At 66.4% G+C, this 57,671-nt stretch carries 45 protein-coding genes (2 of these 45 only partly in view); 13 read left to right on the top strand and 32 right to left on the bottom strand.

Annotated features, from left to right (window positions below; translation table 11 throughout):
* The 7 genes in view from AC5P6E_RS05570 to AC5P6E_RS05600 are tightly spaced (at most 59 nt apart) and all read right to left on the bottom strand, a layout consistent with a single transcriptional unit that may run on beyond the window.
* Positions 1-81, bottom strand: partial view of an aldose epimerase family protein gene (locus tag AC5P6E_RS05570; protein ID WP_495230765.1) — the 5' end (the start) only. It extends 765 nt beyond the left edge of the window; 81 of the gene's 846 nt are visible here — the first part of the coding sequence; it begins with the start codon at positions 79-81; its stop codon lies beyond the left edge, outside the window.
* Positions 71-1,108, bottom strand: coding sequence for a glycoside hydrolase family 43 protein (locus AC5P6E_RS05575; protein WP_010485713.1), 1,038 nt, complete (start codon positions 1,106-1,108; stop codon positions 71-73). The genes AC5P6E_RS05570 and AC5P6E_RS05575 overlap by 11 nt, the downstream gene beginning before the upstream one ends.
* 16 nt (positions 1,109-1,124) lie before the next feature.
* Positions 1,125-2,609, bottom strand: coding sequence for an MFS transporter (locus AC5P6E_RS05580; RefSeq protein ID WP_010485712.1), 1,485 nt, complete (start codon positions 2,607-2,609; stop codon positions 1,125-1,127).
* A 59-nt stretch (positions 2,610-2,668) separates the two neighbouring features.
* On the bottom strand, positions 2,669-5,362 hold the full coding sequence (locus AC5P6E_RS05585) for a glycoside hydrolase family 3 C-terminal domain-containing protein (RefSeq protein ID WP_495230766.1): 2,694 nt from the start codon (positions 5,360-5,362) through the stop codon (positions 2,669-2,671).
* Positions 5,359-7,053: a family 43 glycosylhydrolase gene (locus tag AC5P6E_RS05590; RefSeq protein WP_019337707.1), complete on the bottom strand. Its 1,695-nt coding sequence runs from the start codon at positions 7,051-7,053 to the stop codon at positions 5,359-5,361. The genes AC5P6E_RS05585 and AC5P6E_RS05590 overlap by 4 nt, the downstream gene beginning before the upstream one ends.
* Before the next feature lie 53 nt (positions 7,054-7,106).
* On the bottom strand, positions 7,107-9,095 hold the full coding sequence (locus tag AC5P6E_RS05595; RefSeq protein ID WP_425518224.1) for a sialate O-acetylesterase: 1,989 nt from the start codon (positions 9,093-9,095) through the stop codon (positions 7,107-7,109).
* Positions 9,092-11,266: an alpha-glucuronidase family glycosyl hydrolase gene (locus AC5P6E_RS05600; protein WP_329834710.1), complete on the bottom strand. Its 2,175-nt coding sequence runs from the start codon at positions 11,264-11,266 to the stop codon at positions 9,092-9,094. Before AC5P6E_RS05600 ends, AC5P6E_RS05595 begins: the two co-directional genes overlap by 4 nt.
* Before the next feature lie 92 nt (positions 11,267-11,358).
* Here AC5P6E_RS05600 and AC5P6E_RS05605 point away from each other — a divergent pair, with 92 nt between their 5' ends.
* A complete protein-coding gene (locus AC5P6E_RS05605) occupies positions 11,359-12,417 on the top strand; it encodes a LacI family DNA-binding transcriptional regulator (protein ID WP_019337710.1) in 1,059 nt (352 codons plus the stop codon).
* 8 nt (positions 12,418-12,425) lie between these two features.
* On the opposite strand, the gene AC5P6E_RS05610 is transcribed toward AC5P6E_RS05605, so the two are convergent.
* From AC5P6E_RS05610 to AC5P6E_RS05645, 8 genes are all read right to left on the bottom strand, one after another.
* A complete protein-coding gene (locus AC5P6E_RS05610; RefSeq protein WP_019337711.1) occupies positions 12,426-14,984 on the bottom strand; it encodes a glycoside hydrolase family 3 N-terminal domain-containing protein in 2,559 nt (852 codons plus the stop codon).
* On the bottom strand, positions 14,981-16,390 hold the full coding sequence (locus AC5P6E_RS05615) for a sugar porter family MFS transporter (protein ID WP_010485699.1): 1,410 nt from the start codon (positions 16,388-16,390) through the stop codon (positions 14,981-14,983). The genes AC5P6E_RS05610 and AC5P6E_RS05615 overlap by 4 nt, the downstream gene beginning before the upstream one ends.
* 44 nt (positions 16,391-16,434) lie before the next feature.
* Positions 16,435-17,769, bottom strand: coding sequence for a xylose isomerase (xylA, locus tag AC5P6E_RS05620; RefSeq protein ID WP_019337712.1), 1,335 nt, complete (start codon positions 17,767-17,769; stop codon positions 16,435-16,437).
* 43 nt (positions 17,770-17,812) lie between these two features.
* Positions 17,813-19,306 (bottom strand): xylulokinase, encoded by a 1,494-nt coding sequence (gene xylB / locus AC5P6E_RS05625; RefSeq protein ID WP_495230767.1) that lies wholly within the window; start codon positions 19,304-19,306, stop codon positions 17,813-17,815.
* Positions 19,307-19,468: 162 nt separating this feature from the next.
* Positions 19,469-21,001 carry a tryptophan halogenase family protein gene (locus tag AC5P6E_RS05630; protein ID WP_043395872.1) on the bottom strand — a complete coding sequence of 511 codons (1,533 nt, stop codon included), beginning with the start codon at positions 20,999-21,001 and terminating at the stop codon, positions 19,469-19,471.
* An 11-nt stretch (positions 21,002-21,012) separates the two neighbouring features.
* Entirely contained in the window at positions 21,013-22,035 is a 1,023-nt protein-coding gene (locus tag AC5P6E_RS05635; RefSeq protein WP_019337715.1) for a cupin-like domain-containing protein, read from the bottom strand.
* Between the two features lie 3 nt (positions 22,036-22,038).
* Entirely contained in the window at positions 22,039-22,797 is a 759-nt protein-coding gene (locus AC5P6E_RS05640) for a SapC family protein (RefSeq protein WP_019337716.1), read from the bottom strand.
* A gap of 130 nt (positions 22,798-22,927) precedes the next feature.
* Entirely contained in the window at positions 22,928-26,056 is a 3,129-nt protein-coding gene (locus AC5P6E_RS05645) for a TonB-dependent receptor (RefSeq protein WP_495230768.1), read from the bottom strand.
* A gap of 423 nt (positions 26,057-26,479) precedes the next feature.
* Between AC5P6E_RS05645 and AC5P6E_RS05650 the strand changes: the two genes are divergently transcribed.
* A complete protein-coding gene (locus AC5P6E_RS05650) occupies positions 26,480-27,040 on the top strand; it encodes a fasciclin domain-containing protein (protein WP_019337717.1) in 561 nt (186 codons plus the stop codon).
* A 96-nt stretch (positions 27,041-27,136) separates the two neighbouring features.
* Here the strand turns inward: AC5P6E_RS05650 and AC5P6E_RS05655 are convergent, their stop codons facing one another.
* Positions 27,137-27,349 (bottom strand): hypothetical protein, encoded by a 213-nt coding sequence (locus AC5P6E_RS05655; protein ID WP_010485683.1) that lies wholly within the window; start codon positions 27,347-27,349, stop codon positions 27,137-27,139.
* A 106-nt stretch (positions 27,350-27,455) separates the two neighbouring features.
* Positions 27,456-28,637 carry a serine hydrolase domain-containing protein gene (locus tag AC5P6E_RS05660; RefSeq protein ID WP_019337718.1) on the bottom strand — a complete coding sequence of 394 codons (1,182 nt, stop codon included), beginning with the start codon at positions 28,635-28,637 and terminating at the stop codon, positions 27,456-27,458.
* A 294-nt stretch (positions 28,638-28,931) separates the two neighbouring features.
* Here AC5P6E_RS05660 and AC5P6E_RS05665 point away from each other — a divergent pair, with 294 nt between their 5' ends.
* Entirely contained in the window at positions 28,932-30,179 is a 1,248-nt protein-coding gene (locus AC5P6E_RS05665; protein ID WP_019337719.1) for an arsenic transporter, read from the top strand.
* Between the two features lie 24 nt (positions 30,180-30,203).
* On the opposite strand, the gene AC5P6E_RS05670 is transcribed toward AC5P6E_RS05665, so the two are convergent.
* The 5 genes from AC5P6E_RS05670 to AC5P6E_RS05690 form a co-directional block, all read right to left on the bottom strand.
* Positions 30,204-31,637, bottom strand: coding sequence for an OprO/OprP family phosphate-selective porin (locus AC5P6E_RS05670; protein WP_019337720.1), 1,434 nt, complete (start codon positions 31,635-31,637; stop codon positions 30,204-30,206).
* A 134-nt stretch (positions 31,638-31,771) separates the two neighbouring features.
* Entirely contained in the window at positions 31,772-32,548 is a 777-nt protein-coding gene (locus AC5P6E_RS05675; RefSeq protein WP_005409726.1) for an ABC transporter permease, read from the bottom strand.
* Complete coding sequence (locus tag AC5P6E_RS05680) at positions 32,532-33,365, bottom strand: ATP-binding cassette domain-containing protein (protein ID WP_019337721.1); 834 nt, start codon at positions 33,363-33,365, stop codon at positions 32,532-32,534. The genes AC5P6E_RS05675 and AC5P6E_RS05680 overlap by 17 nt, the downstream gene beginning before the upstream one ends.
* A 14-nt stretch (positions 33,366-33,379) precedes the next feature.
* A complete protein-coding gene (locus tag AC5P6E_RS05685; protein ID WP_019337722.1) occupies positions 33,380-34,438 on the bottom strand; it encodes an ABC transporter substrate-binding protein in 1,059 nt (352 codons plus the stop codon).
* 76 nt (positions 34,439-34,514) lie between these two features.
* On the bottom strand, positions 34,515-35,636 hold the full coding sequence (locus tag AC5P6E_RS05690; protein WP_019337723.1) for a 4-oxalomesaconate tautomerase: 1,122 nt from the start codon (positions 35,634-35,636) through the stop codon (positions 34,515-34,517).
* Positions 35,637-35,745: 109 nt separating this feature from the next.
* Between AC5P6E_RS05690 and AC5P6E_RS05695 the strand changes: the two genes are divergently transcribed.
* Positions 35,746-36,648, top strand: coding sequence for a LysR family transcriptional regulator (locus AC5P6E_RS05695; protein WP_010485668.1), 903 nt, complete (start codon positions 35,746-35,748; stop codon positions 36,646-36,648).
* 61 nt (positions 36,649-36,709) lie between these two features.
* Here the strand turns inward: AC5P6E_RS05695 and AC5P6E_RS05700 are convergent, their stop codons facing one another.
* The 3 genes from AC5P6E_RS05700 to AC5P6E_RS05710 form a co-directional block, all read right to left on the bottom strand.
* Positions 36,710-37,090 (bottom strand): hypothetical protein, encoded by a 381-nt coding sequence (locus tag AC5P6E_RS05700; protein ID WP_019337724.1) that lies wholly within the window; start codon positions 37,088-37,090, stop codon positions 36,710-36,712.
* 276 nt (positions 37,091-37,366) lie between these two features.
* The gene (locus AC5P6E_RS05705; protein ID WP_019337725.1) at positions 37,367-38,251 is read right to left on the bottom strand and encodes a methylenetetrahydrofolate reductase; all 885 of its coding nucleotides are present in this window, start codon (positions 38,249-38,251) and stop codon (positions 37,367-37,369) included.
* On the bottom strand, positions 38,251-39,165 hold the full coding sequence (locus AC5P6E_RS05710) for a LysR family transcriptional regulator (RefSeq protein ID WP_019337726.1): 915 nt from the start codon (positions 39,163-39,165) through the stop codon (positions 38,251-38,253). The genes AC5P6E_RS05705 and AC5P6E_RS05710 overlap by 1 nt, the downstream gene beginning before the upstream one ends.
* A gap of 75 nt (positions 39,166-39,240) precedes the next feature.
* Here AC5P6E_RS05710 and msuE point away from each other — a divergent pair, with 75 nt between their 5' ends.
* Genes msuE through AC5P6E_RS05725 form a run of 3 tightly spaced genes read left to right on the top strand, consistent with a single transcriptional unit; the run spans position 39,241 to position 41,936 of the window.
* Entirely contained in the window at positions 39,241-39,828 is a 588-nt protein-coding gene (gene msuE, locus AC5P6E_RS05715) for an FMN reductase (protein WP_019337727.1), read from the top strand.
* Between the two features lie 56 nt (positions 39,829-39,884).
* Positions 39,885-40,862, top strand: a complete 978-nt coding sequence (locus AC5P6E_RS05720) for a DUF1852 domain-containing protein (RefSeq protein ID WP_329834702.1) — start codon at positions 39,885-39,887, stop codon at positions 40,860-40,862.
* A 39-nt stretch (positions 40,863-40,901) separates the two neighbouring features.
* Complete coding sequence (locus AC5P6E_RS05725; protein WP_019337729.1) at positions 40,902-41,936, top strand: methionine synthase; 1,035 nt, start codon at positions 40,902-40,904, stop codon at positions 41,934-41,936.
* On the opposite strand, the gene AC5P6E_RS05730 is transcribed toward AC5P6E_RS05725, so the two are convergent.
* From AC5P6E_RS05730 to AC5P6E_RS05745, 4 genes are all read right to left on the bottom strand, one after another.
* Positions 41,893-42,462, bottom strand: coding sequence for a hypothetical protein (locus AC5P6E_RS05730; protein ID WP_019337730.1), 570 nt, complete (start codon positions 42,460-42,462; stop codon positions 41,893-41,895). The genes AC5P6E_RS05725 and AC5P6E_RS05730 overlap by 44 nt on opposite strands.
* 78 nt (positions 42,463-42,540) lie before the next feature.
* Positions 42,541-43,356, bottom strand: coding sequence for a S1 family peptidase (locus AC5P6E_RS05735; RefSeq protein WP_019337731.1), 816 nt, complete (start codon positions 43,354-43,356; stop codon positions 42,541-42,543).
* Positions 43,357-43,490: 134 nt separating this feature from the next.
* A complete protein-coding gene (locus AC5P6E_RS05740) occupies positions 43,491-43,847 on the bottom strand; it encodes an excalibur calcium-binding domain-containing protein (protein ID WP_100041156.1) in 357 nt (118 codons plus the stop codon).
* A gap of 85 nt (positions 43,848-43,932) precedes the next feature.
* Positions 43,933-44,937, bottom strand: coding sequence for an extracellular catalytic domain type 1 short-chain-length polyhydroxyalkanoate depolymerase (locus AC5P6E_RS05745; protein ID WP_495230769.1), 1,005 nt, complete (start codon positions 44,935-44,937; stop codon positions 43,933-43,935).
* Positions 44,938-45,158: 221 nt separating this feature from the next.
* On the opposite strand from AC5P6E_RS05745, the gene AC5P6E_RS05750 reads away from it, so the two are divergent.
* From AC5P6E_RS05750 to AC5P6E_RS05765, 4 genes are read left to right on the top strand one after another with little or no spacing between them, the layout of a single operon-like run.
* Entirely contained in the window at positions 45,159-47,333 is a 2,175-nt protein-coding gene (locus AC5P6E_RS05750) for a TonB-dependent receptor domain-containing protein (protein ID WP_019337733.1), read from the top strand.
* Positions 47,334-47,365: 32 nt separating this feature from the next.
* Positions 47,366-48,244: an alpha/beta fold hydrolase gene (locus AC5P6E_RS05755; protein WP_019337734.1), complete on the top strand. Its 879-nt coding sequence runs from the start codon at positions 47,366-47,368 to the stop codon at positions 48,242-48,244.
* Positions 48,241-48,717, top strand: coding sequence for a MaoC/PaaZ C-terminal domain-containing protein (locus AC5P6E_RS05760; RefSeq protein ID WP_019337735.1), 477 nt, complete (start codon positions 48,241-48,243; stop codon positions 48,715-48,717). Before AC5P6E_RS05755 ends, AC5P6E_RS05760 begins: the two co-directional genes overlap by 4 nt.
* Positions 48,718-48,753: 36 nt before the next feature.
* Positions 48,754-52,083: a hybrid sensor histidine kinase/response regulator gene (locus AC5P6E_RS05765; protein ID WP_019337736.1), complete on the top strand. Its 3,330-nt coding sequence runs from the start codon at positions 48,754-48,756 to the stop codon at positions 52,081-52,083.
* A gap of 4 nt (positions 52,084-52,087) precedes the next feature.
* On the opposite strand, the gene AC5P6E_RS05770 is transcribed toward AC5P6E_RS05765, so the two are convergent.
* Positions 52,088-52,762 (bottom strand): response regulator transcription factor, encoded by a 675-nt coding sequence (locus AC5P6E_RS05770; RefSeq protein WP_010485636.1) that lies wholly within the window; start codon positions 52,760-52,762, stop codon positions 52,088-52,090.
* Between the two features lie 129 nt (positions 52,763-52,891).
* On the opposite strand from AC5P6E_RS05770, the gene AC5P6E_RS05775 reads away from it, so the two are divergent.
* A complete protein-coding gene (locus AC5P6E_RS05775) occupies positions 52,892-54,538 on the top strand; it encodes a long-chain-fatty-acid--CoA ligase (RefSeq protein WP_019337737.1) in 1,647 nt (548 codons plus the stop codon).
* Positions 54,539-54,557: 19 nt separating this feature from the next.
* Here AC5P6E_RS05775 and AC5P6E_RS05780 read toward each other — a convergent pair whose 3' ends face one another.
* Entirely contained in the window at positions 54,558-55,157 is a 600-nt protein-coding gene (locus AC5P6E_RS05780; protein WP_019337738.1) for an NADPH-dependent FMN reductase, read from the bottom strand.
* A gap of 137 nt (positions 55,158-55,294) precedes the next feature.
* On the bottom strand, positions 55,295-56,944 hold the full coding sequence (locus AC5P6E_RS05785; protein WP_029550782.1) for an ATP-binding cassette domain-containing protein: 1,650 nt from the start codon (positions 56,942-56,944) through the stop codon (positions 55,295-55,297).
* A gap of 173 nt (positions 56,945-57,117) precedes the next feature.
* Here AC5P6E_RS05785 and AC5P6E_RS05790 point away from each other — a divergent pair, with 173 nt between their 5' ends.
* Positions 57,118-57,671, top strand: partial view of a TonB-dependent receptor plug domain-containing protein gene (locus AC5P6E_RS05790; protein WP_329834692.1) — the beginning only. Its footprint extends 1,831 nt past the window's final position; 554 of the gene's 2,385 nt are visible here — the first part of the coding sequence; it begins with the start codon at positions 57,118-57,120; its stop codon lies off the right edge, out of view.

The following is a 57,671-nucleotide window of genomic DNA, read 5'->3' on the forward strand; positions in this document are numbered from 1 at the left end:
GCCGCATCTCAGCCAGTGCAGTTCACCGGCCGGCAGCGGGGCCAGCGCATCATCCACCGGCAGCATGCGCTCAGGCCCCATACGGATTGATCGTGCGGATGCTTCCGTCCGGCTCCATGTGCAGCGGCGTGCACTTGGCCGAGCGCAGGTGGGTGATGCCGCCGGACATCAGCGCATCGTGATAGAACAGGTACCACTGCCCTTCGAACTGGCAGATGGAGTGGTGGGTGGTCCAGCCCACGACGGGCGTGAGGATCACGCCAGCATAGGTGAACGGCCCGTACGGGCTGTCTCCCACGGCGTAGCACAGCTGGTGGGTGTTGCCAGTGGAGTACGACAGATAGTAGCGACCCTGGTACCTGTGCAGCCACGGGCCTTCGAAGAAGCGGCGCGCATGGTCGTCCGCACGCAGCGGCTGGCCATGCTCATCCAGGATCTGCACTTCGCGGGTGGGTTCGGCCAGCTCGGTCATGCCGACATCCAGGCGGCCCACGCGCGGCCCCAGGGCCGGCGCGCTGCCCTCGGGTTCCTCGTGGGCCTCGCTGTACTGGTTGTCACGATACTTCTGCAGCTGCCCGCCCCAGATGCCGCCGAAGTACAGGTAGTGGCTGCCATCCTCGTCTTCGAACACGGCCGGGTCGATCGAGTACGCGTCCTTGATCGGCTCCGGCTGGGGCACGAACGGGCCCTCCGGCCGCTTACCGATCGCCACGCCGATGCGGAACCGGCCCTCGGCGTCCTTGGCCGGGAAGTACAGGTAGTAGTGGCCATCGCGGCAGGCGGCATCGGGGGCCCACATCTGTTTCCGCGCCCAGGGCACGTCGCGCACGTGCAGCGCCATGCCGCAATCCATGGCCGCGCTATCGGGCGTATCCATCTTCAGCACATGGTAATCCTGCATGCCGAAATGGCCACCTTCGTCGTCGAATGGCTGGCCACCGTCGATGTCGTGCGAGGGATAGATGTACAGGCGCCCCTCGAACACGTGCGCCGAAGGGTCGGCGGTGTAGATGTGGGTCACCAGCGGTTGCGAAATGGCGTGCGCGGTGAGCTGCGCAAGACGGGCTTTGCTGGCCTGGCCGTCTTCGCCGGCATGGAGGTCGATCATGGTTGTCATCTTGGCGTTACGCGGAGGCGTCGGCGGAACGTCGACGCAGGTGGAGGTCCTGCTCGATGCGGGTTTCGGTGCGCTTGTCGATCCTGTAGAAGAACAGCAGCGCCACGGCGAGCAGGAAAGGAAGGGAGCAGTAGACGCTTACGGTCAAGCGGATGCCCTGCACCACGCCCTCAGGCTGTTGCGCCAGTCCTGCCTGGTAGCCGTAGTGGGCAAGGATCGCGGCGACCAGCGCGCCTCCGACGCTGAGGCCGATCTTCAGCCCGCACAACATCGCCGAGAAGATGATCGCCGTTGCCCTTCGATGGTTCTTCCACTCCGAGTAGTCCGCGACGTCGGCGATCATCGCCCACAGCAACGGGATGGTGATGCCATAGCAGAAGCCATGCAGCATGAAGGCTGCGAACGCCACCGCCACCGCCGTCGGGGGGAACAGGTAGAAGGCCAGCAGGAACAGGGTCGAGACAAACAGGGCGCCACCGAAGACATCGCGCTTGCCGAAGCGATCCGCCAGCCGCCGTGATGCGCCGATACCCAGGATCATGCAGAGGATGCCGCACGCGTTGAACAGGCTGAACGCCGAGGTGGCCGCATCCTTCGGCCAGGTGAACGCCGCGAAACCGGCGCGGGCCAGGGCGCCGTTCAATGCACTGATCAGGCCGTTGAAGCCTGAGTTTTCCAGGAAGCCGGCCAGCGCCGCTTCGCTCATGTAGTACTGGAAGTAATAGATGTAGGTGCCGCCTTTCAACGCCAGGTTGATGAACACCAGCACGGTCAGCGCCAGCATCACCTGCCACGGGCGGTTGTGCAGCAGGTCCGAAAGGTCCTGCACTATGCCGCCGGTCTGCTCTCGCGTCGGCACGATGCGCTCGCGGGTGGTGGCGAAGGTGATCAGGAAGAACACCGTGCCGATCAGTGCGAAGGCGGTCATGACCTGTTCAAAGCCGCGCACCCGGTCGCCATTGCCCAGGATCAGCACCAGCGGCATCAGCAGCACCTGGATGATGAACTGCGCGATCATCACGGCTACGAAGCGGTAGGCCGACAGGCTGTTGCGCTGGGCCATGCTGCCGGTCAGCACGCCGCTCAACGCGGAGTACGGCAGGTTGTTCGCGGCGTAAACGCAGACCAGCAGCGCGTAGGTGGCCAGTGCATAGATCACCTTTCCGCGCTCGCCCAGGTCGGGGGTGCTGAACGCCAGCAGTGACAGTACGCCAAAGGGAATGGCCGTCCACAGGATCCACGGGCGGAAGCGGCCCCAGCGGGTGGACGTTCGGTCCGCCGCGATGCCGATCAACGGCGTGAACACGAACGCACCCAGCAGGCCGACCACGAAGATGATCGTGGCCGCGGTGGCAGCTGGCAGGCGGTAGACGTCGGTGTAGAAGAATGCCAGGTACGTGATCAGGGTCTGGAAGATCAGGTTGGCAGCGAGATCGCCCAGGCTGTAGCCGAGCTTCTCGCGTACCGATAGCGCGTGTTCAGTGCTTGCCATGCAGCGGACATCCTTGAAAAGGAATCTGGTCGAAGGGGAATCGATGCCGGCGGGGGCGATCAGTCATGCGCGGGCACCACGGTGAACCTGCCCTGCGCACGTATATCGGCACTGGACGCCCCCACCCTGACCTCGTAGGCACCGGGCTGCACCGCGTACGCCGCACGCGCCTCGTCATAGTGGCGCAGGGCCTGCGCCGCCTTCAGGGTGAACGTCACCGTGCGGCGTTCGCCCGGGGCCAGCTGGACGCGCTGGAAGCCACGCAGTTCCTGCACGGCATCGCCGCTGCCGGCGTGCTCGCGCCGCACGTACAGCTGTACCACTTCGTCACCGCTGCGCGTGCCCGTGTTGGCGACATCCACTGCCACGCCCAGGCGGCCATCGGCGCGGAGGCTGTCTGCATCGAGGCGGAGCGTTCCATAGTCGAACCGCGTATACGACAGACCGTGACCGAACGGATACAGCGGCGTGCCGCGGAAGTAGCGATAGGTGCGGCCCTCCATGGCGTAGTCGTCGAATGCCGGCATCGCTTCGCCGGCCTTGTAGAACGTGACCGGCAAACGGCCGGAGGGATTGACGTCGCCGAACAGCGCCTGGCCGACAGCGGTGCCGCCGCGTTGCCCCGGGTACCAGCTCATCAGGATCGCCGGCAGATGCGCCTGCGCCCAGTCCACGGCGATGGCCGAGCCACCGGTGAGCACCATCACCACCGGCTTGCCGGTGCCGTGCAGGGCCTCCAGCAGGGTGCGCTGCGGCGCGGGCAGCCGCAGGTCGGTACGGTCGCCACCGGCAAAGCCCGGGTAGTTGACCGTCATCTCTTCGCCTTCGACATCGCCGGTGAGGCCACCGACGAACACCACCGCATCGGCATCGCGTGCTGCATCCAGCGCTTCGTCGAAGGGCGCCTTGGCGCCGGGCATGCGCCACCCAAGGCGCACGCCCGCATCGCGCTGGTCGTCGTAGTACTCCAGTGTCAGCGCATAGGCACGCCCGGCCTGCAGGTCCAGTTCGACGCCCTCGGCATGCAGGCGATCAGTATTCACCCAATGATCGATCACACGCTTGCCGTCCAGATACAGGCGGTAGCCATCATCGCCGGCCACCTCCAGCCGGTAACGGCCGGACATGGGTGGCAGCAGTTGGCCACTCCAGCGGATGCTGAAGCGGTCGTTGGGAATCCCCTGCCCCGGTGCGGCTTCGCCGCGTGCCAGCAGGTTGTCGGTCGGCGAGCCGCGGTCCCAGCGGAAGCCGATCTGCGCGTCGGTACGCACCAGGGCCGGAGTGCCGGACAGGTCGGGCGTGCGGAAGTACTCACCGCGCAGGCCGCGCTCGGGCGAGTCCGCCGAGGGCCGCAGGTAGGTCGGCTCGATCAGCGGTGTGGCGCCGGGATCGTCACGGCCCTCCACGAGGTCGACGCCGCGGGCATAACGCACTTCAACGCCCTTGCCCGCCTCGCGTATGCCCTGCAGGATCGTCACCGGCGCGGCCGGTGTGCCGAAGTAGTTGCCGAGCAGCGCCATGGTGTCGTCGGCGGTGGGTCCAACCACGGCAATGCGCTTGGTGTTGCGCGACAGTGGCAGGATGCCGTCGTTCTTCAGCAGCACCAGCGATGCCTGCGCAGCCTTGAGCGCGAGCGCATCATGGGCCGGCGCCTGGTTCACCGAGGCGGGAATACGCGCCCAGCGCACCCGCTCCGGTGGGTCGAACATGCCCAGGCGCATCCGTGCGGTGAACAGGCGGGTCACTGCATCGTCGATCTCCGCCTCGCTGATCAGCCCCTGGCGCACGGCCGAGGGCAATGTGGCGTACTCCTGGCCGCATTCCAGCTCGGTGCCGTTCCTCACCGCCAGCGCCGCAGCGGCTTCGCGCGTGGTGACGATACGGTGGTGCTTCCAGATATCGACGATGGCCCAGCAGTCCGAGACCACGTAGCCCTTGAAGCCCCAGTCGCGTCGAAGCACATCGCGCAGCAGGAAACGGCTGGCACTGGCGGACTCCCCGTACACGCGGTTGTAGGCGCCCATGACCGCATCGACGTCGCCCTCCTTCACCAGCGCCTCGAACGCCGGAAGGTAGGTGTCATACAGGTCGCGCCGGCTGGGCCGTGCATCGAAGTGATGGCGGTCGGCCTCCGGTCCGCTGTGCACGGCCAGATGCTTGGCGGTGGCGTCCAGCTTGCGGTAGACGGGGTCGTCGCCCTGCAGGCCACGTACGAAGGCCACGCCCATGCGCGCGGTGAGGTACGGGTCCTCGCCATAGGTTTCCTGTCCGCGGCCCCAGCGCGGGTCGCGGAAGATGTTGACGTTCGGCGACCAGAAGGTCAGACCCTGGTAACGCCCGTGCGAGCCTTCGCGGAGGAACTGGTGGTGCTTTGCGCGGGCCTCGTCGCTGATGGTCGCGGCCACCTGCCCCATCAACGGTACATCGAAGGTCGCGGCCAGGCCGATCGCCTGCGGAAACACCGTGGCCTGCCCTGCCCGTGCGACGCCGTGCAGTCCCTCGTTCCACCAGTCGTAGGCGGGTACCCCCAGGCGTTCGATCGCCGGCGCGGCGTTCTGCATCTGCGCGGCCTTCTCTTCCAGCGTCATCTGCGCGACGAGTGCGGCGGCCCGTTGCTCGAAGCTGGCCGAAACGTCCAGCCAGGGCCGTGGCGCGGCCGCGGACGCGGCGGCCGCCACGCAGGTCAGTACGAACAGGGCGGCCCCACCGCGCAAGGTACGGCGGCGGGCCTTGGACGAAATCGACAGCCTCATTTGCTTCTCCCGGTGCGCTCGTCGCGCGCGAAAGGACCCAGCAGTGCGCCCACGAAGCCGCCTGCCCGGTCCGTACTCAGAACGGTGCCGTCCACCCCGCCTGCGAGCAGTTGCCAGCCCTGCCCATCGCCGGTGTCGAACGAGAACGCATAGTCGCCCTCGTTGCCGGCAATCTTCAGGCGCAGTGCTGCAGGCACCGGTACTTCACGGCTGGCCAGCGTCCGCGTGCTGCGGCCACCGTCGCGCGCTTCGAGGAAGAGCGAGAGGCGCCCCCCGCCAAGGTCACGAACGCCAAGGAAGTACCAGTACGCCTCGCTCTGGAACGCCGCCAGGCCGGCGGCGACTCCGGAAGCTGGCGGGGTCATCGCGGTGCTCGCCTCGAAGCGCAGATGCTGCTGGCGCCGGCCGAGAAACGCCGGATTGCGCAGCGTGTCCAGATCCTCGGCGAGCGGGTGCACGGCCAGCATGCCGGGGCGCATGGCCAGGTCGGCCCAGGCATGCCTGGGCACCCGCACGCGCAGCCACTGTGGATCAAGCGTCGGGCCATCAAAATTGTCGCGCGCTACGAAATTGCCGGTCGAAGGGGCCTGCGATGCCTCGCCCTGCATCCACGCGGGGGCCTTGACCGCATAGGGAATGGCCTGGTCAACCGGCAGGATCTGCGGCCAGCCATCCTGCCAGCGTACCGGCAACAGGTAGGTCTCGCGCCCGGTGTTGTAGTGCCGCTTCTGGTAGTTGCGGCTGGCCAGGAACACCGCCCACCACGAGCCATCCGGGCCTTCGACCAGGTCGGCATGGCCGGCATTGGTGATCGGTAGTGGACGGTCGTCCGGCAGTTCTCGCTGGGTCAGGATCGGATTGCCCGTATAGGGAACGTAGGGGCCCCACACCGTGCGGCTGCGCAGCACCACCTGCGAATGCTGCGGCCCGGTACCTCCTTCAGCGTCGGACAGGTAGTACCAGCCCTCCCGCTTGTAGATGTGCGGTCCCTCGATCCAGATGGGATTCTTCGCCGGCTCCACGCCTCCATCAACCAGCACCCGGCGCGGCCCGACCGGCCTGAATGCCGCCAGATCGATCTGCTGCATCCAGATGGCGCGGTGCCCGTCGTAGCGCGGCGGGCCGGGCGGTGCATCGTTGTTGACCAGGTATACCTTGCCGTCATCGTCGAAGAACAGTGACGGGTCGATGCCATCGATGCCGGGCAGCCAGTGCGGATCGGACCACGGACCGGCCGGATCACGCGCGGTGGCGATGAAGTTGCCACCACTGTCGGTGGCGGTGGTGGTTACGTAGAAGGTGCCGTCGTGGTACTCGATGGTCGGCGCGAAGATGCCGCGCGAGACGCTCAGGCCGTCGAAATCCAGTTGCGTGGGGCGGTCAATCACATTGCCGATCTGCTTCCAGTGCACCAGGTCGGCACTTTCGAACACCGGAATGCCCGGGAAGTAGGTGAAGCTGGAATTGACCAGGTAGAACCGGCCGTTCGCGCGCACGATGCTGGGATCGGCATGGAAGCCGGCCAGGACAGGATTGCGGTAGTGGCCGGCCGGTAGGGGCACTTCAAACGCCTGGTCATTGCCGCGGTACTCGAACCAGTCGAAGTACACCGGGGGAGCATCCGGCGGCGCGCTGGCCCGGGTGGTTGCGGCCGACAGCAGGAACAACGCCCCCAGCAGGTGGCGCGCCATCGACCTCAGGCCGGCCCTGTCGCCGGCCAGAGGGGACTGCTTGGACAACGTCATCATCGTCGGGCCTCGGCTTCGGCAATGGGAAGTTCGAACGGGCCGGCCGGCGCCCCGCTGCGGTCGCGCAGCGTGCACACCGGGCCATCGGCCCAGCAGTAGCGCACATGCGTTGCGCGCGTGGACAGCGGGCCGCGCAGCAGGATCCGGCGCGCATCCAGTCCGGCATCGGCGTACTCGCAGTGGCGCGTATGGCTCCTGGCCTCGCACAGTTCAAAGCCGATCGGACGCAGTGCGCCGGTCGCGGTGAGCGCGCCTTCGACATCCTCGAACGCAATGGCGACGCCCGTGGGCGTCCGCACGGCGGTGACCGCTCGCGGGCCCGACGGTGCCATGCCCTGCTCGCCGTACACCACATGGCGCGCCACGCGCGCCAGGCGGCGCCCGAGCTCCTGCTTGTTCGGCGGATGGATGTCGTAGGCGTCGCCGATGTCGATGGCAATGGCAAGACCGCTCTGCGCATCCTCGGCCGCGACGCGCCGCTGCGCCTCACGCACCTGCGCCCAGCCGCTGTCGGCGGGCGCAGCCGGCGGCTGGCCGTAGCCGGCCAGTTGTACCAGCAGCAGTGGCGTGCGCGCACCGAACTGCCGTCGCCAGTCCTCGCGCAGCGCACGCAACCGCACTGCATAGGCCGCACCATCGCCGGTGTTCGATTCACCTTGATACCAGAGCATGCCGCGCAGCCCGAAGCCCCCGAGTGGTGCGATCATTCCGTTGTACAGCGTCGACAGCCCGGTGGCGGCCTGCCACGGGGCAAACGGCGGCGCCTGTTGGCCCGGCGCAACCCGATACATCCACGGTCCCTGCAGTGGCACCCGCTCGCCGGTATCGAACTGCAGGCGGTGTGCCGTTGAAGGACCGGCCAGGCCGCCTTCGCCGTAGGTGTCCAGCACGTTGACCGCAATGCTGTTGGATCCTGCCTTCAGCAGGCCATGTGGCAACGGGTAGCGCCTCTCGCCGGCGCCGTACTGGCTGCCGACGGCGACCCCGTTCACCCAGGTCACGTCCACCTCGTCAGCCGATGCCAGCTCCAGGGTCGCGCCGCGTGCAGCCTGTTCAGCGCTCAGCATCACCTGCGTGCGATACCAGACCATGCCGTTGTAGTCGGCAAGTGCGGGCTCGTTCCACCGCTCCCATGCGCCCAGTGTGGCCGGTGCGCGCGACCATCCGCGGTCATCGGCATCCGTCCGCCATGGTGCGTCACCTGACAGTGCGCCCTCGCGTGTGGCCCACCAGTGCTGCCAGTAGCGACCCCAGCGTGCATGTGCCTGCTGCGGGTCGTGGGCAGACTGAGCAAGGATGTCCAGGGGCTCGTCCATGCCGCCCTGCCCGCGCAGCGCGCCCGGGCTGGTCCACGCCTCGATCCGGGACCCGCCCCACGCCGCCTGGATCAAGCCCATCGGCACGGCAGCCGTGCGCTGCAGCTCGCGCGCGAAATAGAAACAGGCTGCGGAGAAGTCGCGCACCCTGTCGGGGGTTGCCGTTGTCCATGCAGGGTCGCCCTTGAAGCTCTCCTGTGCCTGCGCGGCCCCCTCCTGCGGCACGGTGAACAGCCGGATCCGTGGCATCGTGGCCGAGGCGATCTCGCTGGCAGCGTTGAGCGAGCGCCACACCGGCAGCTCCATGTTCGACTGGCCCGAGCACAACCACACGTCGCCCATCAGCACATCGCGCGCCGTCTGCCGGCGCGTTCCGTCGTTTACCTCCAGCGTGTAGGGACCGCCAGCGGCGACCGGGGACAGCATCGCCTGCCAGCGGCCTGCGGCGTCCGCCCGGCTGCTCACCGCCTGCCCCGCAAACGTCACGGAAACCGGCTGCCCGGGGCCTGCGTGCCCCCAGACCGCAATGGGCCGGTCGCGCTGCAGGACCGCGTGATCCTTGAACAGGGGATGCAGCAGTCCCGTCGTTTCCCGCGCCGCGGCCGGCATCGCCACTACTGCCGCAGCCATCATCAACAGCGCACACCCGACCGCTCCGAACCTGCTCATCGGCCATCCCCCGGTGCGAACGGAAACTGCAAGGCCTGGTAGTACGACAACGGATGCGGCGGCGGCCGCTCGCCGGCGGGCAGTGGCCGGCCACTGAGCGACTGGAAGTACGCCACGCTGGCGTCACGCCACCATTGCGCTTCGTTGTGCTGGATCTGCAGGAACGCCGCGACGTGCCGATGCCGCTGCGGATCGATCCGGTCGCTCAGGCCGGCCCAGGTCGCCTGCATCGACTGCACCTGGCGCACGCCGCGCGAATAGCGCCCGACCAGTTCGTCCCAGAGCGTCCTGCCCGAGCGCATGCGGCGGTCCCACGGCACATGATGGAACCACAGCAGCAGCGACTCGGGCACCCGCTCGGGGTCGCCATAGACCTCGGCCACCTGCGACGCGTACTGGCCCACGGCGTTGCTTCCGCTGGCGCTGCGGTCAAAGCCGATGCCCTTGCTATCTGCGCGGTGGTAGTACACCGACGTCCAGTCCGCACGCGGGCCGCCGTCCACCCAGGGGCCGGGGCCGTAGTGATGGCCGCGTGCCATCAGGTGATGCAGGCCCAGCGGCGTCATGTAATCCACCACCGCCTCGCGCGAGTCCATCATCATCCGCACGATCGGGCCGGTCACCTGCGGGTCGGGCGAGAAGGTCAGCGCTGCCCAGTCTTCGGCAATCGCGCGCGCGGATTCCTGCGGGTTCCAGGCCAGTCGGCCGAAGGCGTACCAGTTGGCCTGATCGAAGTGCGAGCCACTCCAGGTGCGGTCCACGCCGATGTTGGCGACGCCGGCGATACCGGTCAGCGCATGACCCTCCAGCGAGCCATCGACCACGCGGGAGACCGTGGAGCCTTCGCCGCGTGCATGGGTGTCGGCCTGCAGCACTTCTTCGTAGAGCGTTCCCAGGTACACCAGGTGCGTCGCAAAACCCAGGTACTCCTTGGTGATCTGCAGCTCCATCATCAGCGGCGTGCGCGGCATCGCGCCAAACAAGGGGTGGAACGGCTCGCGCGGCTGGAAGTCGATGGGGCCGTTCTTCACCTGCACGATCACGTTGGGGCGGAAGGCGCCGTCCAGCCCGACAAACTCGCTGTATGCCTGCTTGGCGCGATCTTCGGGAACCTCGTGCGAGTACACGAAGGCCCGCCACATCACCACACCGTTGTAGGGCGCCAGCGCGTCGGCCAGCAGGTTGGCGCCGTCGGCATGGGAACGACCGTAATCCTGTGGGCCGGGTTGCCCTTCGGAGTTCGCCTTGACCAGGAAGCCGCCAAAATCCGGAATGCGCGCATGGATCTCATCGACCTTGTCGCGCCACCAGCGCCGCACAGTCGGATCCAGGGGATCAGCCGTTGCCAGGCCGCCGAGTTCGATGGGTGCACTGAAGCGCGCGCTCAGGTAGACCCGGATGCCATAGGGGCGGAACAGGTCGGCCAGCGCGGCGGCCTTGGCCAGATAGGCCGGCGACAGGCTCATCGCACTGGCATTGACGTTGTTGAGGACGGTGCCGTTGATGCCGAGCGAGGCGTTGGCACGGGCGTAATCGGTGTAGCGCGGGTCACGCCACTGCGGCAACGTCTGCCAGTCCCAGAGCGAGCTGCCTGCATAGCCACGCTCGACGTAACGATCCAGGTTGTCCCAATGGTTGAGCACACGCAGTGCGACCCGAGGCGACTCACGCACCTCCAGCCCCCGCAGCGACGTGCCACGCTGCAGCAGGCGCAGCAGATGGAAGGTGCCGTACAGCACGCCGACATCCTGGCGTGCCGCCACAAGCAGTACATCGCGCCCCTCGATCCGGACCCGCCGGATCAGGAACCCCCCGTCGCCCAACGTGGCGATCTCGTTGCCGTACGCGGCGACGAGGGTCGAGGATTGCGGCGTGCCCAGCACCAGGGCATGGTCAGTACTGATTGCCGTTCGCATTGGCGGTGCCGCTCCCAGCAATCCAGGGAGGCTGCGCGCAAGCTCGTCGCGGGTAGCGCGCTGCATCGGCGTGCAATCCGGGGCCACCACTTCGGCCAGTTGCCGCCGGTAATCGGCAGCGACCGTTGCGGCAACCGGCTGGTACCGCATCCACAGCGCATAGCCATCCTCCGCCCGTGCCCCGCCAGCACAGGCCAGCAGCACGACCACGGCCCACAGGCGCGTGCCGACAGCACGCAACAAGGGCGTTAACATGCGCCTTTGTAGACTACGTCCGGGCCCGGGACAGCGCATCATCGTCCTTCGCACCCGCGCGGCAGCGCCACCAAGAACAAAGGGATCGTGCATTGGACAAGCCGAAGAAATCGGTTCGCCGCAGAACCGCTGGCGTGACGATCGACGAGGTTGCGGCCCTTGCCGGCGTTTCGCCGATGACCGTGTCGCGGGTGATCAACCAGGGCAAGGTGCGCGACGTCACCCGCGAGCGCGTGCTGCGCGCCGTGCGTGAGCTGGGCTATACGCCCAATCTTGCCGCCAGTTCGCTGGCCGCCGCACAGCACACGCGCATTGCGCTGATCTACACCAACCCCAGCGGCGCCTACCTGCGTGAACTGCTGGTGGGCCTGCTGCGCGTCGCCTCCAGTTCCGCCATCCAGCTGGTCATCGACTACTGGGACAACCTGGATGCCGAATCCGAACGCAGGGCGGCGCGCGCGCTCGCCGGACGCGTCGACGGGGTGATCCTGCCGCCGCCCCTGTGCGAATCTCAGGCCGCCGTAAGCGAACTGGTCAAGGCTGGCATTCCGGTGGTGGCCATCGCATCGGGGCGCCTGAGCGAGGCCCTGTCCTGCGTCCGCATCGACGATTTCAGTGCGGGCAGGGAAATGACCGATCACCTGCTCCGGCAGGGACACACCCGCATCGGCTTCATCCGTGGGCGCGATGACCTGAGCGCAAGTGCGCTCCGCTACGACGGCTTCGTCACCGCCCTGCGCGAGGCCGGGCTGGCGGTGGACCCCGGCCTGGTCCAGCACGGTGACTACACCTACCGGTCCGGCCTGGCTGCGGCCGAGAAGCTGCTGTCCCAACGCCGGCCACCGACCGCGATTTTCGCCAGCAACGACGACATGGGCGCCGCCGCCATCTCGGTGGCGCATCGGCGCGGGCTGGAAGTGCCGCGCGACCTGTCGGTCGTGGGTTTCGATGACACCTCGGCCGCCACCACCGTGTGGCCGGAACTGACCACGATCCACCAGCCCATCGCCTCGATGGCCAACGCGGCCGTCGACATCCTGCTGCGCACCATCCGCCGTCCGGCGGCGGACGCAACGGTGCTGCGCGATCATGTGATGCCGCATCGGCTGATCGCACGCGATTCGGTCGCCGCGCCGCCCCGGCGGCGGTAGCGCAGGCATCATGCTCCGCATCCGAGGGTGACCTCGGCTTCGTTCAGCGCACCCAGCGCGACGCGTGACACGGAGATCGTCATCGCATCGCCCGTCACCACCGACCACGGTCGGTCGATCGCGTCCAGCTTGGCGCCCGCCTTGGCCAGGCACTTCAGCGGCACGCCAACACGCTTCCACTGGCCTTGTGGAAGCGCCGCCAGCGACGACCCGATGGCGATGCGTGCCGAGCAGCCCGCGCCGCAACCGACCGACAGCCACACCTCACCCTGCGGCGCAGCGTCGACCCGCAGCGTGGTCAGCAGCATCAGGTCGCCGTTGGATTCGCGCTGCAGGTCCACCGCCGTGTGCGACTGCAGTGCAGCGACGGCCTCGCCCTTGCCCGACCAGGCCAGGCGTCGCCCATCCTCCTGCGCCAGATGATCCACGCCGGTGATCTTCAGCCGGTCATCTGGCAATGCGTCCGGTACGCGGGTCACGGTCAGGCCCTGGCCAGCGGCATCCTCGAGTCGCAGCGCCATGCCAGGGCCTGCGTCACCACGCGCGAAGTAGACGCCGGTCGCGCCCTCGTTGCCGGTCACGCCCGATGCCTCCGGCAGCGCGGCCAGGTCGCCGTTGTCGGCGTAGGTCAGGCCGAAGCCGAACGCAAACAACGGATCGTAGTCCTTCTGGCCAACGTTGTTGGCGTACTGGGTGGCGGTGCGCGGCCAGCTGAAACTGAGCTTGCCCTTGAAATCGTGCTGCACGCGGCCATCGCTTCCGCGCAGCAGTACATCGGCAATGCCGGCGCCTTCCGAGCCCGGCAGCCATGCAGCCACGAAGGCATCGGCGGCATTGATTTCCCGGTTCACCCAGAGCGGCCGCCCGCTCAGGAGAACCGCAACAACCGGTATGCCTTCGGCCTTGAGCCGCTTGAGCAGCGCCAGGTCCGTTTCGTTGCCGGGCTTGTAGGCCAGCGTCGGCCGGTCTCCCTGGAACTCGGCATAGGGGTCTTCGCCAAACACCACCACCGCCACATCGGGCCTCACTGCATAGCGACCGTCAACGGCAAGCACGGCTTCACCACCCGCCGCGCTGGCCTGGCGCGCGATGCCCTCATAGATCGTGTCCGCATTGGGGAAGTCCTTGCGGGTGGTGCCGGTGCCCTGCCAGTTGAGCGTCCAGCCGCCCGCCTGCTTGCCGACATCGTTGGCACCGTCGCCGGCCACGAGGATCCGCTGCTTCGGAGACAGCGGCAGGACGTGGTCCTGGTTTTTCAACAGGACCAGCGATTCGCGCACGGCCTGCCGGGCGACCGCGCGATGTGCCGGCGCGCCGATCAGTGCGAACTGCCCGCCGACGGCCCGCGTGGATGGCCTGCCGGCCTCGAACAGCCCAAGGCGGAACTTGACCCGCAGGATCCGGCGCACTGCATCGTCCAGCCGCTGCGTCGTGATCCGGCCGTCCTTGACCGCAGCCAGCGTCGTCTCGTAGAAGCCCTTCCAGCTGTCCGAAGCCATCGCCATGTCCAGGCCCGCGATGATGGTGGCCGGGCAGTCTGTGGTGGTGCAGCCCTTGACCTGTCCATGACCATTCCAGTCACCCACCACGAAGCCACCGAAGTTCATGCGGCCCTTGAGCACATCGGTGAGGTAATGCCGGTGCCCATGCATCTTTTCACCGTTGACGCTGTTGAACGACGCCATTGCGGTCTGCGCGCCGGCGGCGATTGCCGGCGGGTATCCGGCCGCGTGGATGCGCACCAGATCTGACTCGCTGATACGGGTGTCGCCCTGGTCCTTGCCGTCAGTGGTGCCCCCATCGCCCAGGAAGTGCTTCACCGAGGCGATTACATGGCGGCCATCGAGGAACTCCGGTGTTCCCACCCTGCCCTGCAATCCCTCCACCATGGCGGCGGCATAGCTGGCCACCACCTCCGGCGATTCGGAGTAGCCTTCGTAGGTGCGTCCCCAGCGATCATCCTGGGGTACCGCAACAGTCGGCGCGAACGTCCACTCCATGCCGGTGACGCGGGTCTCCAGCGCGGTGATGCCACCGATCTGCCGCAGCAGCTCCGGATTGCGCGTGGCGCCCAGCCCGATGTTGTGCGGGAACAACGTGGCACCCATGATGTTGCTCTGCCCGTGCACGGCATCGATGCCGAACAGCAGAGGGATGGGCTTGCCGCCTTGGGACGTATCCATGGAGGCGTCGTAGAACGCGTCGGCCAGCGCCAGCCATTCGGCCGGCGAGGCGTCATAGCGGCCGCCGGGATCGGAGTTGCCTCCGGCCAGGATCGAGCCGAGGCGGTAGCGGCGCACGTCGTCGGGGGTGACGCTGGCGATGTCGCCCTGCACCAGCTGGCCGACCTTTTCCTCCACCGTCATGCCGGCCATCAGGTCGGTGATGCGCTTCTCCAGTGCCGGATCCGCGGCCAGCGGCCAGGCGACCTTCGGCCAGGGATCATTGTCGGTAGCTGCGGCGGCGGCAGCCCGGTCCTGGCCGCGGCAGCCGAGCAATCCCAGCATCAGTGCGGCGACCAGCGCGCCGCTGCGGATTACCAAGGCCTGCGATGTCATGGCGCTCATCCTTCCATCTGCTCCAGTTCCTTGCCCTTGGTCTCGTGCACATGCCGGACCACGAAAATCACCGAGATCACGGCAGCCACCAGGTAGATGCCGTAGGTGGCTGCCAGCCCTGCCGCGGCCAGCAGCATCGGGAACGTCACCGTGACCACGAAGTTGGAGGTCCATTGCGCTGCGCCAGCGACCGCCAGTGCCGAACCGCGGATCTGGTTCGGGAACATCTCGCCCAGCATCACCCACATCACCGGCCCCCAGGACAGATTGAAGAACACGACGTAGGCATTGGCCGCCACCAGCGCCAGCGTGCCCATGCGACCGGGCAGCTGCAGGTGCCCGTCCGCCAGCGAACCGCTGGCAAAGGCCACCACCACCAGTGCAAGCGACAGCGACATCCCTGCCGAGCCGAACCACAGCAGGGGCTTGCGGCCGATCCGGTCAATCAGCAGTACCGTGACCACGCAGGCACCGATGCTCAGCGCGCCGGACAGCACGTTGATCAGCAGCGCGTCGTTTTCGGAAAAGCCGACCGCCTGCCACAGCACGGCGCCGTAATAGAACACCACGTTGATGCCGACCAGCTGCTGGAAGCAGGCCAGCCCGACGCCGACCCAGACAATCGGGCGGATCCGCCCGGTCGCCCGGCTCTTCAGGTCGGACAGTCGAGGGCGATGATGGTCGTTGGACAACGAGGCATCGATCTCCTCGAGCGTGGCGCGGGCCTTGTCGCTGCCCAGCAGCCGGGTCAGCACCCGCAGTGCATCGTCCTTGCGCCGCTTCACCACCAGGTAGCGCGGGCTCTCAGGAATGGTCAGCAACAGCAGCAGGAACAGCAGCGATGGCGCGGCCTGCATCCAGAACATCCAGCGCCAGGCGGCCTGCCCACCCCACAGCGGTTCGGTCGACGCGCCCGCTGCAGCCGCCAGCAGGTAGTTGGACAGGAAGGCAGCGGTGAGCCCGGTGATGATGGCGATCTGCTGCACCGTAGCCAGGCGGCCGCGATAGCGGGCCGGAGCGACCTCGGCTATGTAGGCCGGCGAGATCACACTGGCCGCGCCTACCGCGAATCCGCCCACCACCCGCGCCGCAATGAACCAGCCCGACGAGACCGCCGCCCCGGCACCGAGCGCCGACAGCAGGAACATCACTGCCGAAAGGATCAGCACGTTGCGACGGCCCAGACGGTCGGCCAGCCGTCCAGCACTGAATGCGCCCACCGCACAGCCCAGCAGCATCGACGCGATCTCGAACCCCTGCATCCATTCGCCGGACCGGAACGCCTGGTGCAGGCCATCCTGGGTGCCATTGATCACACCGCTGTCGAAGCCGAACAGAAAGCCGCCAATTGTCGCTACCACGCTGATCAGTACGATCAGTCGTGTGTTTTCACCGCTGCCTGCTGCCTGGTTCATCCCCGTCCCCTTGAGTGCACCGTTGCGCCCTTCGCCTGCCGCGCTCAGCGCAGCAGGTATTGGTTGAGCAGGTTTTCGTAACGCTCCTGCTTGCCGCTGGCCTGGCGCGGTTCGCCGAGCCGGGAGGCCAGTGCCGCCAGGTCCGGCAGGCTGAGCGTGCCACGCTCGAAATCCTGGCCGGCACCGCTGTCGAAACTTGCGTAGCGCTCCTTGCGCCATTGCTCCCAGGGCGACTCGGTCAGCAGTGCATGGGCAACCTCCAGGCCGCGTGCGAACGCGTCCATGCCGCCAATGTGGGCAATGAACAGATCCTCCAGGTCGGTCGACTCGCGGCGCACCTTCGCATCGAAGTTCAACCCGCCCTCCAGCCCACCCTGGCGCAGCACGACCAGCATCGCGCCGACGGTGTCGTACAGATCGCTGGGGAACTGGTCGGTGTCCCAGCCGTTCTGCGCGTTGCCGCGGTTGGCGTCGATGCTGCCCAGCAGGCCGTGATCGGACGCGACCTGCAGATCGTGCTCGAAGGTGTGCCCGGACAATGTGGCGTGGTTGGCCTCGATGTTGAGCTTGAAGTCCTTGTCCAGCCCATGCTCCTTCAGGAAACCCACCACCGTGGCACTGTCGAAGTCGTATTGGTGCTTCATCGGCTCCATCGGCTTGGGCTCGATCAGGAAGTTGCCCTTCAGGCCAATGCTGCGGCCATAGTCGCGGGCCATGGTCAGAAAGCGTGCGAAGTGCTCGATCTCGCGCTTCATCTGGGTATTGGCCAGCGACGCATAGCCCTCGCGTCCGCCCCAGAACACGTAATGCTCGCCGCCCAGCTCGACCGTCGCTTCCAGTGCAGCCTTGACCTGCACGGCTGCACGCGCGACTACCGCGAAATCGGGATTCGTCGATGCACCGTTCATGTAGCGCGGGTGCGAGAACAGGTTGGCCGTGCCCCACAGCAGCTTGACGCCGGTGGCCTCCTGGCGCGCCTTGGCCAGGCCCACCATGTGCGCGAGGTTCTTCTGGTACTGGCCGATGTCATCGGTATCCGGCGCCAGGTCGATGTCGTGGAAGCACCAGTACGGCACGCCCAGCTTCGTGAAGAACTCGAACGCGGCGTCCACCTTTGCCTCGGCCGTGGCCAGCGGCGACGATGCCTCCCACGGGAACTGCCGGGTGCCCGGGCCGAACGGATCGTGCCCGGCATTGCAGAAGGTGTGCCAGTAGCACACGGCGAAGCGCAGATGCTCCTGCATGGTCTTGCCGCCGATGACCCGGTTGGCATCGTAGACCTTGAAGGCAAGCGGATTGTCCGAGCCCTTGCCCTCGAACGGAATGCGGCCGACGCCGGGGAAGTACTCCTTGGCGCCGATGAAGGGCTGCGTGCTCATGGTGCGTGCTCCTGTCGTTGTACGGGGTGTCGTGGAGGAGCCATCAACCGCGCTGCAGCGGCGTGATGGCATCAAGATGGCTGAGGAAGCGTGCGTAGGCCCGTGCATAGGCTTCGCTGCGGTCCGGATCCGGCCGAGCGGACAGCGCGGGATCGACGGTGACGTGGCGCGCGGTGATGTCGCTGATCGGGGTGGCGTCTCCCTGCGCCTTGGTGAACGCCCACAACGCCTGTAGCGCCGCTCCAAATGCCGCACCTTCGGCCTGCACCGGGACGTCCACCGGCAGGCCGAACACATCAGCCACCAGCTGACGCCAGGCAGCGCTGTTGCTGCCACCGCCGGTGAGCACGATGCGATCGAACTGCATGCCTGCGCGGACAAAGGCGTCGTAGCCGTACTTCAGGCTGTAGGTCGCGCCCTCCATGGCGGCGCGGTACACATGCGCCGGGGTGAAATTGGCGGTGTCCAGGCCAGCCAGCACGCCCTTGCCCAGCGGCAGGTCAGGGGTACGTTCGCCATTGAGGAACGGCAGCATCACCAGCCCGCCTGCTCCCGGTGGCGTCGCGCGCAGGTGCGCATCGCCGTCGCGAGTGCTGAAGCCGAAGGCACGGGCCACCTGTTCGGTCGCCACGGTGCAGTTCATGGTGCAGATCAGCGGGAGCCAGCCCCCCGTCGACGAGCAGAACGCTGCCCAGGCGCCGTCGGTATCGATCACCGGCGATCCGGAGTAGGCAAACAGCGTTCCGGAGGTTCCCAGGCTCATCGCCAGCCGACCTTCCGTGACGCAGCCGGTGCCGATCGCCGCCATCATGTTGTCGCCGCCGCCAACGGCCACCTTCACCGCCGTCGGCAGCCCCAGCGCGGCTGCCGCAGCAGGCGCGATATCGAACAGCGCATCGGGTGATGCGATGGGCGGCAGGCAGGCGGCAAGATCACGATCAGGGTCGGTTGCGCGCAGCAGCTGCTGCGACCAGGTGCGTGTGCGCACGTCCAGCCAACCGGTTCCAGACGCATCGCCAAGCTCGCAGAACCGCTGCCCGGTCAGCACGAAGTTCAGATAGTCGTGTGGCAGCAGGATGGTCGCCATCCGCGCGTAGGCGTCGGTACGGTGGATCCGGGTCCAGGGCAGCTTGGACGCTGTGTAGCCGGCCAGGATCGGGTTGCCCGCCAACGCGATGGTCCGTTGCAACCCGCCCACGGCGTCCATGATCTGGATGCACTCGGCCGAGGTGCTGGTGTCGCACCACAGCTTGGCCGGTGCCAGTACCTCGCCAGCATCGTCAACCGGCACGAACCCATGCTGCTGGCCCGATACCGCCAGCGCAACGATGCGTGCGCGCAGCGAGGGATCGATCCGGGCAAAGCAGTCGCGCAGGGCCGACACCCAGTCGGCCGGCGCCTGTTCACGGCTGCCATCGGCACCGCTGTCCAGCGCGAGCGGCGCGCTGGCCGACGCCACAACCGCCTGCTTCGGCGGGTCATAGACCAGCACCTTCAGGCTCTGCGTCCCTGCATCGATCCCTGCAACCAGACCCATCGAAACCGCCTCCATTCAAAAAAGGTAGCGCTAACATTTCGTGGACTCAAAAAAGGGGCGTGATGTTCAGCCCCTCCTTGCCACCGCTCGCGTCATCGCCACCGGTGTTGCCGCACTGTAACCAGCTGCAGCGGAAAAAGCGTGCTGCAACGCAAAACCCTGCTACGCGTTTGCTGCCGTCGAACGCCACACGTCAACGCCGGACCTGCAGTACTGCGCGATGAACTCCGCCTGCGTCGGCATCTGCGCGGCGGCCTGCTGCACCGGCTGCTGGATGCCCTTCAACAGGGTGCGCAGATCGGCGTCGCTCACTGCCCGCGCCAGCGGGTGGGCAGGACCGGGCGCGATGCCCTGCCCGAGCAGCACGCTGGTCCACGATTCCACGCGGAACAGCTCGCCGGGGTCCTGCCAGGCGTGTGCGCGCTCGCGCCACGCCTGCAGCCGCTGCTGCAGCGATTCGGGCACGCGCATTTCGCGACACGCCTTCCACATCGGTTCGGTGCGCTGCGTTGCGTGATAGTGCAGGATGATGAAGTCGCGCACGTGCTCCATTTCCTGGCGGCTGACATCGTTGTACAGCTTCACCAGCGACGCACGGATGCCGTCGAACGGGAACAATTGGATCAGGCGCACCACCGCGCTGATCGTCAGATGGATGCTGGTCGACTCCAGTGGCTCGATGAAACCGCTGGCCAGCCCGAGCGACACCACGTTCCCGTTCCAGGCCTTCAGCCGGCGCCCGCTGCGGAACGGCACCTTCCATGGATCGCGCAAAGGTGGGGCCCCGGCATCGCGCAGCAGCTTCGCTGCGGCCTCGTCATCGGACAGGTGGCGGCTGTCATACACCAGCCCGCAGCCAACGCGGTGCTGCAGCGCGATGTGCCAGCGCCACCCCGCTTCGTGGGCGATCGCGCGGGTATAGGGAACCGGCGGCGCCACCGCTTCGGTCTGCACCGCCACAGCCCGATCGCACGGAAGCCATTCGTGCCAGTCCTCGTAGCCGGTGCCCAGCGCCTGCTCGATCAGCAGGCCACGGAACCCGGTGCAGTCGATGAACAGATCGCCCTCGATCACCTGGCCGTCGTCCAGCACCAGCGCCTGCACCGAGCCGTCGTGTGCGTGCTGCCTGACCAGGGCGATCCTGCCTTCGATCCGGCGCAGGCCGTGGGCCTCGGCCCTGTGGCGCAGGAACCGCGCATACAGGCTGGCATCGAAATGATATGCATAGCTGGCCTGCGGCTGGGTGTGCAGCGAGAAGCGGTCGCCACGCGAGGCGATGCTCTCCAGGCAGAAGTCGCCCAGGTCCGAGGGCATGCCGCGGCGCAGGCTGTCCAGCCAGAAGTGATGGAAGGGAGCCGCCCAGGTGCCATGGCCGATGGTGCCGAACGGATGGAAGAAGCGATCCCCCGGCAGCCGCCAGTTCTCGAACGAGATCGACAGCTTGAAGGTACCGGCCACCGCGCGCAGGAACTCCTGCTCGTCGATCTGCAGGAAGCGATGGAAGGTGCGGATCGGCGGCACGGTGGACTCACCGACGCCGACCGTGCCGATCTGCTCGGACTCGACCAGCGTGATCTGCAGTTGGTCACGGAACTGATGCGCCAGCGCGCAGCCGGCCAGCCATCCCGCTGTACCGCCACCGGCAATGACCACTTTACGGATGCGCCCTGCAGGCGTGCTCTCGGTATCCAACACGGTGCCCTCTCTCAACGGTTGAGCCTGCCCAGCAGCATCGCGCGCATGCGGCGGGCGCGCTGCTCGTCGAACGGTGCCAGATCCCCGCGCGCCGTGTCAGGCAGGTGCTGCCCGGCGCGCTCGCCGGGGCCGAATACGTAGTATCGGAAGAGCCCTTCCCAGGCCTGCTTCTCACGCGCTGGCAGGTCGCGCACGGACCACATCGCGTGCTGTAGCGCCGCCAGAGGCGCCCCCAGCCAGGCCGGCGAGCTTCGCCACCAGTAGTTCACCAGCACGTTGAACGGTTCCAGGCTGCGTACATGGTGCCACCACATGCTGGGAATGAAGATCGCATCGCCCGGCCCAAGTACCGCCCTGCGTGCATGCGCCAGCGCGTCGCGGAAGCGTGGATGCCGACCGAAGTCGGGGTGTTCGAAGTCCACCACGCTGACCACCTGTCCACCCGGCGTGGGATCGAGCGGACCCGGATAGAGGTTGTCGATCTGGGCGGGCGGGAACAGCGTGAACTCGCGCTGCCCCACCGCGCAGCAGGCGAGGTTGTCGGGTGTGTCGAAATGGCACGAGGCCGTCACCCGGTTGCCGATCCAGATGCTGGCGGTGGCGTCGATGCCCTGCTTCGCCAGCCCGGCGTCGTTGGCCTGCGCGAATGCCGGCAGCAGGGCCCGCTCGATCGGCAGCGAGGCCACGTAATAGGTTGGCGGCCGCGGCGCATGCAGCGTCGTGGCGATCTCTTCCAGCACCTGGGCCAGCAGGCCACGCCGCACTTCGAAGTTCAGCCGGGTGAAGTCCGCGCTGTAGAACGGGCGGCCTGCGATCTCGGGGCCGCCGAACGAGTACTGGATGGGCGCACCCGCATCGACGCTGCACAGGTACACCATCGCGTCGTGCACGCCGCCCAGTCCGGCCTGGACCAGTGGCCAACCGCTGGCGATGCCGCGCAGTACGACCGGCTCACCGGCGTCCACCAGGTCAGCCAATGGCAACGCGGCAGGATCGATGCCTTCCAGGATCCGCATCGGCAGGCTGGCTTGCACCGGTCAGTTCCTGACCGCCTGCGTGGTGCCGTCCTGGACGCGGAGACGGCGCTGCTTCTCGGCGATCAGGCGGCGCATGTTATGCAGCGAGGCAAGCATCAGGTATGCACCTTCCAGGTAACCGGCGCGGTTCAACGCAGCCAGGCGTGAACTGTCCAGCGCCGCCAGGCGCTCGCGGTCAATGCCGTGCAATCCGCTCACGCCCACGCGGTGATACGGCGCGAGCTGCACATCAAGCGTGACCGGCTGGATGAGCCCGCAGTCGTCGAGCATCGTGAACATATTGGCCGCGAAGGCACTCCCCTCGTGGATGCCGCGCAGCACGCCGGCGATGTGGTCCAGGTAGGGCGTGTTGCCGCCCTGCGGCAGGAACACCGGCTCACCGGCGCCGGCGGTGACGCGCGGATGGTCCAGGTCCACGTGCATCACCGCATCCTGGGTGAGCACGCCATCCACGTAGTGCTCCTGGAACCCGATCAGGAACGGCCCTTTGGCGGCCGCGCCAGGCAGGTAGGAGGCATTCCAGCGCCCGTCCTGCAGGAACAGGTTCTCGTGTTGTTCGAAACCCAGCAGGGCCACGGACTGCCACGCTTCCGTCCCGGTTTCCCTGCGCAGGAAGATCGGATACTCACGCTGCAGTTCAGCGAACTCGCTGGGATAGGCCGGCACCATGCCCACCGCATCGCCGAACTGCGGCCCGAAGCCGGTGGCGACCTTCAGGTCCCGATGCGCGATGTTGTTGAGCATTTCATAGCGGGCCATCAGGATATCCAGTCCAGCGCGGGGTGGCTGGACAGCAGGGTAGCGCAGGCGCGACAGGTGCGGCGACACCGTCCCGGCGCGGCACCGCTGGCGGGCAGCGGTGCCGTGCCGGACGCGTCGGCAACCAGGCTCAGAACTTGTAGCGGACGCCCAGCATGTAGCGCGGGCTCTGGTCTGCCAGCTTGACGATCATCTGCGACGTGCGCGAGCGCCACCGCACATCCTCACCGGTCAGGTTGATCGCCTCCAGGCTGAAGGACCAGTGGTCATCGAGCGCGTAGTTGACGCTGAGATCCCACTGCTCGTACGGCTCCACATAGTACGGATTGCGGCTGGAGCCCTGGTTGGCCAGGATCAGGTACTGATCGCGCCAGTTCCATGCCAGTCGCACCGACCACCCGTACTTCTCGTACATCAGCATGGCGTTGGCGGTGTCGCTCAGGCCGGTGAGCGAGAACTGGTCGATACCCGGATCGCCGCCGTTGTTGTAGCCGACATCACCTTTCACCACCGTGTAGTTGGCCAGTACGCCGAACCCGGTGTCACCGAAGAAGTACTGCCCGCCCAGCTCCCAGCCGTGCAGCTTGGACTTGTTCTGGTTGATCGGGCGATTGACGTTGAACTGGTACAGCGGATCGTTGGCCTGCCCATACAGATCGTAGGCCGCTTCGGTGGCCAGGACCTGCGCATCGGTTCCGTTGTAGGCGCCCAGGCCGGCAGGATTGTTGCGCAGCAACGCCAGTGCGGTGAACAGCGAGGTGTCGTTGGCCGAGCAGGCGGCTGCGTTGGCCGGCCCGACCTGGGCGACGCAGGCGCCGCTGGTCAGGAAGTCCAACGCCGCCCGCGCATCCGGCCCGGAGGTCGGGTCGGTGAGGCCGTACAGGCTTTCCTGGACGACGGTGTTGCCGATGAAGTTGCTGACCGACTTGTTCCAGTAGGTCAATGACACATAGCTGGCATCGGCGAAGTACCACTCCAGCCCCAGATCGAGGTTGTCCGATTCCAGCGGCTTCAGGCTCGGGTTCTGGGAATTGCCGCTGGCGCGGGACGAGGGATCGATCAGCACCGAGCCGAACGGTTGCTGGGCCCCGGGTCCTGCATAGAGATTGCCGTACGGCGCGCGGGCGATGCTTTTGCCGAACGACACACGGCCCTTCAGTTCCTCGGTGAGGTCGATGCTGAAATCAAGGTTGGGCAGGATGTAGCTGTACCGCGCCTTTTCCGTGAAGGGCTGCTGCTCATCGGACAGCACGATGCGGAAATCGTTGTTGGCCTGCCACTCGATGGACTCGGGAACGGCAATGACCGAGGTCGACACCACGTCGGTGGTTTCATAGCGCACGCCCAGGCGCGTGTTGGTGCGCATGCCGCCCAGTTCCCCGTCCAGCTCTACCTGGAAGTACGCCGCCTTGGTCTTCTCTTCCACGAAATTGTCGGCCGCGCGTTGCGGGTTCACACCCAGACCAACGCCGTACTCGCGCGACGCCCATTGCGCGAGCTGCCCGGCATTGCCGCGCCAGGCCGGCCAGCTGTTTGCACTGTAGTCGTCGAACAAGCCGACGATGCTGACCGGTTGAAGCAGGTCCATCAGGCCCGCGGCGGTATCCCGGTCCACGTTGGCCACGCCCCAGTCACCCAGGGTGGAGTAGGCCTCGGCGGCCTGGATGCGGTGGGTGGTGGACTTGTTGGTGTCCACGCCGAACTGGAAGCGGCCGTGGTCGAAGTTCCATTCGCCATCGACGCGCGCCTGCTTGATCTCGCTGATCTGGGTCTGCGCGTTGACGCGCAGCACCTGCGTGCCAACCTCGCCTTCCTGGAAGCCCGGATTGACCACGCCATTGGTCCCGGCGACCGCATCGGCGGTGCTGGGATACCAGACCTGGGTGCCAACCGGCAGGCCATTGTTGAAGTTCAACTCCTGCACCCAGGAGCCACCGCAATGCGGGCCACGGGTGCAGTTGTTGGTGCCGGCGATGCTCATGAAGATCGAACCACCGCCGGTGAGCGGGTCATTCGGGCGGCTCTCGTTCTTCGAGTTGTGCGCATCGAAGCTGAGCTTGAAGCGGTCGCTGACATTCCAGACGGCATTGAAACCCAGCGAACCCAGCTTGTATTCCTGCATGCTGCGCTGCTGTTCCAGGCCGAAATCCTTGGTGCCGGCGATTTCACGGATGTATACCGGCGTCGCGATGGCGCCACTGGTGTCGAACTCGACGTTGGTGTAGTTGCTGTTCTGCAGCCACATGCCCTGCTCGCCGCGATTCTCGGTGATTTCGTTGGTCGAGTAGGTGTAATCCACGGTCAGGGTCAGGCTGTCCGTTGGTGCGAACTGCAGCACGGCCTGGCCGTTGACGCGTTCGCGTTCGAATTCGGAGAACGCGTAGCGCAGGTCGTTGGGCCGCGCGTAAAGCTGGCCGACGGCCGGGGCATTGACCACGGTCGGGTTGCCCGGCATCGACCCTGTCCACGGCTGCACGTTCCAGTAGTTCTCCGTGGCCTGCACCGAGCCACCCTTGCGCTTCTGCTGGCTCGCGCTGAGGCTGACGCCAAAGGTCTTTTCCGGATTGCTGTAGCTGAAGATGCCCGACAGCTCCGGTGTCAGGTCATTGTCGAACGGCTGGCTCTGGTCGGAGACCAGCTTCGCCCCGGCGTTGGCCACGATGCCGGCGTGATCGAGCGGGCGCGAGGTCAGGATATTGATCGTCGCGCCGATGCCACCGCTGGGCACCTGTGCCTGGCTGGTCTTGTAGACCTCGATGCCATTGATGGCCTCGGCGGCCAGTTGCGCGAAATTGAAGGCGCGGGTACCGCCGTCGACACCGCCGATGGCCACCTGTCCGGAGGCACCGAACGCGTCCGCGCCCGGCATCTGCCGACCGTTGAGCGTGACCATGTTGAACTGCGGACCGAAGCCACGCGCGGTCACCTGCGCGCCCTCGCCGTCACGGCGCTCGATGGAGATGCCGGTGATGCGCTGCAACGACTCGGCAAGATTGGTATCGGGGAACTTGCCGATGTCCTCGGCGCTGATCGCATCGACCACGCCCGCCGAGTCGCGCTTGATATCCATGGCCTGGCTCAGGCTGTTGCGTATGCCCGTGACCTGCACTGCATCAAGCTGGGTGGGTTGCGACTGGCTCTGCGGCTGCTGCCCGGTCGCCGGTGCGGCGTCCTGCGCAAAGGCGGGATTGATGACCAGGGCACCACCCACGAAGGTGAACATGGCCCGGGACCGGAACTTCGCCAACGCGCGGCTCATGAACCGGACCTCGGGCCCGGGGTGCCACGGAAACTGCAGGTGCTCATGAAAGTCCCCTCTGACATACGATCGAATGGATGTACCGCCCCCTCCCAGGGGCACGCACGGGCGTGGCCCGCATTCCAAACCGAACAGCACGGGTGCTCGGGCACGCCGCGACTTACACTTGCTTTTCAAGCCTGCCAGGACAAACACGCGGCAAAGAAGGCAGCCTCCCGGACCCTGGATCCCCGTCCGACTGGTAGCGCTACCATCGCGTTGCAGAGGAGAGTAATCACCGAGGTTCGCCGTTGTCACCATGCAGCGCAGCAAAACCGGCAGCACGCGAAACAGCTGCTGACTCGGCCGTTGCTGCATCCGGTCACGCTCGCCCGCCGTAGGAAAGATGCCCGCGCTTGCGGGTCATCCAGAAAGGAACGCACCGTGAACGCTCTTCAGCGCATCGCCGCCGCAGTCGGCTTCGCCGTACTCGTTTCGTCCGGCTCCTCAGTTTTCGCCGCCAACACCGTCATCGTGGGCGGGGCAGAAATGTACCCCACCAGGACCATCGTCGAGAACGCCGTCAATTCCAAGGATCACACCACGCTCGTTGCAGCGGTCAAAGCAGCCGGCCTGGTCGACACCCTCAACGGCACCGGGCCCTTCACTGTTTTCGCGCCCACCAATGCGGCCTTCGAAAAACTGCCTGCAGGCACTGTCGATACGCTGGTGAAGCCGGAAAACAAGGCACGGTTGACCCGGATCCTGACCTACCACGTCGTCCCGGGCAGCTACAGTTCGGCCCAGCTTCTGGCCGATGCCCGCAAGCACGGCGGCAAGGCCACCCTGAAGACCGTACAGGGTGAGCCTCTCACCGTGGCGCTCCACGATGGCAAGCTCTGGGTCATCGACGCAAAGGGTGGCAAGGCAGGCATCAGCGTTGCAGATGTCAGCCAGTCCAACGGCGTCATCCACGTGGTCGACACCGTGCTGATGCCCAAGTAAGCGTCCTCATGCAACGGGCATCCGGCGCGATGCCCGTTGCCCGGGCCGGTCATTCCGCCGTCAGCATGCGGATGCCCGGCCGGCATGGCGCAGTGGCTACCACACCGGTCCCAGCAGCTTCGTCACTTCGGCCTCCAGTTTCTGCGCGGCCTCGTCCTGGGAGGCGACCTTGATGCACAACCCCGACTGTGCCGGTCCCGGCACCAGCTGGTAGCGGTTGATGGTGCCGCCACCTTCACCGTCCAGCGCTACCCGCGCCACTACCGTTCGGCCATTGGCGTGGAAGGTCCAGTCCTGATAATCAAACATGCTTCAGTAGGTGTGCGGCCAAGATGTCATCCCACTTTAGGCGGCACGACAGTGAAGAACGCTCCAGGAAGATGTTCAGCGCGCGTGGACATGATGGCGACAGGGCCTATTGCAGTGTCCGCGCCAACTGCAGGACATCGGCGAAGAAGGAGGGATAGTCGTCCTGTGGAGCGCTGTGGGTCTCGCGCCGGTGGATCAGGCGCACTGCGACGACACGCTGTTCCGGAATGATCATCATGTATTGGCCCAGGTAGCCGTTGGCGGCGAAGCCGACGACCGGCCCCCGTGTGATGTCGTAGAGATCGGCAAGCTTCAGCCCTCGCCCGGAGATCTGGCTGCCGTAACGCTGCGACCAGTCCGCGCCCAACTGATCGGCAAGGAAGGCCACCAGCGCGCTGCGGCTTTCGAATGCACGCCCTGCACTGGCCTGCAGTGCGCGCTGCACGTCGTCGTCCACCCTCCTTTGCACCAGCAGATCCTGTAGCCGGGGCTTGAGCTGGTAGCGTTCCCAGGCCGGTACCCGCCACCACAGCAGCCCAACATCTGGCGCACGGGCGCTTTCGGTCGTCATCAACGCGACCGACTGCTCACTCAGGAGACGTTTGCCATCCGGCGCCACGCCTCCTTCCAGCAACAGTTGCCCGATGGCGGCAAGATCGGCCGCGCGCAGGGACAGCCCGGCCATGCCCAGCGGGGTGCCTGCCTCATCCTTCATCCAGGTGTAGTGGGCAATGCCCAGGGGCTTGAAAAGACGCGCGTCCACATAGGCATCCAGCGGCTCGCCTGCCAGGCGCTCGACAATACCGGGCAGCAGGTTGGTGGCCTTGTTGTTGTAGGAGAACACGGTACCCGGGGCATCGCTCAGCTCGGCGGCCAGTGCCAGCCTGACCAGGTCCGGGGCCCCTTCCAGCTCTTCGCCCGCGTTCGCCACGTTCTGCAGGCCCGAGGTATGGTCCAGCAGCATGCGCACGGTAATGGCGCGCTTCCTGCCCTGCTTCCATTCGGGATAGATCTGGCTGACCGGCGTATCGATCGAAGCCAGCTTTCCTTCGTCCAGCAGCAACGCAATGGCGAGCGCGACGACCGACTTGGTGGCCGACATCAGGTGAACCGATTCCTGCCCCGCGGCGGGCTTCAGCTCAAGCAGCGTTTCCCGGTCGTGCATCACCAGGACCGCATCGGAATGCGCGGCGCGCGCGTTGCGCTCGATCGCGGCAAGGGCTTCGGCACGCGTCGCCGCTTGGGTGGGCCCGGCGATGCCGAACACCAGGGCCAGGGCGCAGGACAACCAGCAGGATCTTGGCATCGCAATCTCGTCCAATGAGCGTGTGTGCAGTTTGACTACATGTGTAGTCAAACTGCAGTGCCTGAAGTCATGCCGCGCTTGAGTGCTGAAGGTGGGCTGGGCGCCGCCCCGGCCCACCTGCAGCGCGGTCGACTGCAGCGGTCGCCATGCCGCGCCGCACGGTATGATGCGGCGACCCGGAACCTGCGATGATTGCAGCGGCCGCCCATCCGCTGATCGCGCGCGCCAGGACCCCCTGCGCCGGGGTCGCTGCCGGTGCCGCTGAAGCCCCACTCCATGCTCGCCCCCCAAGCCCCCCTCGTGATCTGGGCAGCGGTCGCCGTTGCCACCATCGGCCTGCTGTTCCGTCCTTTCCGCATCCCCGAATATGTGTGGGCGTTGTGCGCTGCCGCCCTCTTGCCGTTGCTGGGCGCGGTGTCGCTGCACACCGCATGGGGCGCGGTGGCCGAAGGCCGCGACGTCTACCTCTTCCTGGTCGGCATGATGATGCTGGCCGAACTGGCGCGGCGCGAAGGCCTGTTCGATTGGGTGGCGTTGTACGCGGTCCGGCATGCGGGCGGATCCGGGCGACGCCTGTTCGACCTGGTATTCCTGGTCGGCACGCTGGTGACGGTGTTCCTGTCCAACGATGCAACGGCCGTGGTGCTGACCCCGGCGGTCTACGCCGCCTGCAAGGCGGCGCGCGCCAATCCCCTGCCCTACCTGTTCGTCTGTGCCTTCATCGCCAATGCGGCCAGCTTCGTGCTGCCCATTTCCAATCCGGCCAACCTGGTGGTGTACGGCCAGCACATGCCGCCGCTGCTGCAGTGGCTGGCGCAGTTCGCGCTGCCGTCGGCGGCGGCGATCGGTGCCACCTACCTGGTCCTGCGCTGGGTGCACCGGCGCGAGATCGCCCAGCCGCTGGTGGCCGCGCCGGCGCATCGCCCGTTGACCGACGGCGGCCGGCTGAGCGCACTGGGCGTGCTGTTCACCGGCACCGTGTTGCTGGTCACGTCCGCCTTGAACGGGCCATTGGGCCTGACCACGTTCTGCGCGGGCACGCTGACTGTGGCGGTGGTGGCGATCCGCCAGCGGCGCAGCCCGCTGCCACTGCTGCGCCACGTGTCCTGGGGCGTGCTGCCGCTGGTGGCGGGACTGTTCGTGCTGGTGGAAGCGGTGGCGCAGACCGGTGTCATCCAGAGCGCGGCCGACGCCCTGCAGGCCCTGGCGCAGGCATCTCCCCGCCAGGCCAGCTGGCTGGCCGGTGGCGCGGCTGCGCTGCTGAGCAACGTGGCCAACAATCTGCCGGTCGGCCTGGCCGCCGGTTCGCTGGGGCAGATGGCCGACCTGCCGGCGCAGACCCGTGCCGCATTGCTGGTCGGTGTGGATCTGGGACCCAACCTGTCGGTCACCGGTTCGCTGGCGACGATGCTGTGGCTGGTGGCGCTGCGCCGCGAGGGCGAGCATGTCAGCGCGCTCGACTTCCTGCGCGTCGGCGCGCTGGTGATGCCGCCGGCGTTGATCGGAGCGTTGCTGCTGCTCTGATCGGCGCGCGAGCGGCATGCGCTTCTAGAATGCCACCTGCAGGCGGGTATTGAAGGTGGTGCCTTCATCCCTGCCCTGGCCGGTGCCGCTGCGGTTGCGGGTCTGCCAACGGATCGCCTCGAACATCACGCGGCTGAAGTCGTTGAGATACCAGTTCGCACCCAGCGTCCACGCGTGGCCGGTACCGCCACTGGGCAGCTCGGCATAGTCCACATCCTCGTAGCGCCCCTTCAGTTCCCATGCCCCGGCGCCGCCGCGGGTGACAGGATCGGCCACCTTGACCCGGCCCCAGGTGCCGGCCTTGCCCGAATAGGCCGGCCTTGCACCGGCCAGGAACCAGCCAGCCGAAATCGCCCAGGCCTGGTGGTCCAGATCGTAGCGCCCGCTGGCGTCGGCCCCGCGCAGGTTGCGCGTACCCCATTCGCCGGTCGCCCAGGCCGGCCCGAAGAAGCCTGCCAGTTCCGCGCCATGGGCCGTGCTGCGCTCGGCGCCCAGCAGTGTGCCCGGCGCGATCTTGACCAGGTCGTTGAAGTGCCCGGCGATGGCCGAACTGCGGACGACGCCGCTGGCCCCTGCGGCGATCTCCTCGTGGAAGGCCCAGGCCCCCAGGTGCACCGTGACCGCTTCGTTGGCCACCGGGTTCCAATGCACGCGCGTGGCCCAGGTCTGGCTGTCGTTGTCGGTGCCGGTGTTGTTGAGATCGTTGCCGGCCACCGACAGGCTGGCATGCCAGTCCTTGCCGTACACGCGCTCGGTCAGGCCGACACCGAACAGGCCGCGCTGCGGCAGCATCAGCGTGCCGACCACGTTGCGGTCCTGGAACGGCGTGTTGGACGTGCTGCTGGAGCCGTCGATACCCCGGTCGTTGAGGCGGTTGCCCACGGTCAGGTCGGCCGGCAGCCCGAACAGGCGGTGGTCCACGGTGGCGTAGACCGACTTCCACGCCACCGCGTTGTCGGCGAAGTCACCTTCCACCGCCCAGCCGAGGATGCCGTAGCGGCCTTCGGCGCCCAACCGCACCGAGCGGATCTCGGTACCGGAGATGTTGCGGTCACTCACTGAGGATCCATCGGTGCTGGATGCGTCGACGAACAGGCGTCCGCGCGGACGGAACACCACGCTGCCATCGGCACTGCTGAATTCCGGTGCGCCCTTGGACCAGGTGACCTTGGGCGCCTTGGCCTGGCTGGATTCCAGTGCGGCAATGCGGGTGTCCAGCGCGGGAGCCTGCGTTGCGACCGCCGCGCCGGAAGTGCCGCGCCCGCCTTCCACGGCACGCAGGCGCGCCTCCAACTGCTGGATCTGCAGCGCCTGCTGCTGCACCAGGCGTGATAGTTCGGCCTGGCTCAGTGGTGCGGGAGGGGACGAAACAGCCTGGGCGCCAACATGGCCACTGGCCAACAGCAGGCCAAGCGCGACCGGCAGCACTGCCAGCGGCAGCACGGTGGAATGATTCATGGGCTCTCTCTCCGGCCAGCCGGCCCCCTGGCCCGGCGCTGGCCTGTTGCGGTGGTGCGGGGGAAGATCGGGGGAGGAAGTGCGCGCCGCCGGATCGGTCCGGCGGCGCGGCGGGCCGGCTCAGCGCGGCCGGTTCAGCTGGTGGCCTGTGCCTGGGCGTTGGGACGCCAGGTGATCAGCTTGTTCTCGACCACGTCCAGCAGGGCGTCGATGACCAGCACGAAGGCGGCCAGGATGATGATGCCGGCGAACACGCCCACGGCATTGAAGTTGCCCTCGGCCTGCGCGATCAAGTAACCCAGGCCCGCCGAGGCCCCGAGGTACTCACCGATGATCGCGCCGACCACCGCGAAGCCCACCGAGGTGCGCAGCGAGGACAGGATCCAGCTGGCTGCTGCAGGGAAGTAGACATGGCGCAGCAGGTCGCTACGGCTTGCGCCCAGGATGCGGGCATTGGCCAGCACCACCGGATTCACCTCGCGCACGCCCTGCATGGCATTGAAGAACGTGGTGAAGAACACCAGGGTGACCGCCAGCGCCACCTTCGACCACAGGCCCAGCCCCAGCCACAACACGAAAATCGGCGCCAGCACTACGCGCGGAATTGCGTTGAAGCCTTTGATGAAGGGGTCGAGGATACGCGCCGAGCGTCGGCTCAGGCCCAGCCACACGCCGCCAGCCACACCCAGGCCGGTGCCGATGATGTAGCCCAGCGCGGTTTCGGTCAGGGTGATGTAGACGTGCTGGTAGAACGAGGTATCGGACAGCCAGGTCCAGGCCTGCTGCACGATCGCTGTTGGCGAAGGGAAGAAGAACGGATCGATCACGCCCAGCGCGATACCGCCTTCCCAGCCGCCGAAAACGGCGACTACCAGGGCCAGCTGGATGAATTTGTCAGTCTTGGCGTGCATAGCTCTTCTCCACTTCGCCGCGCAGGCAGGCCCAGATGTCGCGGTACAGGTCGGTGAAACGGTCATCCAGCTTGATCTCGGCCACATTGCGCGGACGCTCCAGATCCACGTCGAAGCTGCGCACCACGCGGCTGGCTGGGCCGGAGGACAGCACCACCACGCGATCCCCCAGGGCGATCGCTTCTTCCAGATCGTGGGTGATCAGGATCACCGAGCGCCGGTCCACCTGCCACAGGCGCAGCAGCTCGTTCTGCATCAGGTGCCGGGTGTGGATGTCCAGCGCCGAGAACGGTTCATCCATCAGGATCACCTTCGGCTCGACGATCAGCGCCTGCGCCATCTGCACGCGCTTGCGCTGGCCACCGGACAGCTGATGGGGGTAGCGATGCTCGAAACCGGCCAGGCCGACCTTGGCCAGCCACGCGTTGGCCTTGGCCTTGCGTTCGGCTTCGGGCACGCCGCGGAAGCGCAGGCCGAGTTCAACATTCTGGTAAGCCGTCTTCCACGGCAGCAGCGCATCCTGCTGGAACAGGTAGCCGACCGACTCCTGCACACCGCTGACGGTGCGGCCGTCGATGCTGACCTGCCCGGAAGACGGCTTCAGCAGACCCGCCACGGAATTGAGGATGGTGCTCTTGCCGCAGCCGGTCGGGCCGACGATGGCAAGGAACTCGCCGTCACCCACCTGGATGTCGACATCACGCACGGCGGTGAATTCGCCGAAGGACATGGTCACCTTGTTGAGGGCGACCATGGTCTGTGCAGGCTCCAGCTGCGGCGCGCCGTTGAGCTGGCGCACGGTGGCATTGAGGGCCATGGGGTTACCTCCGCTTACGGTTGGGCCGCCGGCGCCGCAGCGTTGGCACGCTCGACGAAGGCATTGGTGTAGGTCCTGGACAGATCGATGTTGGCCTTGGCCACATCCGTGTTGAACTCGCGCAGCACCTTCAGTGGGGTTTCCAGGTCGGCCGGCGTGAAGTGACCGTCCCGGGTAAAGATCGCGCGGGCGTTCTCCACCGCGCGGGCATAGGTGGCGCGGTCGCCGGAGACGTAGCTGTCCGGCAGGGCCGCGACGATCTCCTCGGCGCTGTTGTCGGCGATGAACTTCAGCGCCATCTGCTCGGCCCGGGCAATCTTCGCGGCCGCCTCCGGTCGCTTGTCCAGGAAGCTCTGGTTGGCGTACATCACCGAGGTCGGGTACAGGCCGCCATAGACCTGGCGGGCGCCGTCATCGCTGCGCGCGTCGAGGAGGATCTTCCCGACCTTGCGCTCGGTGATCAGGGTGGCGGCCGGGTCGTAGTTGACCAGCAGGTCGATCTTGCCCTGCTCCAGCGCGGCGACCGCTGCGGCGCCCGAGCCGACGCCGATCAGCGAGATGCTGTCGGCCGGAACATCATGCTGGGCGAGGAAGTGACGGACGAAGAAGTCCGACGATGAGCCCGGCGCGGTGATCCCGACCTTCTGGCCCTTGATGGTTTCTGGTCGCGCCGGATCGAAGCTGGCATCCTCGCGGCCGGCCATCACCAGCCCCGAATTGCGCGAGAGAAGTACGAAGGCCACCACGTCCTTGCCCTTGGCCTGCATCTGGATGGTGTGGTCGTAGAAGCCGACGGCCACGTCGGTGGAATTGGCCACCAGCGCCTGCAGTACCTTGGAGCCGCCCTGGGCGAAGTTCTCGGTCTTCACTTCGAGACCGACATCCTTGAAATAGCCCTTTGCGTCGGCGATGAAGAACGGCAGGTTGTTGAGGTTGTAGGAGCCGACGCTGATGCGTACCGGTGCATTGTCACCACCGCCGGCGGATGCGCCTTCGGTGCGCCCGCTGTTGCTGCATCCGGCCGCGGCCAGACCAGCCGCGCACAGCGCGGCCATCAAGAACTGCTTGTACATCATCCCTCCCAGGAGTGAAGCATCTACGTTGTGGTGGCGGGGCAGGCACGCCTGTGCCGACCCAGCCGGTTTCAGATCATGCCGCTGACGTCCATTGGCGGTCTTGGGTGCTACTGGCCGTGGCATGCGCGGGCGACGTTGCATATACCCGACCGTCGAACAGCCGGCGTGCGGTGCGGACCACGCTGGCAATCACCGGCGAATCGCCCGAGCTGCGACTGAGACCCACCTCCAGGGCCCCGCTCGGATGTTCGAGGGTAATGCTGCCGGGAACGGACAGGCATCCGACCAAAGTGTGGGCCAGCGTGCCCGGCGTGACGGCGGCGGTGGCCAGGCCGACCGCGCCGGTAATGGCCAGTGCGGTGTGGCATTGGTGCGGCATGAAATAGCGCACCTGCAGATCGCCCCCCTGTTGCGGCGCCGACAGCAGCACCGGCTTGGGAATGACCTTGTTGCCGGCGTCGGCGATGCCCATGCGGGCACCTGCCTCGATGCGCAGCGCTTCCAGCCGGCGCATGAACGCCGCGTCCGCGTTCAGTTCGGCGGGCGAAGCATCACCACGTACGCCCAGGTCTTGGGCACGCACCAACATCATCGGCATCGCGCAGTCCACCAGGCTGACCGGGACGCCATCGATGCATTCCTGCGCGTGCCCGCTGGGCAGCAGCTTGCCGGTGCGGGCGCCCGCGGCATCAAGGAAGGAAAGCCTGACCGGCGCAGCCGAGCCCGGCGCGCCGGCAATGCGCGTATCGCCGCGGTAGACCACGTTACCGCCCGGCGTTTCCACGGTCGCGATGATCAGCTTGCCGGTGTTGACGTTGTGGATGCGCACCTCGGTCTGCGGATCCTGAGCCTGCACCAGCCCCCGCTCGATGGCATACGGGCCCACCGCCGCCAGCATGTTGCCGCAGTTGGGCGAGGTATCCACCACCTGCTGCTCTACCCGTACCTGGGCGAACAGGTAGTCGACATCGGCGTCCGGACGGCTGGAGCGGTCGATGATCGCCACCTTGCTGGTCAGCGCGTTGCCTCCGCCGATGCCATCGATCTGCAGCGGATGCCCCGATCCCATCACTTCCAGCAGCAGGCGATCGCGTTCGGCGGTGTCCGCCGGCAGGTCGCTGGCCAGGAAGAACGGGCCCTTGGAGGTGCCGCCGCGCATGAGCACGCAGGGAATGCTGAGCAGATCGTTGGACATACGTGTGCTAGATTGATGCGTATAGGGGATGAATGACCCCTCTGTGATTCGATACTGGCATGACCCCAATTGATCTGTGAATTGCTGATTTTTTGATGATTGATACCTAATGAGCATCAATTGCGAAATCCTCGATCTGCGTGCGTTCCTGCTGGTGTCGGAGACACGCAGCTTTCATCGGGCCGCGGAAATCCTTCACGTCTCCCAGCCAGCACTCAGCCGGCGGATCCAGAAGCTGGAACAGGCGGTGGGGTCGCCGCTGCTGGAGCGCACCACGCGCAGCGTCAGTACCACCGCTGTCGGCGAGAACCTGCTGCCGCTGGTGCGCCGCATGCTGGAGGAATTCGATGGATCACTGTTCTCGCTGCGCGGCCGCGAAGACACCCGCGGCGCGACAGTGACCATCGCCTGCCTGCCGACGGCGGCGTTCTACTTCCTGCCCAGCGTGATGGCGCGTTTCCACGAAGCGCACCCGAACGTGCGCTTCCGCATTCTGGATATCCCGGCCACGGAGGGACTGCAGGCAGTGGAACGTGGCGAAGTGGAGTTCGGCATCAACTTCATGGGCGCCAACGATCCGAATCTCGATTTCGACGTACTGGCAGAGGACCCGTTCGTGCTGGCGTGCCGTCGCGATCATCCGCTGGCGCGCAAGCGCAAGGTGGAATGGGCCGACCTGGCCGAGCACCAGTTGATCACCGTGCATCGCACCAGCGGCAACCGCACGCTGCTGGATGGTGCGCTGGCGCGCGAGAACCTCAAGTTGAGCTGGCACTACGAAGTGACCCACCTGTCGACGTCACTGGGCATGGTCGAGGCGGGCATCGGGGTGTCGGTGCTGCCGAAGATGGCTACGCCAGATGGGGATCACCCCACCCTGGTGACGCGCGCGATCGGCAACCCGGTGGTGTCACGCACGATCGGCATCGTCCGCCGCCGCGGCGCCCTGCTCTCGCCCACGGCGGAGCGATTCCTGCAGATGCTGATGAGCCAGTGGCGTGGGGAGGCGTGAGCAGCCCCGCAGTTCACGCACCCATCCGTTCCGGCACACTGGGCGCTGACAGGGTCGCCCTTCATGACGAGGCCGCGAAGATCGACGCAATACCTGCAAGCGATCCCACGGCCACCCATGAGAGCGTGGCGAATGCAGTCAGCAGTACCTTCCGGTGGACGGCCTGCGCTTCGTTCTGGGCCTCCGACCGTCGCGCATAGGGCCTGGAGAAACCCAGCAGTTCGCCGGTGACAGTCAACACCCCCATCAGGATCAGTGCGGTCACGCAGAAGCCGAACATGGAGCCTATGAAGGCCAAATGGCGGGTGTCGCCGATAGCCGGCTGAGTCCCGGCCAGGGCTTCCACAAGTTGCCCCGTCCACCGTGCGGGCAGCCAAGCCAGGGCTGCGACAATGCCGAAGTGACTGGCCACGTTGATCCAGAACCAGGATGTGGTCTTCATGACGTCAGCGTTTCCGGTGTTGGCCAGTGGCGGGCATCGTGACGCCTGCGCCAGCCCCGCGCAACGCTGCATGGGGAAGCCAGCCAGCGGCCGGCACTACCAGGTCAATCAGCCTGCGGTTTCCAGCCCCTTGCCTGCCGCATCCATCCGCAACGAGGCCAGGTACCGGCAGTACTTGCCGACGAACATGAGCGGTCCCTTGGTGAGCGGTGGCGAGGGGCCCTCGCCTTGGCGCTCACTATTCGCTTCCGCCCCAATGGCGACCAGTGACAGCTGTCAGTCTTCGTGGATTACGCCGCGCGCACCGCGACCACGCTGCCGGTACTGCTCGATCCACTCCAGCGAGGGCGCAACACCGCCGAACGGGAACAGGTGCGGACTGACCTGGCCATGCGCGCTGGTCAACCCCTTCACCAGGCGATCGACGAAAACCTCCGGCCCCGCCGTTCCGAGCAGGCGGCCGATCGAGATGCCATACCGGGCGAGCATCGATGCACTGGCGCCTACGCCGCACATCGCCGCATAACGCAGCAAGCGGGTGATGCTGGCCGGACCCGGCACACCGACCAGCACCGGAACGGTGATGCCACGCGTGCGCAGTGCATCCAGCCAGGTCAGCACGGTATCGGCATCGAACGCGAACTGGGTGACGATCAAGGGGGCCATGCCGCGTGCTTCTATGCGCTGGCATTTGTGTTGAAGCGCCTGCCAGCGTTCGTCACTGCTCATTACCGGGTGGCCTTCCGGATGCCCGCCGATGGCGGCGACCTTGATACCGTGTCGCTCCAGAAGACCGGTCTCGATGATCGACGCGCTGTCTGCAAATGGTCCGATGGGCGTGGCCAGGTCACCCGCGATCAGCAGGCAACGCGCGACCCCGGCTTCGCCGGCGGTACGTTCCAGGAAGCGTTCAAGCGCTGCGTGTGACCCGATACGCCGCGCGGAGAGATGCGGCATCGGCTCGAAGCCGAGCTCGCGCACCGCGCATGCGGCGGCCAGGCGTGCGTCGTCGTCCTCGCTGGCCAGCCAGGGAATGGAGATGATTGTGCCGCGCGGTATGCGGGCCGCCTCGGCGCGCAGCGCAGGCATGGCTTTCGCGCTGACTTCCAGTGAAAAGGCGTTGATGAAGGCTTCCGCGTGCGCTGAGGTACCGACCGGCATCAGCGCGCCTCGCGTGCATTGCCGGCAAGCGGCGAGCTGTTGCGGGCCAGTTCGATGAAGGCCTGCAGGTAGTCGATACCGGTATCGGCCTCGCGCGCGCCCAGGTAGATCTGCTTGGGGATGCCCTTGGCGCCCAGCCGTACGGGCACCACGTCCATGCGCGTGGCGTACTCCTCCACCAGCCAGCGCGGCATGGCAGCCACGCCGCGGCCGCTGGCCACCATCTGCATCATGATGTCGGTGGTTTCAATGGCCTTGTGGCGCCGCGGCGTGATGCCGGCCGGCAGCAGGAACTGGTTGTAGATGTCCAGGCGCTCGAACGGCACCGGGTAGCTGATCAGCACTTCCTGGCCGAGCTGGCGCGGCTTTACGTAGTCCACCTTGGCCAGGGCGTGGTTGCTGGCCACCACCAGCACCTGCTCGTAGTCGAACACGGGAATGAACTTCAGGCCTGGCTTCAGCAATGGGTCGGGGGTGACCAGCAGGTCGATCTCATAGCCGAACAGCGCGCCGATGCCGCCGAACTGGAACTTCTGCTTGACGTCCACATCCACGTCCGGCCATGCCGCCAGGTACGGCGAGACGATCTTCAACAGCCACTGGTAGCAGGGATGGCACTCCATGCCGATGCGCAGCGCGCCGCGCTCGCCCTGTGCGAACTGGCCCAGCCGCTCCTCGGCCAGGTCCAGCTGCGGCAGCACGCGGTTGGCGACTGCCAGCAGGTATTGCCCGGCCTGGGTCAGCCGCAGGCTGCGGCCTTCGCGCAGCCACACATCGGTGCCGAGCTGCTGCTCCAGCTTTTTCATGCTGTGGCTCAGGGCTGACTGGGTCAGGTTGAGCACGCCGGCCGCGGCGGTGAGCGAGCCCTGCTGCTCAACCTGCTGCACGATGCTGAGGTGGATCCGTTCCAGCATGACGATGAATCTCGCTCATGGATTGGTGAAGTAATACCATTTTACGTCATGGAAGGCACTGACTAGGATCGGGTCATGCTTTCACCTGCCCACCCCCTTCGAATCGTCGCCGTCTCCGGCGGATTGCAACGCCCTTCCAGGGCCGCCACGCTGGCCGAGCATCTGCTGGACCTGATCGGCGAGGACATCCATTGCGAGCAACACCTGATCGAACTGGGCGAGCTGGCGCCGCAGCTGGCCGGCGCACTGTGGCGCTCACAGTTGCCCGACGCTGTGGAGCGGCAGCTGGTTGCTGTTGAACAGGCCGACGTACTGGTGGTGGCAACGCCGGTCTACCGCGGTTCGTACACGGGGCTGTTCAAGCACTTCTTCGACTTCATCCACCAGGACGCACTGGTCGACACCCCCATCCTTCTGGCCGCCACCGGTGGCAGCGAGCGCCACTCGCTGGTGATCGACCATCAGCTGCGCCCGCTCTTCAGCTTCTTCCAGGCGCGCACCCTGCCATTGGGTGTCTACGCCACCGATCGCGATTTCGCCGACGGCCGCGTGCACAGCGACGCCCTGATCGAGCGGGCGCGACTGGCGGTACGGCGGGCCATGCCGCTGCTGGCGCTGCCCCGCCATCGTGCCACCGCCCTTGAGACCGCCGCAGCGCTTTGAATGCCGGATGCCCTCGCCCGCATCCGGATGCCACCCCGCAACACGGAACGCCGCCCATGACGACCGACACCTTCACCTTCAGCATCACGCGCATCCCCTTCAACGAGGACTACCGGCCCGCCGATGGCACGCGCATCACCACCAATTTCGCCAATCTGGCGCGCGGCGCATCCCGGCAGGAGAACCTGCGCAACACGATCAGCATGATCAACAACCGCTTCAACGATCTGGCGCACTGGGACAACCCGAGCGCGGATCGCTATGCGGTCGAGCTGGACATCATCTCGGTGGAGATGCACATCGACGGCAGCGATGGCCGTGATCCGTTCCCGTTGATCGAGGTCCTGCGCCCAACCATTGTCGACACGCAGACCGGTGCGCGTACCGAGGGTATCGTCGGCAACAACTTCTCGTCCTACGTGCGCGACTACGATTTCAGCGTGGTGCTGCCGGCCAGCAACGAGGGCAAGGCCACCTTCGGCATTCCGGAAGGCTTTGGCGACCTGCATGGCAAGCTGTTCAAGCACTTCCTGGAGTCTGACGCCTACCGTGCCAACTTCAGCAAGGGGCCGGTGATCTGCATCAGCGTATCCAGCAGCAAGACCTACCACCGCACCGAGAACCACCATCCGATCCTGGGCGTGGAATACCGCCAGGGCGAGTTCTCTCCCACTGACCAGTATTTCGACAAGATGGGCCTGCAGGTGCGCTACTTCATGCCACCGGGCAGCGTGGCGCCGCTTGCCTTCTACTTCCAGGGCGACCTGCTGGGGGATTACTCGAATCTGGAACTGATCGGCACCATCAGCACGATGGAAGCGTTCCAGAAGATCTACCGCCCGGAGATCTACAACGCCAACTCTGTGGCCGGCAAGGTCTACCAGCCCAGCCTGAAGCACCAGGACTATTCGTCCACCCGCATCGTCTACGACCGCGAAGAGCGCAGCCAGCTGGCGGTCAAGCAGGGCAAGTTCACCGAAGAACACTTCATCAAGCCGTATCGCGCCGTGCTTGAGCAGTGGGCTGCCCGCTGATCCATCGATTTTCCATTCGCCCCCAGGAAACAAGACGCAATGTCGACGAAGAAACTGCTCCCTACCTCCACCGCCGGCAGCCTGCCCAAGCCGTCCTGGCTGGCAGAACCCGAAAAGCTCTGGTCGCCCTGGAAGCTGCAGGACGAAGGCCTGACTGAAGGCAAGCAGGATGCCCTGCGCCTGTCCCTGCAGGAACAGCAGCATGCCGGCATCGATATCGTCAGCGACGGCGAGCAGACCCGGCAGCACTTCGTCACCACCTTCATCGAACACCTCAGCGGCGTTGATTTCGAGAAGCGCGAGACCGTGCGCATCCGCAACCGCTACGATGCCAGCGTGCCGACCGTGGTCGGCGCAGTGAGCCGTCCGAAGCCGGTGTTCGTGGAGGATGCGAAGTTCCTGCGCCGGCAGACCACGCAGCCGATCAAGTGGGCACTGCCTGGCCCGATGACGATGATCGACACGCTGTACGACGCGCACTACAAGAGCCGTGAGAAGCTGGCCTGGGAATTCGCGAAGATCCTCAACGAGGAAGCAAAGGAGCTGGAAGCCGCTGGCGTGGACATCATCCAGTTCGACGAGCCGGCCTTCAACGTGTTCTTCGACGAAGTGAACGACTGGGGCGTAGCCGCGTTGGAGCGTGCGATCGAAGGACTGAAGTGCGAGACCGCCGTGCACATCTGCTACGGCTACGGCATCAAGGCCAACACCGACTGGAAGCAGACGCTGGGGTCGGAATGGCGGCAGTATGAAGAGTCGTTCCCCAAGCTGCAGACCTCCAACCTCGACATCATCTCGCTGGAATGCCACAACTCGCACGTACCGATCGACCTGATCGAGCTGGTGCGTGGCAAGAAAGTGATGGTGGGCGCCATCGACGTGGCTTCCAGCACGGTGGAGACCGCCGATGAAGTAGCCAACACCCTGCGCAAGGCCCTGCAGTTCGTGGATCCCGACAAGCTTTACCCGAGCACCAACTGCGGCATGGCGCCGCTGGCCCGTGAAGTGGCACGGGGCAAGCTGCGTGCGCTCAGCGAAGGGGCCCGGATCGTGCGTGAGGAGCTTTCGGTGTAGCCCTGGCTGGAGATGTGTTCCCGTTTCGGCGCGAGGAGGATGGAATCTGGCCGGATACAGACCAGGCTCCACCTCGTCCCTGCACCTCGGGCCTGGCGGCCATCATGCGCGGCCTTGGTGTCAGCGCTTCCTTGATCCTCCCCATCTCCCCTGCCCCGGCTTCAGCCAGGCGCCGGGCCTGCTGCCGCTGCTCCCGCGTCAGCACCTGCGAGGGCACGGCGCCCGCGCCGGGCGCAACAGCCACCAACCGCGCCACCGCATCGCGCAGAGGCAACTGCGGGCAGAGCCGTGCAGCACACCAGCGCTCGGCGTAGCGCTTGGCCTGACGGGCGCTGGCGGCGGACACGACCTTGGCCTGTGACATCTTGCGTGCGTCCAGATACAGGCGGAACCCGAGCGCGGCATGCGGCACGATACGGGCCACCGAACGGCCGTTCCACCACAGATCCCAGCGCTCACCGCTCTGCGCCCAGCCGGATGGCCGGGAGGCGGTCACGCACGCAGGAAATTTGAACGAAGAGGCCATGGCGGAAAGGATACGAACACCCGTCGCATGACTTGAGACCGGGCGAACACCTGCGCGGAAGGCTGCCCGGATGCACTATTAACGTGACGCGTCACGCTCGATGATGCTTTCGATCCAGTTGAGGTAGCGGGACACGCGGACGTTGTAAACCACCTGGCCATAGAAGCCCGCCTCTAGCGCATGCTCGGGAACGGCGGTGATCCAGGAGCCGAGGCCCACCAGCTGCCAGGTCCCTTCCTTACTGATCAGCAGCGGGCCGCCGCTGTCGCCGTTGCCGAGCACGCCCTCAAGGGGAAGGCCCTGCGGAGGTGGATCGAACCGGTACCAGAGATAGCGCGTGTTGCCGCCGGTGATCGCGTTGCAGGCTCGCCGCAGCGTCGTACGATGCGGCCCGCCGGGCGCCAGCCCCACGGCACCGTTGCCGGTGGCGCCTTTCCCTATCAGGGAGGCGACCTGCGTGACCTCGTCGGCGCCACGGTAGAGTGCGACCGGCGGCACACCGCTCACCGGGGCGGCAAGTCTGATCAGTGCAATGTCGTCCGACGCTGCCAGAAACGCATGGATTTTCGATGCGCTCCCGGTTGCCATCGCTTCCTTGCCCAGCGCCTCGGGCATCCTCCGGTAGCCGGGGTGCAGGAAGACACGCTCGACGCCGTAGCCCTTCCCATCGATGGTGATCGTGGCATCCATCCCCTCCATCGGCGCGGCATGCCCGGCAGTCAGCACCCACTGCGGTGCGATCAGGACGCCGTGCCCCTCGCCCGGCATGTCTGCCAGTGCCGGGAACACCGATGCGTCGATCCGGTACCTGGCATCGTCAACATCATCGCGGATGACCACGGCACCGGCGGCGAACGGGAGCGTGGCCAATGCCAGGAAAATCCAGCGCTTCATGATTGCTTTCATCCTTGCAGTTCGATCACAACAGCCTAGGGGATATCCCTGCAATACGGGGAGATCGTGCGACCACTCCCGGCGATGGCCGACGAACCCGGGGAAACGGGAGTTGAAGCCAGGTGGGCCATGCCCTACCTGCGGCCCCGATAGGGTTCGCAGCCCACGCCGTCATTGTCACGATCGAGGTGCGGGCCATACCCCGGATCACCACGCCGTACCGGCGCAACCCCGGCGGCGCGGGCCTCCGCGCAGTTGGCAAATGCCCGGGAACCGCGCGCGGGGGCGGGGGCGAAACTGCTGCGCGGAGTGTCGACGTATCGAGGGGCAGCTGGAGCGCCTCGATGGCAGTGATACTCACCCGTTTTCCGGTTGGTGTGGCAACCCTGCTTGTCGAGCCCGCCCGGATGCGCGAGCACATTGGCGGACAGTGCCAGTGCGAGCATGCCGGATGCAGCCAATACGATGGAATCTCGGCGCCGGGTATCCATGCCTTCCCCCTGTCAGGCAATCCTGCCAAAGGGAAGGCTAGCATGGTGTCTCGACCGCCAGGCTTGACGCTGCAGCGGCGACCACTCAGCGCTGGTAGCCCTTCAGGAACAGCCAGGTGATCAGCGTGGCATCCGGCCCCTTCGGGTCGGTGAATGGCAGGCCCGACTGGCTGCCGCTCCAGGCATGCCCCATGCCCTGCACCACATAGTGCTGGACCAGCGTCCTGCCGCCGTACGCGTAGGTGTCGACGGTATACGCGCGGCCGCCCGGCACCTGGCCGTGATAGGTGCTGGTCGGCACGTACTTCACCGAATCGTTGTCCATGCCGTCGTCGGCCAGGTCATTGGTCTGCAGGAACTGGCGCACGGCCTGCTGCCCGTTCACCGGGTTGACGGTGAGGTCGGCGCTGCCATGGAACACCAGCACCGGCAGCGGTCGCGGCGACGGCGAACCCGAACACTGCCATGCCAGGCGACCGTTGCTGTCCGGCGAGTAGATGCTGCCGGCCAACAGTGCGTAGGCGCTGCCGGAAATCGTGGTCGCGCCCTTGAACATGCCACCGGAATGGATGGCACCTGCGGCGAACACGTCCGAATAGCAGCCCAGCATGATCGAGGTCATCGCGCCGCCCGCCGAAATGCCGGTGACGTACACGCGATGCGGATCAACGCTGTAAGCCGCCTTCACCTTTTCCACGATGCCGGCCAGGAGGGAGGGCTCGCCACTGTCGCGTGCCTGGTTGATCGGCAGCTGCCAGTTCCAGCAGCGGGCCGGATTGGAGGTGACGTTCTGCCGCGGGTAGACCACGATGAAGCCTTCGGTGTCGGCCACATCGTTGAAGCCCGAGGCCTCGCCCATCAGGTTCGGCCCGGTCACGCAGCCGTGCAGCACCAGCAGCAGGGGCTGCGGTTGTGTGTCGTCGTAGCCGGCGGGCACCCACACTTGGTATTCGCGGGCGCCGAACAGATTTCCGTACAGGCCAATGTCCCAATGCCCGGCCGGGCCTGCGGCAACGGCGCTGCCCGCCATCGCCAGCCAACTGCACAGTATCAGCAGTACAACCTTAATCGAATCGATTCCGGATTTCATGGCCAGATCCTCATGCGTGAGTCGTGGATGAAGGGGTACCGGGATGCGCTTCCGGCTGGGGGCGCGCCCAGTATCCGCATCCGGCGGCCGCTGCCGACTGGACCTAGGTCCAGTCGCCGCTGCCCGATGACACCGCTAGCCTTGGCTGCAGGGGTGGCAATGGGCCATCTGCAAGCACCTGCCTGGGGGAGGACCGAATGAAACGGAATTGTTTGAGTCTCATGATCGGCGCGCTGCTGGCCTCCGGGCCGGTACTGGCACAGGAAGCACCCCAGGCCACGCCGACGGTGGGCAGGACTGCATCACCCACCAACCTGGACAGCATCAAGGTCACCGCACGCAAGCGCGAGGAAACCCTGCAGGAGGTGCCGGTTGCCGTCACTGCGTTTACCTCCGAGGCGCTGGACAAGATGAATGTCCAGGACATCAGCGACCTGGATGCGCAGGTGCCCAACCTGACCATCTACGCTGCCCGCGGCGCCAGCAGCACGGTCACCGCCTACATCCGTGGCATCGGCCAGTCCGATCCCACCTGGGGCGCCGATCCGGGCGTGGGCATCTACCTGGACGACGTCTATATCGCGCGTCCGCAGGGTGCGCTGCTGGATGTGTTCGATGTCTCTCGCATCGAGGTGCTGCGCGGCCCGCAGGGCACGTTGTATGGCAAGAACACCATCGGCGGCGCGATCAAGTACATCTCGCGCGGCCTGCCCACCCAGGCCGAGGGCTTCGCCCAGATCACCGTGGGCAACTACAGCCAGCTGGATGCGAAGGCGGCCATCGGCGGCCCGATCGGCGGTGCCGACAGCGGCCTGCGCGCTCGTGTAGCGGTGGCCAGCATGAACCACGACGGGTTTGGCGAGAACACCTTCAACGGCCAGCCGGTCAGCGACAAGCAGATCAACGCGGCACGCCTGAACCTGGGCGCGTATGCGGGCGATGACTTCGACGTGCAGTTCGCACTGGACTGGATCGACGATCAGTCCGGCATGCGCGGCTCGAAGATGCTGGCGCCCAATCCGTTCCTGCGCGCCTACCCGCCGATGGACAGCCGCTATGACATCCGCTCGGGCATGCGCAACCTCAACAACGTGGAGAGCAAGGGCGCCTCGGCCACGGTGAACTGGCGGCCGAACGAAGACATCGCACTGAAGTACGTGATCGCCAAGCGTGAATCGGACAGCGAGGCCAACATCGACTTCGATACCGCGCCGGTCAAGCTCGCCGACGTGGGTGGCACCTACCACGACGACCAGGTCAGCAACGAAGTGCAGGTGAACTACGATGCCGGCGGCCGGATGCGCGGCGTGGTCGGCCTGTACCAGTTCAGCGGCGAAGCTGGCGGGCAGATCCAGAACAACTACTTCAGTGCGCAGTTCGCCGACAACCAGGGCAAGGTGCTGACCGACAGCATCGCGCTGTACGCGGACTGGACCTTCGACCTGACCAGCAGACTGAAGCTCGATGTCGGCGCCCGCTACACCGACGAGGACAAGCGCGCGATCGTGCTGAACCGCCTCTACGCCGACCCCGGCTTCAGCCGGCCGGTGGCGGTGACCGCCGATTTCGACAAGAAGACCAACTTCAAGAACGTCTCGCCCAAGGTCTCGCTGGACTACCAGATCACCCCGGACATCATGGTCTATGGCCTGGCGACGCGTGGCTTCAAGTCCGGTGGCTACAACATCCGTGCCAACGCGGTGGCGGTACCGCGCTCGGCGGAGCCGTTCGATGACGAGACCGTGGACAGCTACGAAGTCGGCAGCAAGATGGCCTTCCTCGACCAGCGCCTGTTCCTGAACCTGTCGGCGTTCTACAACAAGTACAAGGACATCCAGCTGTCGGTATTCACCGGCCTGGATACCAACGGCGATGGCATCGACGATTCCTTCTTCGGCGACTTCACCAACGCCGGCGCCGGCACCGTCAAAGGCCTGGAAGTCGAGTATCAGTACCTGCCCAGCCAGCACTGGCTGATTTCCGGCAACCTGGCATGGCTGGATACCAAGTACGACGAGTACATGGACCGCGGCATCAACGTGGCCAGGCAGATGAAGTTCACCAATGCCCCGGAATTCTCTGGTGCGTTCAACGTGGAATACCGCACCGACCTGGCCAACGGCAGCAACCTGTCGGCACGGGTGAGCTACAGTTACCAGAGCGAAGTGTGGCCGACCACCGACCTCAGCCCGGTGATCCGACAGCAGGGTTACGGGCTGGTCAATGCCGGCGTCATCTGGCGCTTGGATGACGCGTGGACCTTCTCGCTGCAGGGCACCAACCTGGCCGACAAGGAATACCGCACCACCGGCTACAACATCCCGGCGGTCGGCACGCTGATTGGCTTCTATGGCCCACCACGCGAATATAGCCTCAGCGTCCGTTACGATTTCTAGCGCATCCGTTACGATCTTCAGGAAGCTTCTGCATGACGCAGTCTTACGACGACCTGTACTGGAACAGCAATGATGGATTGCGCCTGCATGCGCGCGACCATGCACCCGATGCGGGGCAGGCAGCGCGTGGCACAGTGGTCTGCATTCCAGGACTGACCCGCAATGGTGCCGACTTCGATGCGCTTGCCAATGTACTCACCGCCGAGGGCTGGCGCGTGATCGCGGTCGACCTGCGTGGTCGTGCAGGATCGGAACGCGCATATGACCCGTCCAGCTACAACCCACGTGCCTATGCCGATGACATGGTTGCGTTGCTGCGCTCGCAGAACATCGACAAGGCGGTGTTCGTCGGCACCTCGCTGGGCGTGCTGGTGACCATCACCCTCGCCTCGCGCGCGCCCGAGCGGATCGCGGGCGCGGTGCTCAACGATGCCGGCCCCAAGGTGCCACGCGAGGCGCTGGCACGGATCGGCAAGTACGCCGGCAAGCCGGTCCCGCCGATGGACCTGGTGCAGGCCACGGCCTACGTGGAATCCATCGGCAAGGCTGCGTTCCCGCGCTTCAGCACCGACGACTGGCGGCAGATGGCGGTGCGCACCTTCCGCCCGCGCAGCGATGGCCTGCTGGAACTGGACTACGACCCGGCAGTGATCCGTACTACCCGGCCATGGTTGCTGTGGCTGTTGCGTCCGCTGCTGTGGCGTGCGGTCCGCGGGCTGACCGCACGGGTGCCGGTGCTGGTGGTGCGCGGTGCGCTGTCCGACATTCTGCCGGCCGATGTCGCGCGGCAGATGGCGGCCACCTCGGAAAGTGCCCGCCTGGTGGAGGTGCCCGATGTGGGGCACGCGCCGATGCTGTCCGAGCCAGAGGCGCGTGACGCGATCCTGACCTTGCTGGAGCGTGTGGCGTGAGTGCGGACAGCGACCTGCCTCCCGCCCTGCTGGCGTTGCAGCAGTGGGCCGCCAGTGAGCGGCTGAGTGGCGTGACCCGCGTGGACCAGACGCGTATCGATGCCTTTGCCGACGCCACCGGCGACCACAACTGGATCCATGTCGATCCGGCGCGGGCGCAGGCGCAGATGCCGGGTGGGCAGACCATCGCACACGGCTTCCTGCTGCTCTCGCTGACGGTGGAGGACGATGTGGCCGCCCTCGCTGGCTTCCCCGGCATCGCCCATGTGCTCAACTACGGCTTGAACAAGGTCCGCTTCCTGGCGCCGGTGCCGAGCGGGTCCGAGGTGCGGGTACGCTCGCAGCTGGTGTCACTGGACGCGCGGCAGCCCGGCCAATGGCTGCTGACCCAGCGCAAGGCCGTCGAGCGGGTTGCTGATGGCGAGCTGGCACTGGTCGCTGAGCAGCTGTCACTGATCGTGATCGCCTCCTAGCACCACCCTCCCCGCTTCTCTCCCTACACTGGAGCGATGTTGACGCCCTCCATCGTCCTCTTCGCCTGCATTGCATGGACCGCACTGCTGTTTGGCGTGGCGCTGTGGGGCGAGCGCCGGGGGCACCGGCTTTCGAGGGCATGGCCGCTCATCTATGCACTGTCGCTGGCCGTGCACTGCACCGCGTGGACCTACTACGGCGCGGCCTCGCAGGGGCTGCAATGGGGCTTTCCGATTCCACCGACCCTGGCCGGGATGGCGCTGATCTTCGCCTTGGGCCTGCCGTTCCTGCTCCGCCTGGGGCGGCTGGCCAAACAGCACAACAGTGCCACCATCGCCGATCTGGTCGTTGCACGACTGCGTGCCGATCGTGGTCTTGGCTTCACCATCACCCTGGTGGCGCTGTTCGGCATCATTCCCTACATCGCACTGCAGCTGAAAGCCGTCAGCCAGGGGCTGGGCGCCCTGCTCGGTGATCGGTTCGCGCCTGCCGGTGCGCAGCTGGACATGTCGTTCTGGTTCGCGCTGACGATGGCTGCGTTCACCCTGCTGTTCGGTGCACGCAAGGCCTCGGCCACCGAGCCCAACCGCGGCATCGTGGTCGCGCTGGGCCTGGAATCGGTGTTGAAACTGGTGGCGCTGTTGGCCATTGGCCTGTATGCGGCGCTGTCCGTGCACACGGCCGGCACACCGCTGCTGGAGAAGATGGTGCAGCTGCCGCCCCCGGCCATCGTGCCGGACTATCTCACCATGGTCGCGCTCGGGGCGATCTCCGCGTTCACCCTGCCGCACCAGTTCCACGTCGGCGTGGTCGAGCTTCGCCAGACCTCGGACCTGAAGACGGCACGCTGGATGTTCCCGGTCTACCTGCTGCTGATCGGCCTGCCGTCGGTGCCGATGGCATTGGCCGGCGCCGCACAGCTGCCGGCCTCGGTATCACCTGACCTGTACGTGCTGGCGCTGCCGCAGGCCGGTGGCCATCATCTGCTGGCGCTGCTGGCCTATCTGGGCAGCCTGAGCGCGGCCACCGGCATGATGATCCTGTCCGGGCTGACCCTGTCGATCATGCTTGGCAACCATGGATTCGGTTCGCGCTTGCTCGGCGGCATCGAAGGCGGTGTGGCCAATGCCGATCTGCGCCCCCGCGTGCTGGCGTTCCGCCGTGCCGGCATCCTCGCCGTGTTCCTGATGGCGTGGCTGTACAGCCGCGCGATGAGCGACACCGAGGCACTCAGCGATTTCGGCCTGATGTCCTTCACCGCTCTCTCGCAGCTGGCACCGGCAGTGCTGCTGGCGGTATATCGCCCGCGTACGCCCTCCGCGGCCATCATGGCCGGCATCGTGCTGGGCTCATTGGCCTGGCTGTGGCTGGTACTGCTGCCGATGGTGATCCCGGCCGCCACGCCATCGGTCGGCGCCGACGGGCTGCATTGGTTGTCGGTGGTCTCGCTGCGCGTGCAGCCGGGGCATATCGCCATCAGCATGGGGGCCAGCCTGGCGGTCAACCTGCTGGCCGTGGCACTGGTGTCGCGGGCCGTGCGTCCGTCGTTGCCGCGGAGGCGGGATGCGGTGGCTGCGGCGTCCCTGCGCAGAACCGCCGGACGCTTCCTTGGCCAGGAGCGTGCGCGCCAGCTGCTGGAGGGCTACGCCGGGCAGATGCTGGATGACGACCGGGTCACCGCCGTCGAGCGTGAACTGACGGCCGTGGTCGGTGCAGGCATGGCACGACTTCTGGTCGAAGCCGCACGCGAAGGCGGCGCCGCGCCGCTGGATGCGGTGACCCGCGCCGTCGGCGAGGCCACCCAGGTGCTGCGCTTCAACCAGCGCCTGCTGGAAGCCGCGCTGGAGAACATGAGCCAGGGCATCAGCGTGGTCGATGCGCAGCTGCAGCTGGTGGCGTGGAACAGCCGCTACGCCGCGCTGTTCAAGTTCCCGCCTGAGCTGCTGCAGGTCGGGCAGCCGGTGGTCAACCTCACGGCATGGGCACTGGGGCAGCTGAAGATCGGCGATGGCCCCGGCGACACGCCCACCAAGGCATTGCAGCGCCGCGTCGCGCATATGCGCCGTGGCACGCCGCACCTGTCCGAACGGATCTTCCCCGATGACACCATCGTCGAGATCCGCGGCAACCCGATGCCGGGCGGCGGCTATGTAGCCACCTTCACGGATGTCACGGCGTTCCGCCGCGCGGAGGATGCGCTCAAGCGCAGCAATGAAAATCTGGAACACCGAGTACAGGACCGCACCGCGCGGCTGCAGCAAGCGGTACAGGAGGCCGAGCGCGCGAACGCGGCAAAAACGCGCTTCCTGACGGCGGTCGGCCATGACCTCATCCAGCCCCTGCATGCGGCCCAGTTGCTGACCGAGGCGATGTCGCAGCACATCGAGTCCGAGTTCCTCGACAGTTTCCTGCGGCAGATCCGCGGCGCATTGGATTCCACTGATGACCTGCTGTCCGGCCTGCTGGATATCTCGCGACTGGAAGCCGGTGGGCTGGTGGCCGATCCGCGCCCCTTCGCGCTGTCGACCGTGCTGGATCCGCTTGCGCAGGAGTTCGCGGTGCTTGCGGCGGCGCGTGGCCTGCAGTTCCGCCACGTGCGGAGCCAGGCCTGGGTCCATAGCGACCCGCTGCTGCTGCGCCGGGTGCTGCAGAACTTCCTGGCCAACGCCATTCGTTACACCCGCCATGGCGGTGTCTTGCTGGGTGTACGCCGCCAGGGGCAGGCACTGATGATCGGCGTGCATGACACCGGCCCCGGCATTGCTCCGGAGCAGCAGGCGGTGGTGTTCGAGGAGTTCCACCGGGTCGATCGCAGCAACGGGCAAGGACTGGGCCTGGGCTTGACCATCGCGCACCGCATCGCCGACCTGCTGCATGCACCCTTGCACCTGCGCAGCGTACCCGGGCATGGCTCGGCCTTCTCGATCAGCGTGCAACGCGCAGCACCCCCTGTGACCCCGCGCAGTCCACCACCGACGGGCGGCAGCAGCGCCCTGAAGGGAATTCGTGTACTGGTGGTGGACAACGACCCGGACGCACTGGAGGCGATGCGGCAGCTGCTGCATTCCTGGGGTTGCGATGTGATCGCGGCAGGCAACGTCGATGACATCGGACCCTCAGCGCACGAGGCGGCGCTGTGGCTGTTCGACTATCACCTGGATGATGGCGATACCGGTGTTGCGCTGTGGAAGCGGCTGGTGGGCATGCATGGGCCGCGGCCGACGGTGATCCTCAGTGCCGATACCGGCAGCGATACGCGCGAGGCGGTGCGCGGCGTTGGGCTGTCCCTGCTCAACAAGCCGTTCAAGCCGTTGGCGCTGCGCTGGGCGATCAACCACCTGCTGGCGACCACTGCCACGCCCTGACCCATCAGGGCTCGGGAAGCTCTTCGATCTGCCGGGACGGATCGGCCAATCCCATTTCGTGCAGCACGCGGATGGCCTGCGCGCGGTTGCGCACGCCCAGCCGCTCCATGATGCGTGTCATGTGTGCCTTGACCGTGCGCAGCTGTACGCCCAGCCGGTCGGCGATCTGCTTGTTGAGCAGGCCCTCGGCCACCAGCCCCAGCACCTTGTACTGATGTGCCGACAGGCTGGCCAGGCGTGCGGCCAGGTCGGCATCCCTGCTGAACGGTGCCACCCGCGCCACCGGCTCGCGCAGCAACGCTGGAATCCAGCGCTCACCCTCCAGCACGGACTGCAGCGCGGACTGCAGTTCGTTCAAGCCCGAGCTCTTGGGCAGGTAGCCTGCGGCGCCGAGGTCGATGGCACGCCGGATGACCTGCGGCTCCTCGTTGGCAGAGACGATGATGATCGCCAGGCCCGGCTGCAGGGCACGGATCGTGGCCAATCCGGCCAGCCCATGGTTGCCGGGCATGTGCAGGTCAAGCAGCATCAGGTCGATCGACTGGTTCTCGATCACCTCCAGCACGCCGTCCAGCGAATCAGCCTCGCTGATCTGCAGATCGGCGACCGCCTCTTCCGCCGCGCGATGCAGTGCCGCACGGAACAAGGGGTGATCATCGGCGATGAGCAGGGTTGGCATGTCCTGGCGAGATTATCAAATCGGGTGCGCGCGGGAACAGGTACCTAGGTACGCTGGTACAGCAGGAAGGGCTTGCTAGTGTGGGGCGGAGAAGGCCGGCGGCCGCAACGCCGCCCACGAGGAAATGCCATGTCATCCGCCCCCACTCCCGATGCCCATGCCTATCCACTGCTGATCAAGCAGCTGCTGCTGATGCCGCTGGCGGTGAGCCCTGGACAGGAAATCGTCTACGGCGACCAGGTACGGTTCGATTACCGCACCCTGCACGCGCGCATCGGCCAGCTGGCAGGCCTGCTGACCTCGCTGGGAGTCGGCCACGGCGACACGGTGGCGGTGATGGACTGGGACAGCAACCGCTACCTGGAGGCCTACTTCGCGGTGCCGATGATCGGTGCGGTGCTGATGATGGTGAACGTGCGCCTGGCCCCCGAGCAGATCGCGTACACGCTGAACCACAGCGGCGCGCGGGTGATCCTGGCCAACCGCGAGTTCCTGCCGCTGCTGGACGCCATCGATGAGCAGCTGCCGGACCTGCGCACCCGCATTCTGCTGGACGATGCCGATGGCGCGCTGCCGCCAGGCTTCGCCACCGAGTATGAAGCGGGCCTGCGCGATGCCACGCCCGTCATCCGCTTCCCGGACTTCGACGAGAATGCCCGTGCCACGGTGTTCTACACCACCGGAACCACCGGGTTACCCAAAGGGGTCTATTTCAGCCACCGGCAGCTGGTGCTGCATTCGCTGGCGGCGATGGCCGCGCTCGGCGGTGCCTCCCGCCAGGGCCGCCTGCACCGTGACGACGTCTACATGCCCATGACCCCGATGTTCCATGTGCACGCGTGGGGCCTGCCCTACGTGGCTACCGCGATGGGCATCAGGCAGGTCTATCCGGGGCGCTACCTGCCTGCGAAGCTGCTGGCGTTGATCGCCCGCGAAAAGGTCACCTTCTCGCACTGCGTGCCAACCATCCTGCACATGCTGCTGGAGCACCCGGACGCGACGCAGACCGACCTGGAGGGCTGGAAGGTGATCATCGGCGGTGCGGCCCTGCCCCGTGCTCTGGCGCAGCGTGCACTGGCACGGGGCATCGACATCTTCGGCGGCTATGGCATGTCCGAGACCTGCCCTCTGCTCACCATCGCCCAGATCGACGTGGACAGCATGACCGATGCCGACGAGGTACTGTCACTGCGCACCAAGGCCGGCACTCCGGTGCCGCTGGTGGACCTGCGCATTGTCGACCCGGACATGGGCGATGTCGTCCACGATGGCGTGGCCACCGGCGAAGTGGTGGCGCGTGCACCCTGGCTGACCCAGGGTTACCTGCACGATCCGGACGCTTCGGCAGCGCTGTGGGCGGGCGGCTACCTGCACACCGGCGACATCGGCAACATCGATGAAGGTGGCTACCTGCGCGTCACCGATCGCATCAAGGACGTGATCAAGACCGGTGGCGAATGGATCTCCTCGCTCGCGCTCGAAGACATCATCGCACTGCACCCGGCGGTCAGCGAGGTCGCGGTGATCGGTATCGCCGATGCGAAATGGGGCGAACGGCCGCTGCCACTGGTGGTCAGGCAGCCCGGCCGTGATGTGTCAGAGGCGGAGATCATCGAACTGGTCGCAGCGCGCAGCCGTTCCGGAGACATCTCACGCTATGCGATTCCGGAGCGTGTCAGCTTCGTGGATGCGATCGAGCGGACCAGCGTGGGCAAGATCAACAAGAAAAAACTGCGCGGGCTGCATGATCCGGGCGCTGGCACCGGCGGGCGCTGACGCCCTCTGCCGGCACGGCTCAACCGCGCGATACCCTGCCCTGCAGCAACTGGACCCAGGCCTGGAATCCCTCCAGGAAGCGCTGCAGGCGCTTGCGCGTCGCCGCGTCGAAATCGTCCGCATCGTTGTCGTAGGCTGCCGCAGCTTCGGCCACGTAGAGCTGTGGCGAGGCCATGGTCAATGCCCCCATGGCGGTCAGTGTATGGCGCAGCTGCGACTGTGCCAGTTTGGTGCCCCAGTGACCCGGCGTGGCGCCGATGATCGCCACCGGCTTGGCCGAAAGGACCGTGCGGTATTCGGCATCGTCGCGGGACAGCCAATCGAGCGTGTTCTTGAGTACGCCGGGCAGGGACTGGCTGTACTCCGGCGTGGCGATCAGCACGCCGTCAGCGGCTGCAATGGCCGCGCGCAGGCGCTTGACCCCGGCAGGACCGGCCGGGTCGGCGGCTTCCAGGTCTTCGTCGAACAGCGGAATATCGGCAATGGTGTCATGCACGGTCAGCAGCAGGCCCGCAGGCGCGGCGCCTGCTGCAGCCCTGACCAGGCGCCGGTTGTAACTGTTGCTGCGCAGGCTGCCGGCAAACGCCAGGATGTTCAGCGGTGGAGGGTTGTCGGACATGCGGGATTCCTGGAATGAGTCGGTGCGGGGTCACGGACCAGGCGTCGACTGCACAGGTGGCACCGGGAACGGTCGCGCACAGCGTACCCCAGAAGCATCGCGCCCCAGCTGCAGGTGCAGGTGTCCGCCAGGTCCCGTCAGCCCGTGGCCAGCACGATCACCTGGTCGGCTGCGGTCACCACGCTGCGGCGATGGGTGATGGCCACGATCGTGACATCACCGGCAAGCGCGCGGATATGGCCCATGATCTCGCGCTCGGTCGCCTCGTCCAGCGCCGAGCTGGCTTCATCCAGGAACAGGATGGCGGGCTCTCCGTAGAGTGCACGCGCAATGGCGATGCGCTGCCGTTCGCCGCCGGAAAGTTTCAGGCCGCGCTCGCCCACCGTGGTTTCAAAGCCCTCGGGCAGCGCGTCGATCAAGGCCAGGATCGACGCCTTGTGGGTCGCGCGGCGCAACCGGGTGTCGTCGCGCGGGCGCCCCAGCAGGATGTTGTCGGCCAGGCTCTCGTTGAGCAGGATGACATCCTGGGGAACGACGGCGACGGCGGCGTGCCACGCGGCACGGTCGATGTCGGCCAGGTCGATGCCATCCACCAGGATGCGACCGTGCTGGGGCTCGATCGACTTCAGTGCCAGCTTGAACAGCGTCGACTTCCCTGCCCCGGTCTCCCCCATCAGGAAGTTGATGCCGCCGCGCCCGGCGTGGAAGGACGCATCCCGGACGCCGCGGCCATTGCCGTAGCGATGGCTGACATGCTGGAACTCGATCCGGCCGCATTCTCCGTGGAATCGGCCGGGGTTTGCTGCCTGCCGCTCTTCGGGTGCCGCCCACAGGGCCGATAGCGGCGTCAGCAGCGTCCACGAACGGGCAACGTCATCGATCGAGCGCGCCATCATTTCAAAGGGCATGTTGAGCTGCAGCAGCAGCAGGTTGAACAGCACGATATCGCCGACGCTCAGGTCACCGCTCTGATAGCGCGGGAGCAGCAGTACGAAGGTGACGATGAACTCGATCGCCAGGCCGATGCCCAGCAGCGCGATGAAGCCGACCCGCTGCAGCACGTAGGCCCGCCAGCTGTCGCGCACCTCCTGGGCCTTCTGTTCGAAGCGCTGGATCATCCACGCGCTGCCGCCGAACTGCCGCAGCGTCTCCATCGCGTTCATCGCATTGCCGACGAAGCGCGCATTCTGCTGGCCCGCTTCGACCGCCGCCTCACGATGGATCCGTGCTCGCCGCGTAGCGATGGCCGAGAGCGTGACGGCCACAGAACCGTAGCCCAGCACGATCGCCACCATCTGCAGGTTGATCAGCGCACCCAGTGTCAGCAGCGTCAGCAGGATCTGCAGTGCGCTGGGAATGAACACCACCAGGCCAAGCTGCACCACGATCTTCAGGGCGTTGCGGCCCTTCTCCCCGGCCACCTGCAGTTCGGCTGCGTTGTAATCCAGGAAGAAGCTGTGTGTCTTCTTCAGCAGCCGCGCGAAGTAGCGAGTGCTGGTGATGAAACCCAGGTTCTCGCCACTGAGGAACGACAGGTACTGCACGGTGTTCTGCAGGATGCTGGCGGCGCCGAGCATCACCGCGTAGAGCAGGAACCCTCCCGCCAGTTCACGGATGCCTTCCATGCTGATGCGGTCGATCAGGCGCGAGAACAGGTACGGCGCTGCCAGCGTGGCCAGGCTGGAAAGCACGACGATGGCGGCAATCAACAGCAGCAGCCTGCGGTCCGCCTTCCAGTACGCGGTGAGGATCTCGGTGACCGGCGGCGGCAGCGCGAACATTCTCATCAGCGTCGGTCCGGCATCGGTGCAGTGGCTCCTGTGTGGCGGCGCCCCTGCCGTCGCCCTTCGGCACAGCAAGAGATCGTCGCGCATCTTGAATGATATGATATAACATCGCCATTGAAGGCGCGATGGCTCGTGCCGCAGACCAACATCCGATGAGATCGATGGACCGGGGCATGAACAACGCATCCACCGCCAGGCCGGCGGCATTGGTGGTCGCCAGCCTGGCCGCCGCTCTGCAGCTCAACGCGCCGGCAATGGCGCAGGATGCCAGCGTTCCCGGCAGTCCTGTCCAGGGCGACCGGCGATCCGATACCGCCACGCTGGACAAGGTGATGGTCATTGGCAGCAACATCCGCGATGCCATTGGCGGCGGCGCCTCCCCGGTCATCGTGATCGACCGGGAGGCCATTGATCGAACCGGGGTGGCCTCGTTGCAGCAGCTCTTCGAGAAGCTGCCGCAGAACTTCGGCGGTGGTGCCAACGGCGCCAACGTCGGCAACCTCGGCGTCGACCGCGATACCGGCAACAACTTCGGCCAGGGCACCGCCATCAACCTGCGTGGCCTCGGCACGGGCACCACGCTGACGCTGATCAATGGCCACCGCGTGACCCCCTCGAACCGCTATCAGTACGTCGACATCTCGCTGATTCCGCTGAGTGCCATCGAGCGCGTGGAGATCCTCACCGATGGCGCCTCGGCCATCTACGGCACCGACGCCGTCGGCGG

It is taken from the genome of Stenotrophomonas sp. YJH_SMC_16, from assembly GCF_059367875.1.

Excerpts from the sequence above, each read along its gene's own strand:
- AC5P6E_RS05575 (WP_010485713.1), bottom strand. The coding sequence starts at position 1,108 with ATGATCGACCTCCATGCCGGCGAAGACGGCCAGGCCAGCAAAGCCCGT.
- AC5P6E_RS05580 (WP_010485712.1), bottom strand. The coding sequence starts at position 2,609 with ATGGCAAGCACTGAACACGCGCTATCGGTACGCGAGAAGCTCGGCTAC.
- AC5P6E_RS05585 (WP_495230766.1), bottom strand. The coding sequence starts at position 5,362 with ATGAGGCTGTCGATTTCGTCCAAGGCCCGCCGCCGTACCTTGCGCGGT.
- AC5P6E_RS05590 (WP_019337707.1), bottom strand. The coding sequence starts at position 7,053 with ATGGCGCGCCACCTGCTGGGGGCGTTGTTCCTGCTGTCGGCCGCAACC.
- AC5P6E_RS05595 (WP_425518224.1), bottom strand. The coding sequence starts at position 9,095 with ATGAGCAGGTTCGGAGCGGTCGGGTGTGCGCTGTTGATGATGGCTGCG.
- AC5P6E_RS05600 (WP_329834710.1), bottom strand. The coding sequence starts at position 11,266 with ATGTTAACGCCCTTGTTGCGTGCTGTCGGCACGCGCCTGTGGGCCGTG.
- AC5P6E_RS05610 (WP_019337711.1), bottom strand. The coding sequence starts at position 14,984 with ATGAGCGCCATGACATCGCAGGCCTTGGTAATCCGCAGCGGCGCGCTG.
- AC5P6E_RS05615 (WP_010485699.1), bottom strand. The coding sequence starts at position 16,390 with ATGAACCAGGCAGCAGGCAGCGGTGAAAACACACGACTGATCGTACTG.
- xylA (WP_019337712.1), bottom strand. The coding sequence starts at position 17,769 with ATGAGCACGCAGCCCTTCATCGGCGCCAAGGAGTACTTCCCCGGCGTC.
- xylB (WP_495230767.1), bottom strand. The coding sequence starts at position 19,306 with ATGGGTCTGGTTGCAGGGATCGATGCAGGGACGCAGAGCCTGAAGGTG.
- AC5P6E_RS05640 (WP_019337716.1), bottom strand. The coding sequence starts at position 22,797 with ATGGCCCGCTATGAAATGCTCAACAACATCGCGCATCGGGACCTGAAG.
- AC5P6E_RS05645 (WP_495230768.1), bottom strand. The coding sequence starts at position 26,056 with ATGAGCCGCGCGTTGGCGAAGTTCCGGTCCCGGGCCATGTTCACCTTC.
- AC5P6E_RS05655 (WP_010485683.1), bottom strand. The coding sequence starts at position 27,349 with ATGTTTGATTATCAGGACTGGACCTTCCACGCCAATGGCCGAACGGTA.
- AC5P6E_RS05665 (WP_019337719.1), top strand. The coding sequence starts at position 28,932 with ATGCTCGCCCCCCAAGCCCCCCTCGTGATCTGGGCAGCGGTCGCCGTT.
- AC5P6E_RS05670 (WP_019337720.1), bottom strand. The coding sequence starts at position 31,637 with ATGAATCATTCCACCGTGCTGCCGCTGGCAGTGCTGCCGGTCGCGCTT.
- AC5P6E_RS05675 (WP_005409726.1), bottom strand. The coding sequence starts at position 32,548 with ATGCACGCCAAGACTGACAAATTCATCCAGCTGGCCCTGGTAGTCGCC.
- AC5P6E_RS05680 (WP_019337721.1), bottom strand. The coding sequence starts at position 33,365 with ATGGCCCTCAATGCCACCGTGCGCCAGCTCAACGGCGCGCCGCAGCTG.
- AC5P6E_RS05685 (WP_019337722.1), bottom strand. The coding sequence starts at position 34,438 with ATGTACAAGCAGTTCTTGATGGCCGCGCTGTGCGCGGCTGGTCTGGCC.
- AC5P6E_RS05690 (WP_019337723.1), bottom strand. The coding sequence starts at position 35,636 with ATGTCCAACGATCTGCTCAGCATTCCCTGCGTGCTCATGCGCGGCGGC.
- AC5P6E_RS05695 (WP_010485668.1), top strand. The coding sequence starts at position 35,746 with ATGAGCATCAATTGCGAAATCCTCGATCTGCGTGCGTTCCTGCTGGTG.
- AC5P6E_RS05700 (WP_019337724.1), bottom strand. The coding sequence starts at position 37,090 with ATGAAGACCACATCCTGGTTCTGGATCAACGTGGCCAGTCACTTCGGC.
- AC5P6E_RS05705 (WP_019337725.1), bottom strand. The coding sequence starts at position 38,251 with ATGCCGGTCGGTACCTCAGCGCACGCGGAAGCCTTCATCAACGCCTTT.
- AC5P6E_RS05710 (WP_019337726.1), bottom strand. The coding sequence starts at position 39,165 with ATGCTGGAACGGATCCACCTCAGCATCGTGCAGCAGGTTGAGCAGCAG.
- msuE (WP_019337727.1), top strand. The coding sequence starts at position 39,241 with ATGCTTTCACCTGCCCACCCCCTTCGAATCGTCGCCGTCTCCGGCGGA.
- AC5P6E_RS05720 (WP_329834702.1), top strand. The coding sequence starts at position 39,885 with ATGACGACCGACACCTTCACCTTCAGCATCACGCGCATCCCCTTCAAC.
- AC5P6E_RS05725 (WP_019337729.1), top strand. The coding sequence starts at position 40,902 with ATGTCGACGAAGAAACTGCTCCCTACCTCCACCGCCGGCAGCCTGCCC.
- AC5P6E_RS05730 (WP_019337730.1), bottom strand. The coding sequence starts at position 42,462 with ATGGCCTCTTCGTTCAAATTTCCTGCGTGCGTGACCGCCTCCCGGCCA.
- AC5P6E_RS05735 (WP_019337731.1), bottom strand. The coding sequence starts at position 43,356 with ATGAAGCGCTGGATTTTCCTGGCATTGGCCACGCTCCCGTTCGCCGCC.
- AC5P6E_RS05740 (WP_100041156.1), bottom strand. The coding sequence starts at position 43,847 with ATGGATACCCGGCGCCGAGATTCCATCGTATTGGCTGCATCCGGCATG.
- AC5P6E_RS05745 (WP_495230769.1), bottom strand. The coding sequence starts at position 44,937 with ATGAAATCCGGAATCGATTCGATTAAGGTTGTACTGCTGATACTGTGC.
- AC5P6E_RS05750 (WP_019337733.1), top strand. The coding sequence starts at position 45,159 with ATGATCGGCGCGCTGCTGGCCTCCGGGCCGGTACTGGCACAGGAAGCA.
- AC5P6E_RS05755 (WP_019337734.1), top strand. The coding sequence starts at position 47,366 with ATGACGCAGTCTTACGACGACCTGTACTGGAACAGCAATGATGGATTG.
- AC5P6E_RS05765 (WP_019337736.1), top strand. The coding sequence starts at position 48,754 with ATGTTGACGCCCTCCATCGTCCTCTTCGCCTGCATTGCATGGACCGCA.
- AC5P6E_RS05770 (WP_010485636.1), bottom strand. The coding sequence starts at position 52,762 with ATGCCAACCCTGCTCATCGCCGATGATCACCCCTTGTTCCGTGCGGCA.
- AC5P6E_RS05775 (WP_019337737.1), top strand. The coding sequence starts at position 52,892 with ATGTCATCCGCCCCCACTCCCGATGCCCATGCCTATCCACTGCTGATC.
- AC5P6E_RS05780 (WP_019337738.1), bottom strand. The coding sequence starts at position 55,157 with ATGTCCGACAACCCTCCACCGCTGAACATCCTGGCGTTTGCCGGCAGC.
- AC5P6E_RS05785 (WP_029550782.1), bottom strand. The coding sequence starts at position 56,944 with ATGAGAATGTTCGCGCTGCCGCCGCCGGTCACCGAGATCCTCACCGCG.